Origin of the sequence: Novosphingobium cyanobacteriorum (assembly GCF_029436685.1) — a bacterium.
Taxonomy (GTDB): domain Bacteria; phylum Pseudomonadota; class Alphaproteobacteria; order Sphingomonadales; family Sphingomonadaceae; genus Novosphingobium; species Novosphingobium cyanobacteriorum.
This window is the reverse complement of sequence record NZ_JAROCY010000012.1, coordinates 108,969-155,963: the sequence shown is the minus strand read 5'-3', so window position 1 is coordinate 155,963 and position 46,995 is coordinate 108,969. Positions and strand designations below refer to the sequence as shown.

Sequence of the window (46,995 nt, the reverse complement as noted above, 5' to 3'; positions counted from 1 at the left end):
GTAATTGTCGCTCGACGGTTGCTCCTCGCAACAGCAAATGGTAGCCAGAATTCACCAACCGGCGCGGCCACCTATCGGCCATCAAAATTGACGCCGACCGGACACCGTAATCGTCGCGCTACAGCAAAAATGACTTCGGCCCGAAGGTGCGCGAGTGGAACAAGGCCGAACTGGTCGAGCAATGGCGCGAGCGCTGGGCCGAGCATGTCAACCAGCGCCTTGCCGAACTCGACATCGATGCACGGATCGATCACCGCAGCCTGGAGGCGCAGGGCATTGCGCTGGAGCCGCAGGACAAGATCGGCCCCGCCGCTTCGCGCATGGGCGAGCGCGGGCTGGAGGCCGAACGGATCGAGGAACACCGCGCTGTCGCGCAGCGAAATGGCGAGCGGATTATCGCCAATCCCGCTGTCGCCCTCGACGCGATTACGCACAGTCAGGCCACTTTCACGAACCGCGACCTTGCCATGTTCGTGCACCGGCACAGCGACGGCAAGGAACAGTTCGATTTGGCGATGAGCGCGGTGCGCGGTTCGTCCGATCTGATCGCGCTGGGCAAGGACGGACGCGGTGAAGAGCGGTTTACATCGCGGCAGATGATCGAAACCGAGCAGCAGTTGCAGCGCGCGTCGGTATTGCTGGCGGAACGCCAACGGCATCCGGTCCAAGGCTCAGGCCGGGAAGAAGCACTAGAGCGCGCGATCGAGCGCGGACTGGTGCTATCCGGCGAGCAGCGCGCGGCGTTCGAGCATGTGACCGATGGGCGCGGCCTCTGCGCCGTTGTCGGCTATGCCGGGACCGGCAAAAGCGCGATGCTGGGCGTTGCCCGCGAGGCTTGGGAAAGCGCGGGCTATACCGTTCGCGGTGCGGCGCTGTCCGGGATTGCCGCCGAGGGGCTGGAGCACGGTTCAGGCATTGCATCGCGCACCATCGCGAGCCTTGAACATCAGTGGGGCCAAGGCCGCGAAATGCTCACCTCGCGCGACGTGCTCGTGATCGATGAAGCGGGCATGGTCGGCACGCGCCAGATGGAGCGCGTCCTCTCCCATGCCGCCGATGCAGGCGCGAAAGTTGTCCTGGTCGGCGATCCGCAACAGCTCCAGGCCATCGAAGCCGGAGCCGCCTTCCGCGCGATCCATGAACGGCACGGCAGCGTCGAAATCAGCGAAGTGCGTCGCCAGCATGAAGGCTGGCAGCAGGACGCAACGCGGCACCTTGCCACCGGGCGCACCGGACTTGCGATTCAGGCCTATGACGAACGCGGCATGGTGCATGTTGCCGAGACGCGGGCGGCAGCGCGTGGCGAGCTGATCGAGCGCTGGGATCGCGACCGGCAGGCCAACCCTGACGATAGGCGCATCATCCTCACCCACACCAATGACGAGGTGCGGGAGCTCAATAGCGCGGCACGAGAAAAGCTGCGCACCAGTGGCGAGTTGGGCAACGACGTGACCATCCGCGCCGAACGGGGCGAGCGGCAGTTCGCCAGCGGCGACCGCATCATGTTCCTGCGCAATGAGCGGGGTCTGGGCGTCAAGAATGGCACACTCGGCACCGTCGGACAGGTGACGCCGCAACGCATGGCCGTGCGCACTGACGATGGCCGCAGTGTCGCCTTCGACACCAAGGATTATGCGAACATCGATCACGGCTACGCCGCAACGATCCACAAGGCGCAGGGCATGACCGTGGACCGCGCCGATGTGCTGGCGACGCCGGGAATGGACAGCCATGGTGCCTATGTCGCGATGTCTCGCCACCGTCACGGCCTTGCCCTGTACTATGGGCGCGACGACTTCGCCGATCAGTCCAAACTTGTCCGCACGCTCAGCCGCGAGCGCGGCAAGGACATGGCAAGCGATTACAAGCCCGAGCATCAGTTTGCCGAACGGCGCGGCATCACCTTCCGCGAACGCATTGTCGAGATTGCACGGCAGTTGCCGGAACGAGCGAAGTCGATCTTCGCTGGCTTCCGTCCGCAGGCCCAGAAGCTCGAAGCACTGCCGACCGATCAGGCTGGTCTGTCCGATCAGCGCCGGGCGGTCGAGCGCTATGCCCGTGCCGCCGCCGACATCGGGCAGATGCGCGAACAGGGATTGCCCGTCCTGCCCCACCAGCGCGACGCGCTGGAGAAGGCCAGGAGGGCGCTTGATGCCATCCGTCCCCATGCCGCCGCCGACCTCGCCAGCGCCTTGCAGCGCCAGCCTTCGCTGGCCCGCGAGGCCGCCGATGGCCGCAGCCAGGGCGCGATCCGCGCCATGCAGCTTGAAGCCGAAATCCGCGTCGATCCCGCGCAGCGCGCCGACCGCTTTGTCAGCGACTGGCAACGGCTTGGGCAGGCACGGCAAGCGATGCAGCGCGATGGCGACAGCAAGGGCGCGCAGAGGCTTACCAACCGCATGACGGACATGGCGAAGGGGCTGGAGCGCGACGCGCAGGTTGAATCCCTGCTGCGCAGCCGCACACGCGAGCTTGGCATCAAGACAGAACTCGGTCGCGATCTGGCCCGCGACCTTGCCGCTTCCATCTCGATGGAGCGGAGCCGGTCAATCGGCATGGGCCTGTAGGAGAAGCGTAATGGATACCGATACGGATGACGTGGAACTGACGCTGGACGTTGAGCCGGAACCCGACCCTGACCCGCCCACTCCGGAGGACGCAGGCGATCCCGCCGCCGAGGCTTTTACCCGCCTTGAAGGCGAGCTGGCCCTGATGCGCCGAGCGGTGCAGCATCTGGCCGCCGAGCGTGCAGACATTGTCATTCCCGACTACGGCGCGACCCTGACCGACATGGCCAAGCGGATGGGCGCGATCAGTGACAACCTGAAGACCATGGCCAGTCATCCGGCGATGCAGATGACGCCTGACAGCATCGGCAATCGGATTGCAGCCGCAGCCGAGGCAGCACGGCGCACCGACGAGGAAAGGATCAGCGAGGCCCGGAGTGACTTGCACCAAGCTACGCAGGAAATGCGCAACGTCACGGCTCAAGCGCGCACTGCCGCCGAGCAGCGGCAGCAGCTCTACCAGGTGGCAGGCGGAGCAATGCTGGCCGGTATCCTGCTATGGTCATTCCTCCCCGGCACAATTGCCCGCGCCATGCCAGAAAGCTGGCACTGGCCCGAGCGCATGGCAGCGCGGCTGGTGGGCGCATCCTCCCGGTGGGACGCAGGCGCGCGCCTGATGCAGAGCGACAGCCCAGAGGCATGGAACGCACTGGTGCAGGCCGCTGACATCCAGGGCGACAACCGCGATGCCATTGACGCTTGCCGGAAGGCCGCTGCTACATCGCAGCAGCCAGTGCGATGCAGCGTCAAGATTCGTCCTGTGTCGCAGCCAAAGAGCAGATGATGTTATCAACGAGGTCGGGTTGGCGTCCCAGACAGGGCCGACGAGGATCACCACGGCCCACGCTAAATGTGGGAATCGATGTGGGAACACTTTTTCAGGAAGTCCACTTTATCGTGTAAAAACAACACGATAAAGTGGTTGACTGGTGCCCAGAAGAGGACTCGAACCTCCACGCCGTTTCCAGCGCCGCCACCTGAAGACGGTGCGTCTACCAATTCCGCCATCTGGGCACGGAGCGGATGGGCAAAAGCGCCTGTCCGCCGGGTAGGAGCGCGCCACTAAGGCAGGCGGCGGGGCCTGTCAACAAGGGTTTGGCGAAAGAATGCAAATAGGCGCTCTTCGCCATTGAACGCGGGGGCGGGGCTGTGCCAAAGGCGCGCTGACGAAGCCAGCCAGCGGGGCCGGCGCGATTCAACACGGGTGTGCAGGCAATGGCAAAGGGCAGGGCGCGCGATCTGGAAGGCAGGCTGGTGGCGCTGGTCGGCGGCACCGGGTTCTTCGGCACGCATCTGGCGCAGGAGCTGCTGGAGCGCGGTGCGCGCCTGCGCGTGTGCAGCCGTCATCCGGAACGCTGCTTCCGCGTGAAGCCGCTGGGCGTGCTGGGGCAGGTGCAGGCCGTGGCCGTGGACGTGACCAAGCCGCACACCCTGGCCGTGGCGCTGACGGGCGTGGACGCGGTGGTCAACCTCGTCGGCGCATTCGATGGTGACCTGAACGCGGTGCAGGCCAAGGGCGCGGGCAACGTTGCCGCGGCGGCGCGTGATGCTGGTGCCACCGCGCTGGTGCATGTCTCGGCCATCGGCGCCGATGCCGAATCGCCGGTGGCCTATGCCCGCACCAAGGCCGCAGGCGAGCAGGCGGTGCTTGCGGCATTCCCCGCCGCCACGATCCTGCGCCCGTCGATCCTGTTCGGCGAGGACGACAAGTTCGTGAACATGTTTGCAGGCCTGATCGCCACGTTCCCCGTGCTGCCGGTGTTCGCGCCCGAGGCGAAGTTCCAGCCCGCTTTCGTGGACGATGCGGCCGAGGCGGTGGGCAACGTGCTTGCTTCCCCGGCGGCGTTCGCGGGCAAGACCTTCGAGGTTGCCGGGCCGGAGCAGGTTTCAATGGGCGAACTCAACCGCCGCATCGCCGCCGCCCAATGCCGCAAGCGCACGTTCCTGGAACTGCCCGATGCGGTTTCGGGCGCGATCGCCGGCCTCACCGGCTGGCTGCCGGGCGCACCGCTCAGCCGCGACCAGTGGGCGCTGCTGCAGAAGGGCAACGTGGCCAGCGGCACGCTGCCGGGCCTGGCCGAACTGGGCGTGCGCGCGCGGCCGCTTGAGCTGTTCATCGATCGCTGGATGGTGCGCTACCGCAAGTACGGCCGCTTCGGCACCAAGACCCGCGCGGCCTGATTCGCCGCCCAGCGCAGGCGGGGCGCGCAGGCAGATGCTCAGGCGTTCACGTCGGCGTAGTGCGAAGGTGGGTGGATCACGTCCATCCGTTCCGACAGCAGCGGGCGGAAGCTGGGCCGGCTCTTGAACACGGAATACCACCCGCGCGCCTGTTCGTGCTGCGCCCAGTCGATCCCGCCAAGGTAATCCGCCACGGAAATCTGCGCCGCGGCGGCAAGGTCGGCCAGGCTCATGGTCGATCCGGCCAGCCAAGGGCGGTTGTCGATCAGGTAGTCGACATAATCGAGATACTGGTTGGCGAGCTTGATCGTCTCGCGCAGCGTGCGGCTGTCGGGCGGCTGGCGCAGGAACAGGCGCTTCTTCATCTTTTCCTCGAGCAGCGGCCCGGTGACCGAGGCGAAGAAGTTTTCATCGAACATGGCGACGAGCCGGCGGATTTCCGCGCGGTTGATCGCGGTGCCGTTGATCATCGGCGCCTTGTCGACCGTTTCCTCGAAGTATTCGCAGATCGCGCGGCTGTCGGCGATGGCGATGTTGCGCTCCGGATTCACGATCACCGGCGTCTGCAACGCATGGCTCAGGTTCTGGAATTCGGGCCGCGCCTCCCACGGGTTCTCGCGGATCAGGTCATAGGCGATGCCCTTTTCGCTGAGCAGCAGGCGCACCTTGCGGCTGAACGGGCAGAGGGGGAACTGATAGAGTTGCCACATATCCGTTCTCCATGGACGAGGCGCGGCCCTCAAGTCCAGCACGGGAAGAACGCGATACGTGGATTTCTCGATCTGGGCGCATGATCTGCGCCGTGTCGTCAGATCAGGTCGCGATTGTCTTCCGCAGCCGCGCGCACTTCGTCGAGTTCCTCGCCGGAAAGATCCTCGTCGGCAAAGGGATCGATCGCGGGATCGATGCAGAGGCTTTCGAAGTCGAAGGGCTCGTCGTCCGCGTCCGGGATATCCTGCGTGGTGCGACCCGAGGGCAGGTGGCGGGCGACTTCGAGCGAGGGGCGCGAGCGTGCTGCGGCCGCCGCCAAGGGCTGGACGCTGGACAGGTCTTTGCTGAGCGGGGCGGGCATTGCAGATCCGTTGCAGATTGTGTTGACTTTCTGCCGCCCTAGGCTTGCCCACCGGCCCGCAATCGGTCCGGTGCGTTAACTCTCCGTAATGATGGACGGATCTGACGCGATGGGAACCTGCGTATGCTCCCACGACTCTATCTGCGAAAGGCAGGTGTGGCATGGCGGCAAGGGCATGGTGGCAGGGGCAGATCCGGCTGGCGCTGGTCTCGATTCCGGTTGAGGTCTATCCCGCCACGCGCAGTGGCGCGGCCATCAGCTTTCGCCAGATCCACCAACCCACCGGCAAGCCGATCCACTATGAAAAGGTGGTGCAGGGCGTTGGTCCGGTGGATCGGGACGAGATCATCAAGGGTTACGAGGTCAGCCGCGGCGAATACGTGCTGCTGGAAGATGCAGAGATCGAGGCGGTGAAGATCGAGAGTCGCAAGACGCTGGAACTGGTCCAGTTCGTCGATGCCGGCGAGATCGACGTGCTGTGGTATGAAAAGCCGTTCTATGTCGTGCCCGCAGATGATCTGGCGGAAGAAGCCTATGTCGTGCTGCGCGAGGCGCTGAAAGCCACGGGCAAGGTGGCGCTGGGGCAGATCTCGGTGCGCGGGCGCGAACAATTGGTCAGTCTGAAGCCATGCGGGCGCGGCATCATTCTGGAAGTGCTGCGCTATGCCGACGAAGTGAACAAGGCGCGGGGCTTCTTTGGCGAGATCGGCAACGAGGCGCCCGGAGAGGACCTGCTGGAACTGGCGACCACGCTGATCGAAAAGCGTGCCGGGCCGTTCAAGCCCGAGGAGTACCACGACCGCTATGTCGATGCGCTACACCGGCTGGTCGAGAAGAAGGTGAAGGCGCGCGGGAAGCGCATCCTGGAGGATGTGGAGGAGAGCGCGCCGCGCAGTGGCAATGTGATAGACCTGATGGCCGCGCTGAAGCGCTCGGTCGGTTCGGGCGATATGCCCACGGCGAAGCGCAAGGCACCTGCCAAAGCAGCCGCAAAAGCCAAGCCCACACGCTCACGCAAGCGGGCCTGAGCCATGGCGAAGCGCAAGGACCCGCTGGAAGCCTACAACGCCAGGCGCGATTTCGCCCGCACGGCCGAGCCGGAAGGCAAGGTGGCGCAGGGAAGCGGCAACCGCTTCATCGTGCAGAAGCATGACGCCACGAGGCTGCACTGGGATTTCCGGCTGGAAGTGGACGGCGTGCTGAAGTCCTGGGCGGTTACGCGCGGCCCCAGTCCGGACCCGGACGACAAGCGGCTGGCTGTGCATACCGAGGATCACCCCCTGTCCTACGCCGACTTCGAAGGGACGATCCCCGAAGGCGAGTATGGCGGCGGCACGGTGATGCTGTGGGATCGCGGCACCTGGGCGCCCGTTCCGGGCAAATCGGCCAAGGACCTTGCAAAGGGACACCTGCACTTCACGCTGGAGGGCGAGCGGATGAAAGGCGAATGGATCATCCTTCGCCTGAAGCCTCGGCCCAGGGAGAAGCGCGAGAACTGGCTGCTGCGCAAGGTGGACGATGCGTTTGCCGAAGAGGGCGACAAGCTGGTGGAACGGGGCCTGACATCGGTTTTGACTGGCCGCACGATGGCGGAGATCGCAGGGGATAAACAGGGCGCGCATTCGCTTAAAGGCAAGAAGGGAAAAGCCTTTGCCGCCGAGATGGATCAGGCAGCGAAGCGCAATGCCAAGCCTGCGCGTAAGCCCGTGCGCAAGCAGGCCAACGCGGGATTGCCCGCCTTCCGACCGCCGCAACTGGCCACGCTGGTGGATGCGGTGCCGGCGGGCAATGGCTGGATGCACGAGATCAAGTTCGACGGCTATCGCGCGCTGGTGGCGGTCAACGGTGCAGACGTCCGCGTCTATACCCGTAACGGGCTGGATTGGACCGACAAGTTCGGCCCGCTGGTGCAGGCGATTGCCGCGCTGGACCTGCCGCCTGCGCTGATCGATGGCGAGATCGTCGCCTATGACAAGGAGGGCAACCCGGACTTCAGCAGCCTGCAGAAGGTGTTGAAGCGCGGGCATGGCGCGCAGACGGACCGGACGCCGCTGGAATTCTTCGCCTTTGACCTGCTGGAGGTGGACGGCGAGGACTTGGCCGATCGCCCCAACATCGAGCGCAAGGAGCGGCTGGAAGGGCTGATGGCCGGCGTGCAGCCGCCCTTGCACGTGGCCCAACACGTGGTCGGTTCGGGGGAAAAGCTGTTCCAGGCGATGTGCGCCGCAGGGCAGGAAGGCATCATCGCCAAGCGCATCGATGCGCCCTATCGCGGCGCACGCGGGCGCAGCTGGGTGAAAGTGAAGTGCATCCTGCGCCAGGAATTCGTGATCATCGGCTGGAAGAAATCCAGCGCCAAGGGGCGGCCGTTCTCCTCGTTGCTGCTGGCGCAGAACGAAGGCGGCAGGCTGGTCTACAAGGGCAATGTCGGCACCGGTTTCGGCGGCGGCCTGCTGGAGGATCTGGCCAAGGCGATGAAGCCGCTGGCGGTGGACGAGGCGGCGGCCGAAGTGCCGCGTGAGCACGGGCGAGGCGTGACCTGGCTTGAGCCTAAGCTGGTGGCTGAAATCGCCTTTGCCGAGTTTACCGCCGAAGGATCGGTGCGCCACGCCAGCTTCGTCGGGCTGCGCAACGACAAGAAGGCGGCCGATGTGGTGCCCGAACGGGCCGAGCCAATCGCGGAGGTTGCCGCCGTGGAACAGGTGAAGATCAGCAACCGCGATCGGGTGATCTTTCCCGAAAGTGGCGAGACCAAGGGCGATCTGGCCGATTGGTACACGCAGGTCGCACCGCTGATGCTGCCCTTCGCTGCCGGCAGGCCGATCAGCCTGGTCCGCTGCCCGCAGGGTCGGGGCAAGAAGTGCTTTTTCCAAAAGCATGACAGCGGCACGTTCGGCCCTTCGGTCCACCACGTGCCCATCGCCGAAAAGGATGGAAACGCCGAGGAATACATCTTCGTCGATGACACGGCGGGTCTGCTTTCCTGCGTGCAGATGGGCACGATCGAATTCCACGGCTGGGGCTCGATGGCGGGCGACGTGGAAGCGCCCAACCGCATGGTCTTCGATCTGGATCCCGACGAGGGGCTGGGCTTTGCCGAAGTGAAGAAGGCGGCGCATTTCATCCATGACCGGCTGGCGGACATTGGCCTCGCCAGCTTTCCCATGCTCTCGGGCGGCAAGGGCGTGCACGTGGTCGTGCCGTTGACGCCGGGCCACACGTGGGAAGCGCACAAGGATTTCGCCCGCCGCTTTGCCGAGGCGCTGAGCATGGCGGAGCCTGATCGCTTCGTGGCGAACATGAGCAAGGCCAAACGCGTGGGGCGCATCTTCATCGATTACCTGCGCAACCAGCGCGGGGCCACCGCCGTGCTGCCCTATTCCGCCCGCGCCCGTGCGGCGGCTCCTGTGGCGGTGCCGATCACGTGGGGAGAGCTCGACGGGTTCGAGGACGCGCACCCCTTCTCGATCCGCGATGCCGACCAGGTCCTGCGCCGCGCCAAGGGAAAGGGGCTGGCCGGCTGGGGCTTTGCCGAACAGCGCCTGCCGGAGGTTTAAGCTGGGATCGCCTCGCGCATGCGCAGCTTCGCCTCGATCGCGTCCCACAGCTTGCCCAGCCGGTAATCCGCCTCGGTCCAGCCGGCAAAGGCGCCAATGGGCTTGCGCCGCACCGCCATCTGCTCGATCGCGCTGGCCATCGGGATCACCGGCCAGCCTGCGGCAAAGCCCGAAACCACTTCGCGGTGCAGCTTGCGCCGGGTGTCGACCATCGACAGCACCGGCAGGATCGGCGGGTGGCGGTGGTGGCTGCGCAGCATCTCCTGCCGGATCGCATCGAGCGCGCGGACCGAAAGCGGCGAGGGCGGCAGCGGCACGATCAGCACGTCGGCCGCCGCCATGATCTGGTCGCTGATCTCGTTCAGCACCGGCGGGCAATCGACGATGATTCGCGGATACTCGGCCGATAGGGCTGCGGTGAGATTGGCCAGCCGCTTGCGATGGCCGATGCGCGCCAGCGCCACCGACAGCGATCGCAGGCTTTCGTCCGATTGCAGCAGGGAAAGGCCGGGATAGGGGGAGGGCGAGATCAGGTCTCGCGGCCGGCCATCACGTTGAAAAACCGAGGCGGCCCGCTTGCCCGGCCGTTCCTCCATGCCCAGCAGAAAGGCCGCGCCGCCCTGCGGATCAAGGTCCCACAGCAGCGTGGAATGGCGCGAAAGCACGGCCGCGCGCCAGGCCATGTCCACTGCCAGCGTGGTTTTGCCCACGCCGCCTTTGACGCTGTAAACGCCGATGACCGCCATTGTCGTTGCTGACCCCGAGACCCTGCGCAATCCTGCGGCAGGGAATGGTAAATGGCAATCGTTGGCTGCAGCCTTGTTGCAGGCTGCGCAGTACCGGAAAGGGACAATGCGAAATGGGTACGCGCGGGTCGGCGCGCACGCCCCGATTGCGCGCGCCGCCCCGCGCCTGGCGCGTCAGTGCCGCAAGAGCCGCATCCTGTCGCGCAAGGTGTCTATGGCGATCTGCTCGACGCTCTTTTCCGGGCAGTCGGATTCGAGCAGCGTCGCCAGCGAGCGCTGCTTCTGTGCTATGAGGTCGATCGCCTGGAGCGTGTCCATGTGCTTCACGGCCACGTCCATGTCGAGGCACAGGGCCGAGCCGAGCGCCTCGACTTCCTGCGAAAGTTCCTCGAGCACCACCGCGATCTGGCGATGGGTGGCCTGGTTGGCCATGGGCGGTATCTCCATTGGACGCGCGCTCGTCAGGCGGCTTCTTCCATCTTGGCGCTGTCAGCCAGCGCGGCGAGATTGAGCACCATCACCATGCGGTCCTCGATGGCGGCAAGGCCTTCAAGGAACGGCACGACGGTGTCGTTGCCGGCGCTGGGTGGCGGCGGCTGCAGTGCGTCGTCGGGCACGGTGACGATATCGCTCACCGAATCGACGATCCAGCCGCTCACCTGGGCGCCGATCTGGGTCACGATGATGGCGTGGCGCGGCGTTGCCTCGGTGGCGCGCCAGCCCAGGCGGGCGGCCAGGTCGATCACCGGCAGCACGGTGCCGCGCAGGTTGACCACGCCGGCCACGTAATGCGGCACGCGCGGCAGTCGCGTGGTGGGCGACCAGGCGCGGATTTCGCGGATCGACATGATGTCGAGCCCGAAGACCTGCCCTTCCACTTCGAAGGTGATGAGTTCGCGGATCATGGCTTTAACCCTCCCTTGCGGATCAGTGGGCGACGCGGCGGACCGCGGCGACAAGCTTCTGCGGATCGAACGGCTTGACGATCCAGCCCGTGGCCCCGGCTTCGCGGGCGCGGGCCTTCTTTTCCTCGCTGCTTTCCGTGGTCAGCACCAGGATCGGGCGGTCGCGATGGCGGCTGCCTTCGCGCAGGCGTTCGATCAGGCCAAAACCGTCAAGGCGCGGCATGTTGATGTCGGTGATCACCACGTCGACCTCGTTCAGCGCCAGCCAGTCGAGCGCGGCGATGCCGTCCTCGGCCTGGGAGACGTCGAAGCCTTGCGACGTGAGGGCGTGGTTCAACAGGGCCCGCATGGACGGGCTGTCGTCTACGGTAAGGATCCTGGTGTTGTTGCTCATGCTCGGGGCTCGCTTCTTTCGGAAAGTCAGAACAGCTCGACATCGCCGGTCGACATGGCCGGGCGCGCGATGGGTTGGACAGGCGGTGCGAGGCGATCCTCGACCGTACGGCAACGCACCTGGCCAGAGGCCGGGCGGAAATCGACGCGGCGGGCAGCCGTCCCGCCGAGATCGGAGCGGACGAGATCGATGCCTTCGCGCTGCAGGAAGCCGCGCGCGAACTCCGCGTTGGCGGTGCCGATCTTCATCATGTTGCGGTTCACGTTGGCCCCGCCGTAAAGATGCGCCTTCAGCCGCATCTTGCGTGCGCCCTTGCCCAGCATCTGGTTGACCAGAAGCTCCATCAGGTAGGTGCCATAGTGTTCGTCCACCGCGCTGGTCGGCATGCCTGCCGGCGGCTCGGCCAGCAGGAAGTGGTTCATGCCACCGACCCGCGCATCGGGATCGAACAGGCACAGCGCCACGCAGCTGCCCAGCACGGTCGTGAGCTCCACCTGCGGCTCGGCGCTCACCAGCGCCTGCCCCTGCATCACGGTGATGCGTTCGGGCGCGCGGGCAACGTCTGCTGCAGGAAAGATGCGGCTTTCAAACATCGTGTCAGGCCGCCTTGCTGAACGCGTGGCGCGCAATGTGGTCGATCGGCGCAACCACGCCTGCCGCGCCCAGCGAAATGGCGGCGCGCGGCATGCCGAAGACGGTGCAGGTCGCCTCGTCCTGGCAGATCGTGTGCGCCCCGCGCTGCGCCATGGCCAGCAGGCCCTGCGCGCCATCTGCGCCCATGCCGGTCAGCAGGATGCCCACGGCATGTGCGCCCACCGTTTCGGCCACGGAATGGAACAGCATGTCCACGCTGGGCAGGTGGCCGGAAACCGGCTCCCCACGGCGCAGCCGCGCGTGATAGCTCATCGATCCGCCCACCGTCAGGTGGCGGTCGTCGCCCGGCGCGATATAGACGTGCCCGGCCTTCAGCGGCAGGTCCGGCTCGGCCAGCAGGATCCGTGGCGGGCAATGCTGGTCCAGCGTCTTGGCCACGGCCCCGGCAAAGCGCGGCGAAATGTGCTGCACCACCAGCGTCGGCGGGCAATCCACCGGAAAGCCGCCCAGCAGCACCTGCAGCGCTTCCACGCCGCCGGTGGACGATCCGATGGCGATCAGCCGCGGCCGTTCCGAAAGTGAACTGCGCGCCTCGGTCGCCACGCGCTGGGTCGAAGGGGCGCGGGTCGGGAACTGCACCTTCGCCGCTTCACGGATCAGGCCGGCCAGCCGGCCCATGTCTTCCATCGGCAGGCCGCCCGAACTTTCGTTCTTGGCATAGCAGTCCACCGCACCCAGCGCGAGCGCGCGGGCCGTAGTGTCGGTGCCCTTCTGCGTCGATCCGGAAACGATGATCACCGGCGTGGGGCGCAGCTGCATGATCTTCTCAAGGAAATCGAGACCGTTCATGCCCGGCATTTCCACGTCGAGCGTGATCACGTCGGGGTCCAGCTCGCGAATCATCTGGCGGCCTTCCGCGGCATTGGCGGCGGCGCCGACCACGGTAATGTCGCCTTCACGCTCCAGCCGGGTCTTGAGGATGGCGCGCATCGTGGGCGAATCTTCGACTACGACAACACGGATCATGCGGCCCTCCTGCGGTATACTGTTGGCCCGGTGGGGGCGAGTTCATCGAGCGCCGGGCCGGTAACCCGTTCGCTGTGGCCGACATAAAGCGTGCCTTCCGGCGCCAGCATCTGCGCAAACCGCGCAACCAGCCGCTCCTTGGTCGGATTGTCGAAATAGATCATAACGTTGCGGCAGAAGATCACATCGAACCGGCCCTGCATGGGCCATTCGCCCAGCAGGTTCAGCTGCCTGAACCGCACCATCTGCTGCACGTCATGTGCGATCACCGCATCGCCGCCCTGCGCCTGGGTCCACGCGCGGCGCAGCGGTTCGGGCACGGCCTTGAGATCTTCCTCGCGATATCGGGCGGCTTCGGCCTTGGCCAGCGCGTGCGTGGCGATGTCGCTGGCCAGAATGCGGATGTCGCGCCGGGCGATCGCCGATCCTTCGGCCGTGTTCGGGCCCAGCAGGGTCATGGCAAGCGACCAGGTCTCCTCGCCCGATGAACATCCGGCCGACCACATGCGCACCTTGCCGCCGCGGTTCAGCCGCTCGATCAGGCCGGGGCGCACCTCGTCGCGAAAGTGATCGAAGTGGTGCGATTCGCGATAGAAGAAGGTGTGGTTGGTGGTCAGCGCGCAGATCGCCTTCTTGCGCTCGGCGGCATCCTCGCGAATGCGCAGGACATAGGATCCGAACGTGGTGCAGCCGGAATTGCGCACCAGCGGCGAAAGGCGCGAATAGACCAGCATCGCCTTGCCCTGGGGCAGCACGATGCCTGCTTCCTTGTGCGCGATCTCGCTGATCGCGCGGAAATCGTCCGCGCTGTACACACCGGGGCTGACCCCCGGCATGCTTTCGGCAAAGGCTTCCTGCACGCTCACGCTGCTTCTGCCAGCGACATGCCGGAAAGGCTGCGTGAAACCAGCCCGTCCACGTCGACGATCAGCGCCACGCGCCCGTCGCCCAGGATGGTCGCGCCGGCCACGCCTTCAACCGATCGGTAATGCGTGTCGAGGCTCTTGATCACCACCTGGCGCTGGTCGCAGATGGCATCGACCAGCAGCGCGGCACGGCCGGCTCCTTCGGTCTCGACCACGATCAGCACGCCGTCCTGCGCCTTTTCCACCGCGCCCAGTGCGCCCACGGCCTCGTGCAGCGGCACCACCGGGATGAAGCGGCCACGGACGTTGATCATCGCGCGGCGTGATCCCAGGCCCTGCACTTCGTTGGGGGCAGGACGCAGGCTTTCCACCACGTTGGCCAGCGGCACCACCAGCGTCTGGTCGCCCACGTTCACCACCATGCCGTCGCTGATCGCCAGCGTCAGCGGCAGGGTAAGGGTAAAGGTCGTGCCCGAACCGGGTTCCGATTCGATGGTGATGCGGCCGCCCAGGTCCTTCACGTTCTGGCGCACCACGTCCATGCCAACGCCGCGGCCGGAAATGTTGGAGATCTGCTGCGCGGTCGAGAAACCGGGCGCAAAGATCAGCAGGTCGATCTCTTCCTTGGAAAGCTGCGCGTCCGGGGCGACAAGGCCCTTTTCGATCGCCTTCTGCAGCACGCGTTCGCGGTTGATGCCACGGCCGTCGTCGGCAATGCGGATCAGGATCCGTCCAGACCGGTGCTCGGCGGAAAGCGTCAGCGTGCCTTCGGCGGATTTGCCGGCGGCAAGGCGCTCTTCTGCCGATTCGATGCCGTGGTCCACGGCATTGCGGATCAGGTGGGTCAACGGTTCGCCCAGGCGTTCGATCACCGTCTTGTCCAGCTCGGTGCTTTCGCCCGAAACGTCCAGCCGCACGTGCTTGCCGGTGCTGGCGGTCAGTTCGCGCAGGATTCGCGGAACGCGGCTGAACACCGATCCGATCGGCTGGGCGCGGATGGCCATCGCCGATTCCTGGATGTCGCGGGTCAGGCCTTCCAGCATGGCCAGCTCTTCGGTCACGGCCAGGCCGTCACCGGCAAGCCGCTGTGCCATCATCGCCTGCGCGATCACCAGTTCGCCCACCGCGTCGATCAGCTTGTCCAACTTGCCCAGTTCGATACGGATCGATTGGCCCGGCACCGGCGGCGCAGGCGGGGCCGGTGGCGCGGCGCCACCCGACGGTGCAGGTGCTGCCTCGGTCGGCGCAGGCGCGCTCGTGCTCGTGCTGGCGATGGGCGCAGCCGCAGGGGCCGCAGGCGCACTCGCCGGGGTGGCGGGCGCTGGCAGCCGCACATCGGCCATCGGCGCATCTTCGCCGAATGAAAGGCCGCAATCGTCGCCCACGAAGTCGAAGACATCGCGCACTGATGCTTCGCTGACATCGTCGGGGAACACAAAGGTCCAGCCAAGGTAGCCGGTGACAGGGTCAAGCGTGTCGAGCGGAGGCACCTGGCCCACATCGCATTCCACGCAGCGGCCGCCCAGTTCCAGCACTTCGCGCAGCATCAGCAGCGGCTCGCTGCCGTTGCGCATCGCGCCGGTATGGGGGCGGACCTTCAGCACCCAGCCCTTGGAAACGGGCTTGTCATCGTCGGATGCCGCATCACCGCCGGTCAGTTCGCCGGCGATCGAATCCATCATCGAATCGAAGTCGATGCCGAAATCGTCGTCATCGCTGGCTGATGATGTCGCCGTCGGTTGTGGTTCCGGCGCTGCGGCGGCTGCGGGCGCTGCGGCAGGCGCGGCGCCTGCGTTGGCGGCCATCGCGGCGGTCAGTTCGGCCTGCAGCGCGGCGTCGTCGGGCGTTTCACCCAGTCCGCGCGCGGCGGCCACATGGTCGCTCAGTGTATCCAGCGCGCGCAGCAGCAGGTCCACCAGCGGCTCGGTGATCGCCACGGTCTCGTCGCGAACGTCGGACAGCAGCGTTTCGAAGGTGTGGGTAAAGGCCTGCAGCGCCACGTATCCAAACGCACCCGCGCCACCCTTGATCGAATGGACGCCGCGGAACACGGCGTTGACGGTATCGGCGTCATGGGTCCCGGCCTTGCACGCGGCAAGACCGGCCTCGGCTGCTGCCAGCGATTCTTCGCACTCGGCAAAGAAGATGGCCTGGATTTCTTCGGCGTTCATGCCGCCACCTCGTCAAACAGCTCTGCGTCGAGCCCGAACTGGCGGGCGGTGTCTCGCAGCACGGGGGAAGCCTGGATGTTCGCGCCGTCGCCGGTGCGCCGTGCGCTGACCAGCAGCTGCAGCATGACCTGGCCGATCTGGGTGCATTCCCGGGCGTCGATGTGCAGCACGCCAGAGCCCAGCGCGGCAACCATCTCTGGCAACAGCGCTTCGGCAGCGGCGCGGTCGCACCGGGATGGCAGGGTGATCGTCGGCATCGTGCAGGAATCCCTTTCGCACAATCAATCGCTCGCCGCGGCGGAGAGGCCTGCCGCAACTTCTGCTGGTTAGCCGTGAAGGGACAAAGGTCGGCTTGCTTGGACCTTAGGGTGAGATACTTATCCCGCCGCACAGGAATTGCTTGGCGTCGAAGGGTTAATCCCAGCCCAAGAAGTGCCGTCCTTATGGCACTCTGGATTTTACGAAGGGCAACCCTTTTCATGCACGATGCACGCGTTCTGGTGGTCGATGATTCAGCGGCGATGCGCGCGCTGTTCTCGGACATCCTCGAGCAGGCCAAGAACGTCCGCGTCGTCGGCACCGCCACCAACGCCGCCGACGCGCGTGACCAGATCGAGGCGCTGCGGCCCAACGTGATCACGCTCGACGTCGAAATGCCGGGCATGAGCGGGATCGAGTTCCTGGAAGAAATCATGGAAACCAACCCCTTGCCGGTGGTCATGCTCTCCTCGTTGACCCAGGCGGGCACCGAAACCTCGCTCAAGGCGTTCGAGCTCGGCGCGGTGGAATGCTTTCCCAAGCCGCTGAAGGCGACTCCCGAACAGTTCAGCAAGTCGGTCGGCAAGCTCGGCAAGATCGTGCTGGCGGCGGCCAATTCCAACGTGAAGGACCGCAAGCATGTGCGCGAGCACAAGGTCAGCGAAGTCGCCTTCGAATGGAACGGCCGCATTGCCGCATTCTCGGCCTCGATGGGCGGAATCGATGCGCTGACCACGATTCTCTCCGGCTTCCCGGCGAATTGCCCGCCCACCGTGGTCTGCCTGCAGACTGAGCCGATGCTGGCTGAAACCTTCATCACGCACCTTGGCAAGCTGCTGAAATGCAATGTGAAAGCAGCAGCCGACGGTGCGCCGCTGGTGCAGGGGACGATCCACATCGCCGCCGATCCGGAACGCCACGTGGTGGTTGAACCGGGCCAGCCGCCCAAGATCCGCCTGATGGCGCGCGAACCGGTGGACGGAGCGCGTCCTTCGGCCAACCTGCTGTTCGGCTCGATCGCCCGCGGCCAGGTGCCGGCCGCCGGCGCGATCCTGACCGGGATGGGTGCTGATGGGGCCAAGGGCCTGAAATTGCTGAAGGATACTGGCTGTGACACGCTGGTGCAGGATCGCAAGACCGCGCTGGTGAGCGAAGCGCCCGAAGCCGCGATCGCGCTCGATGCCGCCTCGCGCGAAGTGCCGCTGTCCGATCTCGCCGCGATGCTGGGGTGCTGCGCCATCGGTTGAGGCGCCCCAAGCCACGAACTTAGGCCTGGCCCGCCCCCGGGCAGGCCTCAGCCCGGAGCCGCACGCCCCCCCGCGGCTCCGGGTTTTTCATTGCCTGCGGCGGATATGGAAAAGGCCGGCGAAGCAGTGCGCTTTGCCGGCCTTTCTGTCGCTCTCAACAGGGGGTCAGTCGATCTCAACCCCCTCTCAGTCGTTTTCAACCCATGGTCAATTCGGCAGCCCGCCGCCGATCATGGCTTGGCGTATCTCGATGAAATCCTTGCGGATTTCGTCCAGCTTGGGCGCATCGAAGCGCAAAACGCTGTCCAGCGCCGCAGTGCGCGCCGAACTGTAGAGCTGGAGCAGGGCAGGGCCGGTCGGATGATCGGGGTTCACGCCCAGCTGCAGCGCGGTGAGCGCGGCGACCGCCCGGGTCAGCGCCGCGCTCTTGGCGGCGTTGTCCTCTTTCGCGTCGGCATAGATCGCGCGGCCCAGCGAACCGGCCACCTGTTCAAGGCAGAGATCGACCAGCTGGCGCGAATCCGCGCCTTTCACGCGGGCGTCGAAATCGACACGGCGGTAGGCTTCACCCGGATCGCGGCGGAGCAGCATATCAGTTACCCTTCGCGTTCCAGGCGTCGATCTGGTTCTGCAGGAACGACAGCGTCGACTTTGAATCCGACACCCGTCCATCCAGCTTGGCAAAGCGGCTTACCAACTGATTTCGCAGGGTTTCCTGCTTGTCAGCAATGGTCGTCAGCTGCTTCTTGATCGCGGTCTGCTGCGCCGTCATCGAAAGGATCGAGCCGCCAAGCGCGTTGGCGTTGCTGACCGAGGTGACCGCGCGGTTGATCTTGTCGAACGTGGCGTAGACGCCATAGATGCCGGTGGTGAACATCGCCGCCGTGGCGGCGGGGCTGTCTGCCAGCGTCTTCTTCAGCTTGTCGGCATCGATGGCGAAGGTGCCGTCGCGATTGGTCTTGAGCCCCAGGTCCGCCAGCGTGCGCGGTTCACCGGGGGCGGCGTTGGGCATCACCACGGTGCTGGTCAACGTGGCCAGCGCCGTGCGCAGCGCGCGGGCGCCAGGGTTGTTGTTGAGCGGGCCGGACTGCGGCGCGGTGTCGGTATTCAGCTCGGCCACGACAGTGTTCAGCGCGCTGGTCAGGTCGTCCATCGCGGTGGTGATGGCGGCGTCCGGCTTGTTGAAGCTGATCGTGGTCGGGTTGCCGACATTGGTGCCGGTCAGGTTGAGCGTGACGCCCGGCGCGGCATCCTTGATCGTGTTCGAGGTGGAGGTGCGCTCCACCCCGTCCAGCGTGAAGGCGGCATCGCTGGCCGATGCCTTCAACCGGGTGGTGTTGGCCGGTGTCCAGGCAAGCTGGGCAAGGCCGGGATCACCGGGGTCCGAGGCATCGGGCGTGGTTTCGATCTGGAAGGCGTTGGCCGCGCCATCGGCGCCCTTGAACACCAGCTGCGGCCCGGCGGTGCCGGTGGCGACATAGGCGGTGACGCCCGAGCCCTTGGCATTGATGGCGTTGGCCACATCGGCCAGCGTTGCGCCCGCGGCGACGGTGACATCGACCTGCGCGCGGCTGGCATCGGGGTTGAACGTTCCGCTGGCGATCGTGCCGAAGCGGATGGTCAGCGTGCCCGAGCCGACCGGGGTAGTGGCCGAGGCGAGGGCGGGGGAGACGATGGTCTGGCCCTTGGCGATGGCCGAGACTTCCAGCGTCATCGTGCCCTTGCCGCTGAGCGTGCCCTTGCTGACCGTGGCGACCGAGCTGTTGGCGATGACCGGCGTGGCGGCGAGATCGCCCGCGCGGACGCGATCGCCCAGCGAGGTGGCGATCGAGTTCATCATGCCCTTCAGCGTCGAAGCCGCCGAAATCTGCGTTGTCAGCTTGTCATTCTTGGCGTTGAGCTGATCGATCCGCGCCGCGAACTGCGCGGTGGCGAGCTGTTCCGCCAGCCCGGCCATGTTGATGCCGCTGCCAGCACCGAGTGTCGAAATGATGCTCGACGTGACCGAACTGGTCGACGTGGCGGAAGTCGAACTGGTGGGGGAGCTTGCCATGACCTGTAGAACGACCCTTGCTGAAGCAAATTAAGACTTTTGAAGGCGTTCGGGACGCCCTTCGGTGTCGAAGCGCAGCTCGATCGGAACCTCGATGCGCGGGGTGGGCGGCGTCTCGCCACGCTTCAGCGAAAGGACAAACGCGAGCACGGCCGCAACCGGCGCGTAAAGCTCTTCACGGATCACCTGGTTTTCACGCGTGGTGTAGTAGACCGAGCGCGCCAGGGCCGGGAATTCCAGCGTCGGCACCTTCAGTTCCGCGGCCAGTTCCCGCATTGCCAGTGCCTTGTCTCCGCGGCCCTTGGCCAGCACGATCGGGGCCGAGGCCTTTTCCGGATCATAGGCCATGGCCACCGAGAAGTGGGTCGGGTTGGTGACCACGAACTGCGCCTCACGCATGGCCTTCTGCATCCCGCCCATGGCGATCTGGCGCTGGCGGTTGCGGATCATGCCCTTGCGTTCTGGGCTGCCTTCGGCCTCTTTCTGTTCATCCTTGATTTCCTGCAGCGACATTTGCAGGCGCAGGTAACGGCGCACCCACTGGATCGGGAAATCGACCAGCGCGATGATGGTGAGACCGGCGCCCAACGCGAAAAGCAGCGAAATGAGCGCATCCCAGCCATAGGTAAGCTGGCTGTGCAGGTTGCCCGCGCCGATGCCGACGAGCCCGGTAACGCGGCCCTTGATCCACACCCACGCGATCAGCCCGAGCAGCGCCAGCTTGGCCAGCCCCTTGGCCAGCTCGATCCAGCCCTGCGGGCCGAACATGCGCTTGAGCCCCGAGGCGGGATTGATGCGGTGGGCCTTGGGCGCAAGGTTTGACGGCAGCCAGCGACCATCGCTGAAACCCAGCTGCGAGACGACGCCGGTGAACATGATCATGCCGCCCAGCACGAGCACGGGCGGCAGAAGGGCGACCAGCGCCAGCATCATTGCCTGCTGCGGGGCGAAGTGTTCAATCCCGCTGCGGTCAAAGGTCATGCCCGCCCGCGCCACGCCGGCGATCAGGCCAAGCGTCCACGGGCCGGCGAACTTGAGCCAGACCGCGCCGGTGAGCACGCCGACGGCGGTGGCGAGATCCTTGGAGCGCAGGACATCGCCATTCTTGGCGGCGTCCTTCCGGCGCTTTTCGGTTGGAGCGAATGTCTTTTCGCCGCTGGTTTCCTCGGCCATGGGTTACTTCGCCACGATCGTGCCCGCCTGCTCGACGGCGGTGGTGGTGAGGTCGGTCAGCCGGTCGGTGAGCAGCGGGGCCGAGGCGATGAGCGCGGCGAAGCCGGCAAGGACGCCGGCGGGCAGGCCGAGCGAGAACAGGTTGAGGCTGGGAGCGGAGCGCCCGATGATGCCGGTGACGAGCTGGACCATGAGCAGAAGCAGCGTGACCGGCAGGGCGATGACCAGCGCGGTAAGGAACATCTGCGAAGCGAACGAGGTCAGCACTTCGAGCCGTTCGGGCGACATCCACACCGTGCCCGGCGGGAAGGTGCGGTAGCTGTCAACCAGCAGGGCGATCCAGTTGAGATGCGCGCCAAGACCCAGGAACAGCACGGTGAGCAGGACGGAGAAATACTGGCCGAGCGAGGGCGAGTGCGCGCCGCTGACCGGATCGGCGGCGGTGGCGATGGACATGCCCATGCCGCCACCGATGATTTCCGCGGCCATGATCGGTGCGGAGAACGAGAACTGCAGCACGAAGCCCATGGCAAGGCCGATCAGCACTTCATTGGCGATCGAGAGGATGCCCGGCAGCGAGAACAGCGCGGGCGGCGCGGCGACCGGGGTCCAGGCGCAGACCAGCACGGCGATGGCGCCGGTGGACACGACGCGGACCTGCGAAGGCACGGTGGTGGCGCCGAACAGCGGCGCGGCGAACAGCGCGGCGCCGATGCGCGTCATCACGAAAAGCAGGCGCCAGAATTCGGCCTCGAGCGCGCCAAAGCCGAAGTGCATCGCGATCATCGGTCAGCGACCGATCACGGCGATCTGGGCGAAGATTTCCTTCATGAAATCTCCGACGAGGCCCAGCATCGCGCCGCCGAGCAGGACGAGGACCAGCGCGATCACCGCCAGCTTGGGCACGAAGGTGAGCGTCTGTTCGTTGACCGAAGTGGCCGCCTGGATGACGCCGACGACAAGGCCGACGGCGAGGCTGGCGAGCAGGATCGGCGCGGCGACGAGCGCGGTGACCCACAGCATGCGGTCCGCCAGCGCGAGCAGGGAAGCGGTGTCTTCCATGATCAGGTGAAGCTCGACGCCAGGCTGCCCATCAGCAGCGCCCAGCCATCCACCAGCACGAACAGCAGCAGCTTGAACGGCAGGGAGACGATGGTCGGGCTCATCATCATCATGCCCAGGCTCATCAGCACGGACGAGACGACGAGATCGATGACGAGGAAGGGCAGGAACAGCATGAAGCCGATCTGGAACGCGGTCTTCAGTTCGCTGGTGACGAAGGCCGGCAGCAGGATGGAGAACGGCACATCGGCAGTGGTCTGGAACTTGGGCGCCTTGGCCATGTCGGCAAACATCTGCAGATCGTGTTCGCGGGTCTGGCGGATCATGAAGGCGTGGAATTCACGCCCGCCTGCGGCCATCGCCTGTTCGGCGTTGATGGTGCCGGCGGAATAGGGCTGGATCGCGTTGGCGTTCACCCGGTCAAGCGTGGGGGCCATCACGAACAGCGAAAGGAACAGCGACAGGCCGATCAGCACCTGGTTGGGCGGCGACTGCTGCAGGCCCAGCGCCTGGCGCAGGATGGACAGCACCACCAGGATGCGGGTGAAGCTGGTCATCATCAGGATCAGGCTGGGCAGCAGCGTGAGCAGGCCCATGATGAGCAGGAGCTGCAGCGACAGCGAGAGCGAGCCGCCGCTCTGCGCGCCGGAAAGCTGGCCGAAGGCGCGATCAAGCGCGCCGGGAATGGCCGAAGGCGCGGCGGGCGCAGTCGGGGCCGCGACGGCCTGGGCATGGGCGGGCAGCGCCATGGCCAGCGCGCTCAACACCGCGAACAGCACGATGAAGCGCAGCAGGAACGGCAGCGAAGGAACGGCGAAGCGGGGCAGGAAGAAGCGGGGCATGGGGCTCAGTCTTCGCTTTCGATCGCCGCAGGACGGGCCCGGGCGGGCGCTTCGGCAAGGCGGACCAGGCCGGTCTTGGACGCGGAGACGAGGATCTCGCGCCCGTGGAATTCCAGAACGGCAAGGCGCAGCGTGGGCGAAAGCATCTGCGTTTCGATGATCTTCACCGCGCGATCACCCTGCTGGGTGCCGAAGCGGCCTTCCATGCGCTTGGCGAACTTGAGGCTGGCCCAGGCGAGGCCGCCGATCAGCGGCAGCAGGATGACCAGCTTGAGCAGGTACCAGAGCATCAGAGCGACTCGCCCTGGCCGCCGACGGTGCCATCGCTGCCCAGCATCTCGACAATGCGCAGGCCGAAGCGATCACCCTGCGCGACGACTTCGCCGCGCGCGATCAGCTTGCCGTTGACCATCACGTCGAGCAGTTCGTCGGTCAGCCGATCGAGCATCACGACGCTTTCCTCGGTCAGCGAGAGCACGTCCTTCAGCTTCATCTCGGTGCGGCCGAGTTCGACGGTAAGGCGAACGTCGACATCCTTGAGGAGATCGAAGCCGCGGGTCTGGAAGGTCATCAGGATCCTCGTCTTTCAGGAAAGCTGGGTCAGCTGCAGGGCGACGCGATCATCGACCGCGCCGATTGCGCCGTGGGCAAGGGTGCGCGTACCGGCACGAAGCGGCACGTTGCGGGCGATCGGCAGGTTGAGCACCTGGCCGACCTGAAGCGTGGAAATCACCGAAAGCGGCAGCGGCACATCCACCAGCAGGGCGGAAACCTGCAGCGGCAGATCGGCAAAGGGCTGGGCCAGCGGATCGGCCTTGGCGGCGCGGGCGGGAGTGGACGACTGCGGCGTGAGGCCGGTGAGCGTGGGCAGGGCGGCAGACGGAAGGGCCATGCGCATGGTCCATGGCGCGCGGCTGCCTTCGCTGATCTCCATGGTCACCACGCAGAGGCGGGTGCCGGGGGCATAGGGCTGAACCTGCGCCAGCGTGCTGTCACGCCGCAGGGGGCGCACGGCGGGGCGGCCGCCAAGCGCTTCACCCACGCGGACGGCGAGCACGGCTTCGAGGCGCTGCACCATCAGGTCTGCCGAGAGCGGCAGTTCGCGGGGAAGGGGGCGGGGCGGTTCGCCGGGGCCGCCAAAGGCGCGATCAACCAGGCGCAGGATTGCTTCGGCATCGATGCACGAGAGCAGCTTGTCCATGCCGAGGTCGACGCTGTAGACCGACCAGGCGTTGAGCCCCTGGGCGTTGCCGAACTCCTCGATGCCGATGTCGCTGTCGGTGCGGCATTCCACCATCGGCGGTTCGCCACCCAGCAGCGGGGCCAGCGCAGCGCGCAGCGAGCGCGACAGGCGCTCTGCCGCACCGGCCAGCGCGGGCGAAAGCTCCGCCGCGGCGGGCGCCGGGCGCAGCAGCTGCGGGCAATGCTGGGCCAGCGGCCGTTGGGCGATCATCTGGCGTTCGGGCTTCATGGGATCGGTGTTCCGCGCGCTTACTGGACGATGAAGGTCTTGAAGTAGACAGCGTCGACGCCGCCGAACCCTTCGGTATCGGTCAGCACCTTGTTGATCGCAGCGGTCATCCGCTTCTGCAGGCGGTCCTTGCCTTCGCCGGTCTGGACGTCGGCCTCGAGCGTATCGGCCAGCACGGTGAGCACGGCGGAACGGATCGCCAGCTCATGCTTCTTCAGCCACATCATCACGCGGTAATCGCGGCGGGTGGAGCAGGCGATGGAGAGCTGGACGAGCGCGTCGCTGTCCTTGAGGTTCGAGGTGAACTCGTCGGCGAAAGTGAAGTAGAGCGTGCGGTATTCGCTGCCGCCATCGCCTTCCACTTCCTTGCCGCCGCCTTCGCCCTCGCCTTCCTTGGCAGGGGGCGCAAAGGGATCTTCCTCACCCTTCTTGATCAGCTTGGGGCGGTTGTCTTCCTTCTTTTCCTCGTGCTCGCCGCCACCGCCGATCACGCCCGCGGCGACAAGGCCATAGGCGCCGCCGGCACCCGCGCCGAGCAGGGCGACTGCCGCGCCGATCTTCACGACCATGCCGCCGCCCTTCTTCTTGGCCTTGGCTTCCTTGTCCTTCTTGTCGCTCATCGTGGTCCTTCCGGAAATCTGTTCAGGCGGGCTCAGGCGAAGATGCCGCCGTCGGCCGCGTCATCGCGGGCGCGGGGCGAACGGGCCGGGCCGGGGTTGCCATTGGGGTTATGGGCTGGGCCGGACTGGCGGCCGCCATTCTGCGCCGAACCGTCCTGCCGCCCGGTTTCGCCGCCATTGGTGGTGTTACCGGATGTGTTGGCGGAAGCGCTGCGCTGCTGCTGCTGGCTGTCGTTGCGCGGGGCGTCCTGGTTGGTGGCGGTCTGGGTCGCTTCGCGCGCGGCGGCGACGGCAGGGGCGAAGCCGGGGTCGGCGCTTGCCATCGTCACGGACAGGCCATCGTCGCGCTGGTTGAAGCGCAGCGACACCTTGCCGAATTCACCGTGGGTGAGCGAGACGGCAACCGGGCCGGCGGCTTCGTCACGCGCGCGGGCGATGGAATCGACCAGCGTGGCGAAGTCGATGCGTTCGCGGGTGTGCTGGGCCGGGGCCGAGGGGGCCGGGCCGGACGTGGCGGCGGTGGACGAGGTGTCGGCAATCGTGGGCTGGACCGTACCGATCGCCTCGTCACGCGCGGGCGCGGCGGCAAGGGTCTTGGCTTCGGTGGGTGCCTTTGCGGCAGCTGCGCGGAGTTCGCTTGCGCCGGCCTGGCGCTGGGCAGGCGTGGCGGCGAAGCCTTCCGATCCGGCAAGGCGCACTTCGGCGCGACGGGTGGTCAGGGTGGTGGTGTCGGTTACGACCGGCGCAGGCGTTGGCGCTGCGGCGAGAGCTTCATCCGCAGGGGCCGGCGAGGCGATTGCCGGTGCGATGGCGGGCGTCGCTGCAGCCGGAATGGCGGCTGGCGCGGCGGCGGCGGTGACCGGCAGGGCCTGCGCCATGCCCTGGGGCGCGATGCGGGTTGCTGCTGCGGCCACAGAGGTGAGCTGCGTGGACTGCTTCGCTTGAACCCCAGCGATCTGCGGAGCGGGGGCGATGAAAGCCGACAGGGGAGCGGGCGCCGTTTCCGGCTTGAGCAGTGACGCTACGGTCGTCTTGGCCGATGCAGGTGCGGCGGTTGCCGGAGCGAGGTCAGGCTGGGCTTCTGCAGGCGTGGCGATGTTGCGTTCGATCACTGCGTTGAGGACGGCGGCGGGGACAGCGCGCGCCGGAGTGGCGGGAGCCTGCACGGCCGGCTTGGCGACGGCGGCGGCTTCCGGCTTCCCGGTCTTGGCTGCAGGGATCGGCGCAGCTTCGGAGGCGGCAGACTTCGTTGTGGGAGCCTGCACCAGCACGGTCGCGAAGGCTATGGCCTGGACAGCGGTGGCGGGCGCAGCCTGCGGAGCGGCTTCGGCTGCCGCGTCAGGCGTTTCTTCATTCCGCTTTTCCGGTTCGGCGGCCTTGCCCTTTGTCTGCACCGGCGTTGCGGCGATGCGCGCGGTGGTGCGGGCCATGGCGGGCATGGCGGCAATCAGGCGGGTTGCCGCATCCGGCAAATCCTTGCCGGTTTCCGGCAACGCTTCTTCCGCCTTTGCCGGTTGGCCGGCAAGCGCCGTGGCGATCACGGGCAGGACTAGCGTGGCGGCCCGGACCGGCTCCACTCCGGTCTGGGCCGCCAGCATGGCGTCAAACCCCGGAGTTCCGTCGCTTTCCGGGCTGGCCACAGGATTGCCGGCGACTGCAGGAGCAGCGGTGCGGGCAGTCTGTGCGGCAATCTCGATCATGGCGGCGGGGTCTCCAAAGGGTCCTCGCCGTTAACTATTCAAGAGCCGTGCCAAACCTTGCGCGCGCCAAGCGGCAGGGTGTTCGCCGCCTGTTTTCGTTCGATTTCCCTGGCCTGCGCCTGCGCACGTTCTTCTGCCGCAGCGCGGCGGCGTTCGGCAGCGGCGGCTTCTGCTGCGCGTTGGTCTGCATGGATGCGGGCGCGGTCGATATCGCCGGCGGTGGTGCGGCTGATGCTTTCCAGACCGCGCACGAACTTGTGCAACTGCTGCAGCGATGCCGCGTCCTGCGCATCGGCGCGGGCGGAGTAGCCGGCGGCAAGGCTGTCAGTCCGCTGGGCCAGAGCCTGCAACTGCGCCAGCGTGCCTTCGGCGCGGCCGGCCTCGGCAAGCGCGGTGCGCCGTGCGATGTCACGAATGCGTTCAAGCCTTTGCAGGCGGGCGAGACGGGCGCGTTCGGCCTTCATTGCCCGCCCAGCAGCATGGTCAACGCGGCGATGCTGTCATCCAGCGGCACGACCTCACGCTGTGACTGGCCGAGGAACTGGACCAGTGCATCGTGCATGGCGATGGCGCGATCGAGCTGCGGATCGGCCCCGGCGCGATAGGCGCCCATCAGCACGAGATCGCGATTGGCTTCATAGGACGCGATCAGGGCGCGGAACTGGCGGGCAAGCACCTGGTGATCGGGCGCGACGATATCGTTCATCACGCGACTTAGCGAGGCAGCGATGTCAATCGCCGGATATTGCCCGCGCTGGGCCAGATCGCGCGAGAGCACGACGTGGCCATCCAAAATCGAGCGGGCGGTGTCGACCACCGGATCGTCCTGGTTGTCGCCATCGGCGAGCACGGTGTAGAGCCCGGTCACCGAACCGCCGCTTTCGGCGGAATTGCCCGCACGTTCGACCAGCTTGGTGATGGTGGCGAGGGCCGATGGCGGGTATCCGCGCGCCGCGCCGGGTTCACCCAGCAGCAGCGCGATTTCGCGCCCGGCGTGGGCGACGCGGGTGAGGCTGTCCATGATCAGCAGGACCTTGCGCCCCTGCGCGCGGAAATATTCGGCTAGGCTGGTGGCCAGCATCGCGCCGCGAATGCGCAGGTTGGGCGCATGGTCGGCAGGCACCGCGACGACCACGCTTCGGCTGCGCTTCGAACCCGCCATGTGGCGCTCGACGAAGTCCGAGACTTCACGCGCGCGTTCACCGATCAGGCCGACAATGACGATCTCGGCCTCGGCGCCGTGGGCGATCATATCAAGCAGCACCGATTTGCCGACGCCGGACCCTGCCATGATGCCGATGCGCTGGCCCACGCCGAACGTGGTCAGCGCATTGAGCGCGCGCACGCCGACGTCGAAGCTTTCGCGCACGGGGGAACGATCGAGCGCGCCCGCACGGACGCCACCTGCGGGCCATTCGTGTTTCGAAGAGATCGGGCCACCGCCGTCGATCGGCTTGCCTTCGCCGTCCACCGCGCGGCCGAGAAAGGCTTCTCCCACCGGCAACATGCCGGGGCGACCTTCGGGCCGCACGCGCGCACCGGGGCGCAGCAGGACCGGATCGCCGAGCAGCATCATCAGCATGTGGCCATTGCGAAAGCCGATGGCTTCGGCCGCGAGCGAACCGCTGCCATGGGCGATGCGGCACTGGCCACCGATGGGCACCGACAGGCCGCTGACTTCCAGCAACCCGCCATCGCAGGCAGAGACAAGGCCATAGCGCCTGGGCGCAAAATCGAGCCGTGCATCGTCCATCCGATCGAGCAGCGGCAGGGCTGAGTTCAGCATGCGCGCAGGGCTTCCTCGATGGCGGCGCGCCATTGCACGGGGCCGTCTTCCACGCCGCCCTGCGGGCCTTCGACGCGGACGGAGCCGCGCTCGAGCGACGGGTCGGGTTCGCAGTGCCACTCTTCGGGCAGGCGGGCATGGACCAGTGCGAGGTCTTCAGGGTGAAGGCGGATCACGCGTTCGTCTGAGGCACGGGCGAACATGCCCGCGGCAGTGGCAACACGACGGGCGAGCCCTTCGGCATCGATGGCGGCGGGCGCGATCACCGCTTCGCACAGGGCCTTCACCGTTTCACGCAACCGTTCCTCGAACAGGCGTGATGCGTCTTCGTCCATGCGGGCGAGCGTGGTCTCGATCTGGTGGCGGGCAGCATCGGCCTCTGCCATTTCGGCCATCAGTGCGGTGCGTGCATCGTCTGCCCCCTGGGCATAGCCATCGGCAAAGGCGCGGGCTACCGGGTCCTCTTCCTCGTGCATCGGCTCCGGCACGGTGGCGGCGGGCACGATGCCGCGGGTGAAGCGGCTGTCCTGCAGGAAGCCGCGCGTGCCGCCACCGAGTGCGCTGAGCGGCAGGCGAATGGGCGAGAAATCCGAGCGCGGCTGTTCAGACATAGTCGTCATCGCCCGCGCCGAATACGATCACGCCTTCGGCGGCGAGGCGACGGGCAGCGGTGACGATGGCCTTCTGCGCCTCGATCACCTCGGCCATCTTCATGCGGCCACGCTGGGCGATTTCATCGCGCACGCCATCGGCGGCACGGCTGGACATGGCGCGGAAGAAGCATTCGCGGTTTTCCTCGGCCGTACCCTTGAGCGCGGCGATGAGCGTGTCGGAATCGACCTCGCGCAGCAGCGAGCCCATCGACTTGTCGTCGAGCACGAAGAGGTGCTCGAACTTGAACATCTCGTTCTCGATCGCCTTGGCGAGCTGTTTGTCCTGCTTGGCGATTTCCGGCATGACCCGCTTTTCGACCACGCGGGCCGATGCGTTGATGATGTCGGCGGCTTCCTTGGGCCCGCCCATGGTGAGCGCGGCGGTGCCGTGGCATTCCTCGATGCGGCGCGAGAGCATGTCCTCCAGCATGGCGATGGCTTCGCTGGAGACGGGGCCGAGCGAGGCGATGCGGTGCACCACCTGAGGCTGCACTTCATCCGGCAGGGCGTGCAGGATCGCGGCGGCGACCTCTGGATCGAGCTGGACCAGCAGTACGGCGATCGCTTGCGGATGTTCGTTTCGCACCAGCGGCACGAGCACCGACGGTGTCAGCCACCGGGCGAGTTCCAATGAGGAGGTGCGCGCGGCCTGTGGCGCGATGCGCTGCATCAGGCTGTCGGCCTTCACCTCACCCACGGCGCGGGTCATCAGATCGCGCACCTGGCCAACGCGATCATGCGCGATCAGGCCGAGCCGTTCGGTGCGTTCCACGAAGCCGGCGATGGCTTCGGCAATGGCGACCGGGCTGATCTCGCCCAGCGCGCACATCTTTTCACCAAGAAGGCGCAGTTCCGAAGGTTCGAGCTGCGAGAGGATCGTCGCGGCCTGGTCTTCCTCGAGCAGCATGACCATCACCGCCGCGCGTTCGGGGTCGCTGATCGCAAGAGGCATATCGGTCATGCAGTGGGTTCCGCTTCGGGCGTGCTGAGCATCTGTCGCAGGGCAGCGACGGCGTTATCGGGTTTTTCGGCGACGAGGCGCTGGGCCAGTTCGACCTGGCGGCCAAGCTGCTGGGCGTCGATCACCCCGGTTTCAGGGTCCTGCGCGATGCGCAGCTCCTCGCGATCCCGTGGCGGGGGCAGGCGATTGGCCGGCGCGCTTTCGATCGATTCGATCGCGCCGTCCTCGCCTTCGGCGCCTTCGGCTTCGTCCTCGTCGTCGGCCGCGCCCTTCTTGCCCTTCTTCTTTTTCTTCGCGGCCGCTGCGCCCTCGGCCTTGTCACCCTTCAGCGCGCGGATCAGGGGGCGCACACCGAGCAGCAAGGTGAGCAGCACGGCAAGCAGTGCCACGCCATTGCGCACAAGTGTGGCGAACCACGGCGTTTCCCAGAACTTGGGCTGGTCCACGCTGGAAGGCTGGAAGCTGCGAACGGTGACCACCACCTGATCGCCGCGCGCCGGGTCTGCGCCCACGGCGGCGCCGACCAGCTGCTTGATCTGTTCGATCTCCTGCGGCTTGGCCTTGGCCATAGCTTCGGCGCTGAGCGCCACGGCGACGGACAGGCGCTTGATCTTGCCGGGTGCGGCGTTGGTGACGGCCACTTCACGACCCAGTTCATAGGTGCGGGTGGAGGAGCTGTCGGTGTTGGTGGGGGTTGGCACTGCACCGGGAGCGCCCGGGGCACCGGGCGCGGGTGCCGGCTGCGCGCCGGGTGCGCCCTGCTGCACCTGTGTCTGCGGGGGCGGGGTGTTGGACAGCACGCCCGGCACGCCGACCGCACCGGCACCGCCGGCGGTCTGCGAAGCCGATTGCGTCTCGCTGCGCACCACGCCCTGCTTGTCATAGGATTCGCGCGCGCTGGTCAGCTGGTCCATGTCGAGATCGATCTGGATCTCGCTGGAGAAATTGCCTTCGCCGAGCATGGGGGTGAGCAAGGTGGAGACCTGCTGGCGCAGTTTCTCTTCCATGCGACCCTGCAGGTCGAAGCGGTCGTTGTCGCCATTCTGGCCGGCGGAGAGCAGGCGGCCGTGCTGGTCGATCACCTTCACCGCATCGACCGAGAGCCCCGGAACCGATCCGGCGACGAGGTTGACGATGGCCGATACCTGGCTGTCGGACAGCTGTCGCCCGCGGGCGAGCTTGACCATGACCGAGGCAGTCGGCGGCGAACTGTCACGCACGAAGACCGACTTTTCCGGCTGGGCAAGGTGGACGCGCACCGCCTCCACCCCGTCGATCTGCATGACGGTGAGTTCCAGCTCTCGCTCGCGCGCGGCCTGGAGGCGTTCGCCCTCCACCGTGCGGCTGGCGCCCATCGGCAGCTTGTCAATCATCTGCTCGCCGGTTTCTGGCGTGGCGAGCGCGCCGTCGGAGGCGGCAACCATGCGCGCCTTGTAGAGATCGTCCTCGCCCACGGTGATCGCACCGGTGGCGTTGTCGATGGTATACTTGATCGCCGCCTTGTCGAGCGAGGCGGCCACTTCGGCACGCTCGCTGTCGGACAGCTGGGAATAGAGCACGCGCTGCGGGGCAGGGGCCATCGTCAGCCACAGCAGGCCGGTGAGGCCCGCCGCAGCAACGCCGCCGAACCACGGCAGCGACTTGCGCACCGGGGGCTGGGAGAGGAAACGGCCGGTGCGCGTCAGCACGCTGCCGCCCATCGGGTCGGTCAGCGGTGCGAACAGCGAACCTTGTGCAGGCACGTCGCCGGCTGGGACCAGGTCGGCCATTTACGTCAAACCCCCATGCGCATGATGTCCTGATATGCGGACAGCAGCTTGTTGCGGACCTGCAGCGTCGCTTCGAAGGCGACGCCGGATTCCTGGCGGGCGAGCATGACCTTGGCGATGTCGGTCACTTCGCCCTTTTCGTAACCCTCGGTCAGGCTTTCGGCCTTCATCTGGGTCTGGTTCACATTGTCGAGCGCGGACTTGAGCGCATCGGTGAAGTTGCCGGCAGGCGTGGTGGCGACGGGCGCATCGGCGCCCTTGGTGTCCTTGACCTGCTGCAGCAGCTGCGAACGGTCGATGATCTGCTGGCGCATGGCCAGGATCTGCTGGATCCCGGCAGCGCCGCCGCCGATGCCGCCGATGCCGCTCATCGCCGGCCTCCGGCCACCGCGATGCCGGCCTCACGGAACGAGGCGAGGCGATAGCGCAGCGTGCGTTCCGAAATGCCGAGCTGGCGCGCCGCAGCGACACGGCTGCCGCCGCAAGCCTCAAGCGTGGCGAGAATGGCGCGGGCCTCGTGCAGCTGCACGATGTTGGACAGCTTGGCATTGCCGCCGCCCAGGTTCGTTTCGGCAGGCGCGGCGACAGGTTCGCCCGCCGGGCGCACCGCGCGATCGAAGGCGATGTGCTGGGGGCCGATCTCGGTGGAGTCGCCTGCCAGCAGCAGCGCGCGGCGGACCACGTTTTCAAGCTCGCGCACATTGCCGGGCCACGAATGGGTCGACAGCATGGCCAGTGCCGGTTCACCCAGCCACGGCACGGCATGGCCGGCGGGCACATGGCGCAGCATCATGGCGAAGGCGAGCGGGGCGATGTCGTCCGGCCGTTCGCGCAGCGGGCGCAGGGCCAGCGGGAAAACATTGAGGCGATAGTAAAGGTCGGCGCGGAAGCGGCCTTCCTCAACTTCCAGCGGCAGATCGCGGTTGGCGCAGGCGATCACGCGTACGTCCACCTTCACCGGCTGGGTCGCGCCGATCGGGGTGACTTCGCCTTCCTGCAGCGCGCGCAGCAGCTTGGCCTGCAGCGACAGCGGCATCTCGGCGATTTCGTCGAGCAGCAGCGTGCCACCATCGGCCGCACGGAAGAAGCCTTCGCTGGCGGCGTTGGCGCCGGTGAACGAGCCCTTCTGGTGGCCGAACAGCATGGCTTCCAGCATCGTTTCAGGCATCGCGGCGCAATTGATGGCGATGAACGGCTTGTCCTTGCGGGCCGAGCGATCGTGGATGAAGCGGCTGAGCACTTCCTTGCCGGTGCCGGTCGGGCCGTTGATCAGCACGGGGATGTCGCTGGCGGCGATGCGTTCGGACAGCGCCAGGATCGAAAGGCTTTCCGGGTCGGCGGCAACGGGGCTGCCGGCCGGGGCGGCGCAGGCGAGCAGGGCGGCGAGCGTCGCTTCCGACATCGCGTCATTATAGGTGAGCTCGAAGCGGTCACCGTGGCTGCGCACGATGGCGTTAACTGAACCGCGGGCCAGCGAGACGCTGCGGGTGAAGTGTCCGGGGGCGGCAAATTCCTGCCCGTCGCCCACGAAGACCGGATCCTTCGCGCCGAAACTGCCGGTCACGGCCATCGCGCGCTGCGTCAGGGCGGCGTGATTTGCCGCTGCGCTCTCAGAAAAACGCACACCCTGTTTGCCCCGAATCATGAAATCTTGCCCCGTCTTAACCATCCCGTTGGGGGCTTTTTCGCGCGAAAACGTCAAACACCCCGGTAATTTAAGGGGGACAGAGTTACTAAGTGAATCAACTTATATCCGGCAAATCGCCGCCGGTGGGGGGCTTAAACCCGGCAAGATCCTGCCGGTCTTTGCCGTGGCAGCCGCGTCGATCCCAATTCGACCCCGGGGCCACCTTGGGAACGACCCACTCACTGGAGAAACACAATGGCGGTTATCAACACCAACATCAGCGCGATCCGCGCTGCCAACGCTTCGAACTCGGCCGGCAAGATGGCCCAGACGGCGATGGAACGCCTGTCGACCGGCAAGCGCATCAACAGCGCCAAGGACGACGCCGCGGGTCTCGCCATCGCCACCTCGATGACGGCGCAGATCAAGGGCATGAGCCAGGCGGTCCGCAACGCCAACGACGGCATCTCGCTGTCGCAGACCGCGGACGGTGCGCTGAACGAAGTGACCAACATGATGCAGCGCATCCGCGAACTGGCCACCCAGTCCGCTTCGGGCACCTACCAGGACGCCACCGACCGCGCTTACATGCAGACGGAAGTTGACGAACTGACCGCTCAGATCGACCAGGTCGTCAGCAACACCAAGTTCAACGGCGTTGCCCTGTTCGACGGTTCGACCGCCACCGTGACGGTGCAGACCGGCGCCAACGCGACCGATACCGTTGACCTTGCCATGGCCGACCTGACCACGCTGGCCGCCAGCGGCGGTGCTGCCGGTTCCTATGACGTTTCGACCGCCACGGCTGCCAACGGCCAGCTGACCGCGATCGACACCGAACTCGACTCGATCTCCAGCGCCCGTGCAACGCTCGGTGCCGGCCAGAACCGTCTGGAATCGGTGGTCAACAACCTGAACGACAACATCACCAACCTGTCGGACGCCCGTTCGCGAATCCAGGACACCGACTATTCTGCAGAAACCACGCAGATGGCGAAGGCCCAGATCCTGTCGCAGGCCTCGACCGCGATGATCGCCCAGGCGAACCAGAGCCAGCAGAACGTGCTGTCGCTGCTCCGCTAAGAATAGCGTGACGACCGAATGACCATTGCCTGCCTCCACCAGGCAAGTCGCCTGTCTCCTCCGGGAGTCTCCACCAGGCGAGTGCCCGCCTCCACCGGGCGCGTCGGCCCGGCGATCTACGGATCGCCGGGCTTCGGTCGTATCTGAAATGCTCCAGTGAGTTAATCGGGGCGCAGGAGGTTAACCGCCCTCCTGCGCCCTTCTTCTTGACTTTTCGCAGGTTTGCGCCCACATGGTGCTTGCTATCGTCGCCTGCGACGGAATTTGACGCCCCTCAAGCGGCGGATACTTCCCCTCTCACGCTACCAGCTCTGCCCGGCGCACTTGCCGGCGGAAAACCTGTTTTCGTGAAAGGAAACACCCATGCCGATCGGCACCGTAAAGTTCTTCAATTCCGACAAGGGTTATGGCTTCATCGCACCCGAGGACGGTTCGCCCGACAACTTCGTGCACATCAGCGCGGTCGAGCGGTCCGGAATGGGCACGCTGAACAAGGACCAGCGCGTCAAGTACGAGCTGGAAACCGACCGCCGCGGCAAGACCGCAGCCGTGAACCTGGAAACGGTCTGATTCCATGGCCAAGGAGGATCTCCTGACGCTGGATGGCCAGATCGACGAAATCCTTCCCGATGGCCGGTTCGGCGTCATGCTCGAAAACGATCACCGGATCATCGCCTACACTGCGGGCAAGATGCGCAAATTCCGCATCCGCTCGATCGTGGGTGACCGGGTCAAAGTAGAGATGACGCCGTACGACCTCACCAAGGGTCGGATCGTCTTCCGCGAGAAGATCGCGGGAGGCGGAGGCGGCGGCAACTTCCGCAAGCGGCGCTAGCGCCCAGCAATCACTGACTAACGGGCGCGCTGCGGCGCGCCCCAGGATAACAATGCAACTTTTTCGTACTTTGAACGTTTCAACTCGCAATCACCCTATCCATCGTTCCAACGGCGAGCGCTTGCGCGCGATGTCTTCGGCGCTTCGTCCGGTTTCGCCGGGCCTGACGCGCCAGGAACTTCAGGCCATCGTCATGGATATGGTGGACTGACCCCATTCCGGCATGGCCCAACGGCCGTGCCGGCACCAGACGGAGACCGACAATGGCCGTACCCGAGGAATTCTACCTCCAACAGGCCGCGCTCAGCGCCCGTTCGGCTTCCGAAACAGATCTTCCCAACCTTCGCGACAAATACCTGCGCTCGCAGGCCGCGTGGGAAGTGCTCGCCCGTCGCGAAGTGGCGACGCGCACCGCCCGCGAAAAGCGTGAGGCGGACAAGGCGACGATGATCGTCGCCTGATCCAGATTCAGGCCCGGGGGGGCTTGCCGGGACCGCGTGGTCCCTTGCGGTGCCCCCGGTCTCCCTGACCTTCCCTGAAATCGCGACGCTGCATGGAGCCGTTGGGCCTTCCACCGCGCGGGCCACGCTGCAATTCCGGCGGCGTTCCGTGCGCCTGTTCGATGGCGATGCCGCTTTCGTCCTCGGCCCCTTCGCGCCCAGTGCGCTTCAGCGCGGCCTTGAACTTGGCCTCGATGGCGCGCGGCACCTGGAACCAGGTTTCGTTCGGCAGGATGCGGATCGCGCCGATCTCGCCCTTGGTCACATGGCCGCGACGGCACAGCAGCGGCAGGATCCAGCGCGGATCGGCGTTCTGCCGGCGGCCCACGTCCATGCGGAACCACAGCGTGTCGTCAAACCCTTCGCGATGATGCGCCTTGCGCGGATCGGCGGTGCGTTCGGAAATGTCGATCAGGTCTTCGGGCTGGGGCAGGGCCTGCAGCTCTGCACGCACCAGCGCCAGGGCCACGGCCTGCGGGCCGAGCAGTTCGAGAAGGTGATCGGCGACGGCCTGTTCGTCCTCGGCCACTTCGGTGGGCTGCGAAAGGCGCTCCACCAGGCGCGCCCGGTCCTGCTCGCGGATTGCCGCGGCGCCCGGCACTTCGCGCCATTCCACCGCGATCTTCGCGCTGCGCAGCATCATCTCGACCCGGCGACGGCGCGGGTAGGGGACGACCAGCACGGCCGTGCCCTTGCGCCCGGCGCGGCCGGTGCGGCCTGACCGGTGCTGCAGCGTTTCCGCATCGCGCGGCAGTTCCACATGGATGACCAGATCGAGCGTGGCGATGTCGATGCCGCGCGCGGCGACGTCGGTTGCCACGCAGACGCGGGCACGCCCGTCGCGCAGCGCCTGCAAGGCATGGTTGCGCTCGTTCTGGCTGTGTTCGCCCGAAAGCGCCACGGCTGCAAAGCCGCGTTCCGCCAGCACGCCGTGCAGCCGGCGCACGTTTTCGCGCGTGGCGCAGAACAGCATTGCGGTGTGCGATTCATGATAGCGCAGCAGGTTGACAACCGCGTGCTCGATATCGGCCGGAGCGACGGTTACCGCATGATAGGTGATGTCGCCATGGCCACGCCCGGCCTCGATCGTCGAGATCTGCAGCGCATCGCGCTGATAGCGCTTGGCCAGTGCGAGGATCGGCTTGGGCATCGTGGCCGAAAACAGCAGCGTGCGCCGGCCGCCCGGCGTGGCATCGAGTAGTTCCTCGAGATCCTCGCGGAAGCCCATGTCGAGCATTTCATCCGCTTCGTCGAGCACGGCGAAGGCCAGGCGCGACAGGTCGAGCGCACCGCGTTCCAGATGGTCGCGCAGGCGACCAGGGGTGCCTACCACAATGTCCACGCCTTGCGACAGCTGGCGGCGTTCGCGGATGGGGTCCATCCCGCCAACACAAGTGGCGATGCGCAGGCCGGCCTTCTCGAACAGCCAGACAAGCTCCTTGGCCACCTGCAGCGCCAGTTCGCGCGTGGGCGCAATGATCAGCGCCAGCGGGCCATCGCCATGCTTGGTCATGGGCGAAAGCGTCAGAAGCTCTTCCGCCATGGCCACGCCAAAGGCCACCGTCTTGCCGGAGCCTGTCTGCGCCGAAACGATCAGGTCCCGGCCGCGCGCCTCATCCTGCAGAACCGCACCCTGCACGGCGGTCGGTTCGGCATAACCCTTTTCGGCAAGAGCTTCGGCAATGGGTGTGGGGAGACGGGTAAATGGCATGGTGTATCGCGATCGAAAGGCTGGCGGACCAGTGAAATGCATGGGCGCCACTGCAGGCGCATCGGGCGAGGCGGCGCGTCCCATTGAATCCCAAGGGGCACGCTTCGGTTATCCTCTTGCGCGCCCCTTAGACCTGTTGTGCGTTTCGCGCTACCCCGGAACCGCGCGCCCCGATCAGCTCAGTCGAAACCCACGAAACGAACGTGATCGGCCAGCGCCACGCGCTCGCGCGGGAAAGCGTTGACCGGGCTTGATTCATCGCGCCAGCCAATGGCCAGCCCGCAGAACAGCAGCACATCATCGCCCAGGCCCAGGTGCGCCTTGATTGTGCGGCCGAACATGCCCATGAATTCCTGCGGGCAGGAGTCCAGCCCTTCTTCGCGCAGCAAGAGCATGATCGTCTGCAGCCACATGCCGACGTCCGACCACTGCGGTTCCTTCATCAGCTTGGGGAAATGGCACAGCAGCAGCACGGGTGCACCAAACGAGGTGAGGTTGGAGGTCATGAACTTGTGGCGCGCCTCCGCATCGTCGCGCAGGATGCCCATGGCGCCATACATCGCCGCACCCACCGCACGGAGGCGGTTCTGGTATTTCTCGACCTGCCCGGGGGCGGAAAAATCGTATTCCAGCGGATCGTCAGGCGCGCTGGCGAGCAGCTTCGCCTGAAGGTCCTTCAGGGCCGAGCCGGTGAGTACGTGCGCTTCCCAAGGCTGGAAGTTGCACCCCGAAGGAGCCATTCGCGCCCGGTCGAGAACGCGTTCGATCGTCTCGAGCGGAACGGTCTGGTCAAGGAAAGCCCGCACCGATCGGCGGGTGGCAACGGCTTCGGCAACGTTCATTCACTGATCTCCGGTGTGTTTGGCGCAAGCGCTCAATCCCGGTATCAGGTTAACCGTCTGGTTAAGGCGGTCAAGCCGACAGTCCCTCCAGCCAAGCATCGCTTGCTGGAAGAACCGCAGCTTGGTGACGCTTTGCTTCAATCCAGCAGCAGGATGCTCATGCGGCGGTTGCGGGGATCGCTCGGGTTTTCCGAGATCAGCGGTTCCTGATCGGCCACGCCCTCGATCCGGCGGAAGCGCTTGTCGGTCACCCCGAAGCGCATCAGCGCCTGGCGGGTGGCTTCGGCGCGGCCTGCCGAAAGCGACCAGTTGTTGAGGCCGGCATCCGCCTTCCACGGCAGCGCATCGGTGTGGCCGCGCACGGTCACACCGCCAGGTTCGGGCGCAATGGCCTCGCCGATGGCCTGCATCAGCTGCATCGCGTCGGGCGTCAGGATGGTGGTGCCCAGCCGGAACATCGAGAAGTTGGCGTCGTCCATCAGGTCCAGCCGGATGCCGTCGGGCGTCATCGTCAGCTTCACCTGCTTGGCCAGCTGGCGCAGCTTTTCGCTCTTTTCCAGCGTCTTCTTCAGCCGTTCCTGCAGCGTGGCGGTGCGTTTCACCTTCGATCCGCCATCCTTCGGCCCGCCGGTGGCATCACGCGGCACGGTCAACGTCTTGCTGCCGGTCTGCCCGGCGGCATGGGGATAGCTGTCGACATCGGTCAGCGACGATCCGCCGAGCACGCCATAGCCGCCGGCGCTGCCTTCCTTGGTCTTGACCAGGGTGGGCGTGAAGTAGTCGGCAATGCCCTTGCGCTGCTTTTCGGTGGTGGCGCCCAGCAGCCACATCAGCAGGAAAAATGCCATCATCGCGGTCACGAAGTCCGCATAGGCGACCTTCCATGCACCGCCATGGTGCCCGCCAGCGACGACCGTGATCTTCTTGACGATGATCGGCGGTGGCGGCTCGTTCTTGCCCTTGGGCGGCTTTGCCACGGCTTAATTCCTTTCCGCGTTCGCGGAAGCGGCACCAGCCCGCTCCCCCGCCCGGCCATCCGCGAGAGCACCCTGAACGGGTGGCCGGGCGGGGGAGTGGGCCGGTGCCGCCTGCGTTTCTGTGAAACTGAAACGCACAATCAACGCCCGCGCAGCGCGTCGAGCAGTTCGGACAGGCCGGGACGGAACGCGTGGCCAAGGCCCGAACGCGCGCTTTCCACCACCAGCGGCTGCGGCCAGCCGTGCAGTGAGGCGATGATCACCTGCTTCACCGCGTGGAAGATCATCTCGTCCTGGTCCAGCACCTGCTTCAGCCGTCCCGCCAGCGGCGCGACCATGCCATAGGCAAGGAGCACGCCCATGAACGTGCCGACCAGCGCCGAGCCGATCATCGCGCCCAGGATTGAAGGCGGCTTGTCGATCGAGCCCATGGTCTTCACCACGCCGAGCACCGCGGCCACGATGCCCAGCGCGGGCAGCGCGTCGGCCAGGCCCTGCAGCGCGTGCTGCGCTTCGGCCTGTTCGTGGAAATGGGTCTTCATCGCGTGATCCATCACGTCTTCCACCGCGTGCACTTCCAGCGTGCCCGACGAGACGACGATCAGGGTAAGCGTGTCGCAGATCAGCGCGACCAGTTCCTTGTTGGTGAGCAGGCGCGGGAATTCGGCGAAGATCGGCGAGTTCTTGGGATCGGTCACGTGGCTTTCCAGCGCCACCGGGCCATCGCTGCGCAGGATCTTCATCAGCCGGGTGCACAGCACGATGGCGTCGATGTGGTCCTGCTTGTTGTGCTTGGGCCCCTTGAACACCTTGCCCAGCCCGGCGCCGATGCCCTTCAGCTCGTGCATCGAGTTGCCGGTGATCGTGGCGCCCAGCGCGGCGCCGCCGATGATGAGCATTTCGTGTGGGATGGCATGCATCACGGGGCCGAGCGCACCGCCGGTGATGGCGAAGCCGCCGAAGACCATCGCGAGAAGGACGACGATGCCGATGCCTGCGAACATGGTGTCTGGGTATCCTGGTTAAAGTCGGTCTGGCGGGTCAGCGCAGAACGTCGAAGAGCGAAAGGCCGGCGAGCTTGGCGAAGCTGGCCTGGCTGGCCTGCAGCACGGTGGCGAGTTCCTGCATCCGCACCACGGCCTCGGTGGTGTCGGTTCCGCCTATGTCGGATTGTTCGCTGGCGCGGGTCTGCGCCATCGCGGTCTGCCGCTCCACCGTCATGTCGATCCACGTCAGTCGGGAACCGACCACGGTCTGCGCGGTGGTGACGGAGTCCAGCGCGTTCGACAGCGTATCGAGCGAGGTGCTGGCCAGCGCCTGCGACGCAGGGCCACCGGCCTTGAGCGCGTCGGCCAGGTTCTTGACCAGCGACATCAGGTCGGTGTTGTTGCCCGCCTTGTCCTTGAACTCGATGAACTCCGGCCCGGTCAGGCTGCGCGTCACCGTCTGGCCGTCGCCCAGCGAAAGCTCGCCCGCCGCGCCGTTTCCGGCATAGCTGGTCACGCCGGTGGTCGCATCGACGGTGTAGGCATCGCCCGCCACGTCGCCGCCGAACAGCGCGTGTCCGTTGCTGTCCCGCGTGTTGGCAAGGTTGACGAGGTCCTTCTGGATCTGCCCGAGTTCCGAGCCGATCGCGGCGCGCTGGGTGTCGGGCAGGGTGCCGGTGGCCGCCTGCGTCGCCAGCTCCTTGATCCGCACGATGTAATTGCTGAACTGGGTCAGCGCCGAATCCGCAAGGTTCAGGTCCGACGTGGCGCGGTTGGCTGCGGCGACATCGACTTGTCCCAGGGCGTCCGAGCGCTGCAGCGCGCGCAAGCGCGAGGCGGCGAGCGGATCGTCGGACGAGGTGGTCAGCCGGTTGCCCGAGCTGATCTGCGTCTGCAGCTTCTCCGCCTGGGTGCGCAGGCTTTTCAGGTCGAGCGTCGCCCGATCGTAGAAGGCGCTGGTGCTGGTGGAGAAGATGCTGCTCATGGGCTTCTACCTGTTTCCGCTCATCTGATCTGGAGCAGGGTGTCGAAAAGGTCTGCAGCCACCTGCATCACGCGCCCCGAGGCCTGGAAGGCCTGCTGGAAACGCACGAGGTTGACCGCCTCGGTATTCAGATCCACGCCCGATTGGGCGGAAAGCGCGGTCGCTGCCGCGTCGGAAATGGTCTTCAGCGCATCGCGCGTCACCGTGCGGCCCGAAACCGTGGCCGAAACGTCGAACAGGATCGCGTCCATCCGGCCCGCCGGATTGGTCGTGGCCAGGTCGCTCAGCATCGCGTCGAAGTTGGTGGTGTCGCGGCTGTTCTGCAGCGATCCCGCGGCTGCCGTGGCGATCTTGCTGCCATCACTGGTGGCGAGCGCAAAATCGGCAGCGTTGTTGGCGGTAAACAGGTTGGCGCCAGTGGCGGCGTTTAGGTCAACGCCGTTCTTCTGCGCGTCGTTCACCGTCTTGGCGATGTCGCGCGCCAGCTGGTCGAGATCCCCCTTCACCGAACCGAGCTTGGTCAGCGTCTGCTGTTCGCCGGCCAGCGAACCGCCCGAAAGCGTCACCGGTGCCCCGCCAACGTCAAAGGTCACCATGCCGTCCAGCGTCGGATCGGTGGAGCTGGAAGTGGTCATCGCCAGTGCATAGGTGTCGCCACCCTGCACAAGCGTTGGCGCCGATCCGCCGCCGATCGTCACCGCCACCGTGCCATCGCTGGCAAACGTGGTGGTGATGTCGGCATACTGGCTCAGGTCGTTCAGCAGCTTGTCGCGCTGGTCGAGCAGGGCAGTCTGGTCGCTGCTGGCGTCGGCCGCGCGGGAAAGGCGCAGGTTGGTGCGCGCCAGTTCGCCAGCGATGCGGTTGATCTGGTCCACCCCGTCGGCGGCGTTGAAGCGCAGCCCGGTGCCTACTGCGTCGATCTGCTGCGAGGCGATCTGGAACGTGTCGGTCATCGTCCGCGCGGCTTCGATCACCGAAGCGCGCAGGCTGGGGCTGGTGGTGTCTTCCTTCAGCTTCTGCAGCGCACCTTCAAAGCCGGTGATCGCGGAATAGACGTTGGAATTCTCCAGCGCCGCCTCCACGCTGCTCAGCCCGGTCACTTCGGTGCTGGCGCGCGCGGTGTCCGATCCGGTGCGGCGCACTTCCGCCTGGCGGAATGCGTCGGCGTTGCGGATCACGCCTGAAATGCGCACGCCCGAAAGCGAGACGTCGCGCACCGCACCCTGGTATCCGGTGGAGGCGACCTCGGTCATCTTGGCGGTGCGGCGGATATAGCCTTCCGACGACGCGTTGGCGATGTTCTGGCCGGTCACGTCAAGCGCGATGCGCGCCGCCTTGGCCCCGCTGGCGCCGATGGAGAGGAGGTCGCTGGACATGGCTTCAGCCTTCCTTGGCCGGGTTTGCCGGAGCGGTTGCGGCCGGCGGCGCGATCATGCGCGCAAGCTGCGCCTCGATCTGCCTGGCAAGGCCGAACGCACCTGATTGCGAGGCGATCTCGGCAAAGCGTTCGTCACGCATCTGGGTGAAGGTGTCGTGCCCCTGATCGTTGCCGAGCAGATCGTTCCCGCCGAAATTGTCCGCCCGCGCGCTCGACAGCATCTGGCGAACGAAGATCGCTTCGAACGCCTGCGCCGCCTCGCGCAGCTTGGCGCGTTCGGGGGACTGCGGCTGGCCGGCGCTTGCGCCGGTCGCCAGAACCGATGCCGTGGTGGAAACGGTGCTCATATCACCTCCATCTCCGCCTTGAGCGAGCCGGCTTCCTTCAGCGCCTCAAGGATCGCCACGAGGTCCGACGGAGAGACGCCCAGCTTGTTGAGCGCATCGACCAGTGAGGACAGCGAAGCGCCCGGCTTGAACAGCGCCACGTGCGCGGCCTGTTCCTCGGCGTTGATCTGGCTGTTCGGCGTGATCGCGGTCTGGCCGCGGCTGAACGGCCCGGGCTGCGAAACGGTGGGTTTTTCGTCGATCTTCACCACCAGCTTGCCGTGGCTGATCGCTGCGGGCGAAAGGCGCACCGCGCTGTTGATCACCACCGTGCCGGTGCGGCTGTTGACGATGACCTTGGCCGGGGTTTCCGCCGGGGTCACGTCGATCATCTCGATCGCGGCCATCATGCTCGCGCGACGGTCCGCGCCGTCGGGCAGGCGCAGCGCCAGCGTCACCCCGTCCTCGACAGAGGCGGTCTGGGGAAAGCGGGTGTTGATCGCATCGCGCACGCGCGCGGCGGTCATGAAATCGGCCTGGAAAAGGTTCCAGCGCAGCACTTCGCCGCTGTCGAACCCGGTCTGCACCGCACGTTCCACGCTGGCACCGTCGGCGATGCGGCCCACGGTTGGCACGTTCACGGTCAGCGATGATCCGTCCTTGGCGGTGATGCCAAGGCCGCCCACGGCCAGGTTGCCCTGCGCCATGGCATAGATCTGGCCATCCGCGCCATAAAGCGGCGCCATGATCAGCGCGCCACCGCGCAGGCTCTTGGCCTTGCCGATGGTGGAAACGGTCACGTCGATGCGCTGGCCGGGTTTGGCAAACGCGGGCAGGTCGGCAGTGATCATCACCGCTGCCGCATTCTTCAGCCCCGGCGAAACGCCCGGCGGCAGCTGCAGGCCAAGCCGGCCCGAAACGCCGCGCATCGCCTGCGTCACGTAATCCAGGTTGTCGTCGCCCGTGCCGGGCAGACCAACAACGATGCCATATCCGGTCAGCTGGTTGGTACGCACGCCCTGATAGGCGCCAAGGTCACGCACGCGGTCGGCGTGGGCGAGGGGGGCCATCGCCGCCGCGAGCACAAGGCCCAGCAGGGTGACGCAGGAGCGAAGAAGGCGGTCGGTCATCGTCAGCCTCCTCAGAACGGGTTGATCGCGTTGAAGAAGCGGCCCAGCCAGCCTTCGCGGCTCGCGCTGGTGATCGTGCCGTTGCCGGCATATTCGATCCGCGCATCGGCCACGCGGGTGGATACGATGGAGTTGTCGGCATCGATGTCGCCAAGGCGCACGATCCCCGAAAACTGCACCCATTCCTGGCCCTGGCTCAACAGCAAGCGCTTTTCCCCTTTGACGAGGGCCGTGCCGTTCGGCCTGACTTCGGCGATCGTCACCGAAACCTGGCCGCCGAGCGTGCTGGTCTGCGACGCATTGCCCTGCCCGTTGAACGACGCGGAACCCGAAGGATTAAGGGCGTTGGGGTTGATGAACGAAAGCGGCCCCGCGCTCGGGGGGGTAAAGCTGAACGATCCGTTCTTCTGCTTCTTGCCCGCGGCGGACTTCGATGTGGTCAGGCTTTCCACCAGAACGATGGTCAGCGGATCGCCCACCGCGTGGGCGCGGCGCCCTTCCACCAGCGCGGCATAGCCGTTGTTGACGTTGAAGATCGATCCGTCTGCCGGGCGGACCGGTGCGGCCTGAGGCATGGTGGGGGCAAAGCCTTCCGATGGCTTCACCCGGGCATGGGCCAGCGCCGGATAGGCGACCGCCAGCGCAATCGCTGCGGGCACCACGATCACCGCCAGCACGCGCAGGCCCAGCGGCCGCTCCTGCGGCTGCACCGGCACCACCATCGGCAGGTCGAAGCGGGAGTCGAAGGGAGAATGCATCATCGTCCTGACTGGCTTGGATTAAAGTGTCTGGTTGGCGTTCTTGAGCATCTCGTCGACGGCGGAGACCATCTTCGAGTTGATCTCGTAGGCGCGCTGGCACTCGATCATGTCGACCAGCTCTTCCACCACGTTCACGTTCGATGCTTCCAGAAAGCCCTGGCGGATGTGGCCGCGCCCGGCTTCGCCCGGCGCGCCGATCTGCGCCTGCCCACTGGCGGCGGTTTCCTTCAGGAAGTTGTCGCCGGCCGATTGCAGGCCGCCGGGATTGGCGAAGCTGGCGATCGTCAGCTGGCCCAGCTGGGTCGGCTCGGCATTGCCGGCCACCACGGCGGAAACCGTGCCGTCCTGCGCCACGGTGATGGAACTGGCGCCCTCCGGGATGGTGATCGGCGGCTGCACGATATAGCCCTGCGCCGTCACCAGCTGCCCTTCGGCCGATCGGCTGAAGTTGCCGGCGCGGGTATAGGCCAGCTGCCCGCCGGGCAGGCTCACCTGGAAGTAACCGTCCCCGTCCAGCGCAAGGTCCAGCGCCGCGCCGGTGGTCTGCAGCGAACCCTGGCTGTCGATGCGGGTCGTTGCCTGAATGCCCACGCCGGTGCCCAGGTTCAGCCCGGTGGCATAGGCGGTTTCGCCCGAGGACTGCTGCCCGGCCACGCGCGCGTCCTGATAGGCCAGCGTGGCGAAGTTGGCGCGGTCGCGCTTGAAACCGGTGGTGCCCACGTTGGCCAGGTTGTTGGCGATCACGCGCATGCGCGTGTCCTGCGCCTCAAGCCCGGTGCGGGCGACGTGAAGAGCGGATGAAGGCATGGGTGTTCAGTCCTTTACGAAAGGCGCATGAGCTGCGCGGAGCCTTCGTCGACTTCGCGCGCGGTTGATACGAGCTTGGTGCGGATGTCGAACAGGCGCTGCGCCTCGACCATCTCGACCAGAATGGCGGTGGGATCGACGTTGGACTGTTCCAGCGTGCCGACCTGGATCCGGGCGTCGTCGTTGTTGGGCAGCACGCCGCCCCCGACCACGCGGAACAGGCCATCCAGGCCCTTCTCGATCTGGCTGCCTTCGGCCGAGGCGATCTTCAGTTTCGCCACCTGCTGCGCCGGGGCGTCGGGCTGGTCCGGGTTGCTGACCAGCACGGCGCCATCGGGCCCGATGTTGACCTTCGATCCCAGCGGCACCGTCACCGGGCCGCCGTCGCCCACCACCGGCCGCCTGTCACCGTTCACGAGCACGCCGGTCGGATCGATCGAAAGGTCGCCCCGGCGGGTATAGACCTCGGTTCCGTCCTCGGCCTGCACCGCCAGCATGTCCCGCCCGGTCATCGCGATATCCAGCGGGTTACCGGTCTGGACCATCGCCCCCTGCTTCATGCTGGCGCCGCGCACTTCGCCTTCGGTCATCGACCGCGCCTCCAGGCTCGGCCCCTTCAGCGTCATCGGCACGGCGTTCAGCATTTCGGCGCGGAAGCCCACGGTCTGGGCGTTCGCCATGTTCGAAGCGATCACGCGCTGGCGCGTGGTCGATCCGGTCATGCCCGAATAGGCGGTGTAGATCAGGCGGTCCATGTCAGGTGGCCTCAGTTAAGTCCGCAGGTTGATGCCGTCCGGCGATTACGTCCGGAGATTGATGATCGTCTGCGAAATCTGCGTGGCGGTATCGATCGCCTTGGCGTTCGCCTGGAAATTGCGTTGCGCGGTGATCAGGCCGACCAGTTCCTCGGCGATGTCCACGTTCGATCGCTCCAGCGCGCCCGAAAGCAGGCTGCCGTACTGGCCGTTGCCGGGCTGGCCATAGGTCGCCGCGCCCGAAAGGCCGGTCGCGCTCCAGTTGGAGGATCCTTCCTGGCGCAGGCCGCCGGGCGAAATGAACGTGCCGATCGCCACTTTGCCGATCACCGTGTTGGTGCCGTCGGCATAGGAGGCGGTCACGTTGCCGTTCTCCGCCACGGTCACGCCGGCAAACTCGGCGCCTCCCGCGTTGGTTGCGGGAATCTGGGCATCCTGCAGCGTTGTGCCGGTGACGTTGCCGGTGGCGTCGGTGGGGAATACCTGCAGGCGGTTTTCCGATCCGTCCTGGATGAACCCGCCGCCATCGACCGAGAACGAGCCATTGCGGGTATAGAACGTGTCGCCGGTCAGGCTCGATTTGGTGGTGAAGAAGCCGTCGCCGTTCACCGCCACGTC

The 46,995-nt window shown here is 66.4% G+C and carries 51 protein-coding genes, 1 tRNA gene and 1 pseudogene (1 of these 53 cut by a window edge); 11 read left to right on the top strand and 42 right to left on the bottom strand.

The features are described from left to right. Positions 1–134: 134 nt before the first annotated feature. Positions 135–2,567: pseudogene (gene traA / locus POM99_RS13960) on the top strand (Ti-type conjugative transfer relaxase TraA); the annotation flags it as partial. A gap of 10 nt (positions 2,568–2,577) precedes the next feature. Further along, positions 2,578–3,351, top strand: coding sequence for a DUF6118 family protein (locus POM99_RS13955; RefSeq protein WP_277278855.1), 774 nt, complete (start codon positions 2,578–2,580; stop codon positions 3,349–3,351). Between the two features lie 143 nt (positions 3,352–3,494). Here POM99_RS13955 and POM99_RS13950 read toward each other — a convergent pair. Next, positions 3,495–3,581 (bottom strand) — tRNA-Leu (locus POM99_RS13950). Between the two features lie 201 nt (positions 3,582–3,782). Here POM99_RS13950 and POM99_RS13945 point away from each other — a divergent pair. Beyond that, complete coding sequence (locus tag POM99_RS13945) at positions 3,783–4,748, top strand: complex I NDUFA9 subunit family protein (RefSeq protein ID WP_277278853.1); 966 nt, start codon at positions 3,783–3,785, stop codon at positions 4,746–4,748. A gap of 38 nt (positions 4,749–4,786) precedes the next feature. Here POM99_RS13945 and POM99_RS13940 read toward each other — a convergent pair whose 3' ends face one another. Further along, complete coding sequence (locus POM99_RS13940; protein WP_277278851.1) at positions 4,787–5,458, bottom strand: glutathione S-transferase family protein; 672 nt, start codon at positions 5,456–5,458, stop codon at positions 4,787–4,789. A gap of 98 nt (positions 5,459–5,556) precedes the next feature. Then, a complete protein-coding gene (locus tag POM99_RS13935) occupies positions 5,557–5,820 on the bottom strand; it encodes a hypothetical protein (RefSeq protein WP_277278849.1) in 264 nt (87 codons plus the stop codon). A gap of 161 nt (positions 5,821–5,981) precedes the next feature. On the opposite strand from POM99_RS13935, the gene ku reads away from it, so the two are divergent. Next, the gene (ku, locus tag POM99_RS13930; RefSeq protein ID WP_277278847.1) at positions 5,982–6,848 is read left to right on the top strand and encodes a non-homologous end joining protein Ku; all 867 of its coding nucleotides are present in this window, start codon (positions 5,982–5,984) and stop codon (positions 6,846–6,848) included. 3 nt (positions 6,849–6,851) lie between these two features. Then, positions 6,852–9,377, top strand: a complete 2,526-nt coding sequence (gene ligD / locus POM99_RS13925) for a DNA ligase D (RefSeq protein ID WP_277278845.1) — start codon at positions 6,852–6,854, stop codon at positions 9,375–9,377. On the opposite strand, the gene POM99_RS13920 is transcribed toward ligD, so the two are convergent. From POM99_RS13920 to POM99_RS13880, 9 genes are all read right to left on the bottom strand, one after another. Then, a complete protein-coding gene (locus tag POM99_RS13920) occupies positions 9,374–10,123 on the bottom strand; it encodes a ParA family protein (protein WP_277278844.1) in 750 nt (249 codons plus the stop codon). The two genes, ligD and POM99_RS13920, sit on opposite strands and share 4 nt — an antisense overlap. Positions 10,124–10,297: 174 nt before the next feature. Then, a complete protein-coding gene (locus POM99_RS13915; RefSeq protein ID WP_277278842.1) occupies positions 10,298–10,555 on the bottom strand; it encodes a hypothetical protein in 258 nt (85 codons plus the stop codon). A gap of 29 nt (positions 10,556–10,584) precedes the next feature. Continuing rightward, positions 10,585–11,028 (bottom strand): chemotaxis protein CheW, encoded by a 444-nt coding sequence (locus tag POM99_RS13910; RefSeq protein ID WP_277278840.1) that lies wholly within the window; start codon positions 11,026–11,028, stop codon positions 10,585–10,587. A gap of 22 nt (positions 11,029–11,050) precedes the next feature. After that, complete coding sequence (locus POM99_RS13905; RefSeq protein WP_277278838.1) at positions 11,051–11,422, bottom strand: response regulator; 372 nt, start codon at positions 11,420–11,422, stop codon at positions 11,051–11,053. 26 nt (positions 11,423–11,448) lie between these two features. Beyond that, positions 11,449–12,015 carry a chemotaxis protein CheD gene (locus tag POM99_RS13900; protein WP_277278836.1) on the bottom strand — a complete coding sequence of 189 codons (567 nt, stop codon included), beginning with the start codon at positions 12,013–12,015 and terminating at the stop codon, positions 11,449–11,451. 4 nt (positions 12,016–12,019) lie between these two features. After that, positions 12,020–13,042 (bottom strand): chemotaxis-specific protein-glutamate methyltransferase CheB, encoded by a 1,023-nt coding sequence (gene cheB / locus POM99_RS13895; RefSeq protein ID WP_277278834.1) that lies wholly within the window; start codon positions 13,040–13,042, stop codon positions 12,020–12,022. Next, positions 13,039–13,908 (bottom strand): CheR family methyltransferase, encoded by an 870-nt coding sequence (locus tag POM99_RS13890; RefSeq protein WP_277278832.1) that lies wholly within the window; start codon positions 13,906–13,908, stop codon positions 13,039–13,041. The genes cheB and POM99_RS13890 overlap by 4 nt, the downstream gene beginning before the upstream one ends. Beyond that, positions 13,905–16,079 carry a chemotaxis protein CheA gene (locus tag POM99_RS13885; RefSeq protein WP_277278830.1) on the bottom strand — a complete coding sequence of 725 codons (2,175 nt, stop codon included), beginning with the start codon at positions 16,077–16,079 and terminating at the stop codon, positions 13,905–13,907. The genes POM99_RS13890 and POM99_RS13885 overlap by 4 nt, the downstream gene beginning before the upstream one ends. Beyond that, a complete protein-coding gene (locus POM99_RS13880; RefSeq protein ID WP_277278828.1) occupies positions 16,076–16,336 on the bottom strand; it encodes an STAS domain-containing protein in 261 nt (86 codons plus the stop codon). The genes POM99_RS13885 and POM99_RS13880 overlap by 4 nt, the downstream gene beginning before the upstream one ends. A 222-nt stretch (positions 16,337–16,558) precedes the next feature. Here POM99_RS13880 and POM99_RS13875 point away from each other — a divergent pair, with 222 nt between their 5' ends. Then, on the top strand, positions 16,559–17,584 hold the full coding sequence (locus POM99_RS13875; RefSeq protein WP_277278826.1) for a chemotaxis protein CheB: 1,026 nt from the start codon (positions 16,559–16,561) through the stop codon (positions 17,582–17,584). 207 nt (positions 17,585–17,791) lie between these two features. Here the strand turns inward: POM99_RS13875 and POM99_RS13870 are convergent, their stop codons facing one another. The 18 genes from POM99_RS13870 to POM99_RS13785 all read right to left on the bottom strand — a co-directional run bounded on the left by POM99_RS13870 (position 17,792) and on the right by POM99_RS13785 (position 33,319). Beyond that, positions 17,792–18,175 (bottom strand): flagellar export chaperone FliS, encoded by a 384-nt coding sequence (locus POM99_RS13870; protein WP_277278824.1) that lies wholly within the window; start codon positions 18,173–18,175, stop codon positions 17,792–17,794. Between the two features lies 1 nt (position 18,176). Continuing rightward, positions 18,177–19,637 carry a flagellar filament capping protein FliD gene (fliD, locus tag POM99_RS13865; RefSeq protein ID WP_277278822.1) on the bottom strand — a complete coding sequence of 487 codons (1,461 nt, stop codon included), beginning with the start codon at positions 19,635–19,637 and terminating at the stop codon, positions 18,177–18,179. 30 nt (positions 19,638–19,667) lie between these two features. Further along, positions 19,668–20,810 carry an EscU/YscU/HrcU family type III secretion system export apparatus switch protein gene (locus POM99_RS13860; RefSeq protein ID WP_277278820.1) on the bottom strand — a complete coding sequence of 381 codons (1,143 nt, stop codon included), beginning with the start codon at positions 20,808–20,810 and terminating at the stop codon, positions 19,668–19,670. 3 nt (positions 20,811–20,813) lie between these two features. Beyond that, a complete protein-coding gene (fliR, locus tag POM99_RS13855; protein WP_277278818.1) occupies positions 20,814–21,596 on the bottom strand; it encodes a flagellar biosynthetic protein FliR in 783 nt (260 codons plus the stop codon). Between the two features lie 3 nt (positions 21,597–21,599). Then, positions 21,600–21,872: a flagellar biosynthetic protein FliQ gene (locus POM99_RS13850; protein ID WP_277278816.1), complete on the bottom strand. Its 273-nt coding sequence runs from the start codon at positions 21,870–21,872 to the stop codon at positions 21,600–21,602. Positions 21,873–21,874: 2 nt separating this feature from the next. Further along, entirely contained in the window at positions 21,875–22,621 is a 747-nt protein-coding gene (fliP, locus tag POM99_RS13845) for a flagellar type III secretion system pore protein FliP (RefSeq protein WP_277278863.1), read from the bottom strand. Between the two features lie 98 nt (positions 22,622–22,719). Next, entirely contained in the window at positions 22,720–23,004 is a 285-nt protein-coding gene (locus POM99_RS13840; protein ID WP_277278814.1) for a flagellar biosynthetic protein FliO, read from the bottom strand. Beyond that, positions 23,004–23,285 carry a flagellar motor switch protein FliN gene (gene fliN, locus POM99_RS13835; RefSeq protein ID WP_277278812.1) on the bottom strand — a complete coding sequence of 94 codons (282 nt, stop codon included), beginning with the start codon at positions 23,283–23,285 and terminating at the stop codon, positions 23,004–23,006. Before fliN ends, POM99_RS13840 begins: the two co-directional genes overlap by 1 nt. Positions 23,286–23,300: 15 nt before the next feature. Further along, positions 23,301–24,185, bottom strand: a complete 885-nt coding sequence (locus tag POM99_RS13830) for a flagellar motor switch protein FliM (RefSeq protein ID WP_277278810.1) — start codon at positions 24,183–24,185, stop codon at positions 23,301–23,303. A 20-nt stretch (positions 24,186–24,205) separates the two neighbouring features. After that, complete coding sequence (locus POM99_RS13825) at positions 24,206–24,805, bottom strand: flagellar basal body-associated FliL family protein (RefSeq protein WP_277278808.1); 600 nt, start codon at positions 24,803–24,805, stop codon at positions 24,206–24,208. 32 nt (positions 24,806–24,837) lie between these two features. After that, entirely contained in the window at positions 24,838–26,505 is a 1,668-nt protein-coding gene (locus POM99_RS13820; RefSeq protein WP_277278806.1) for a hypothetical protein, read from the bottom strand. Positions 26,506–26,543: 38 nt separating this feature from the next. Further along, positions 26,544–26,969 (bottom strand): hypothetical protein, encoded by a 426-nt coding sequence (locus tag POM99_RS13815; protein ID WP_277278804.1) that lies wholly within the window; start codon positions 26,967–26,969, stop codon positions 26,544–26,546. Then, positions 26,966–28,291, bottom strand: a complete 1,326-nt coding sequence (locus tag POM99_RS13810) for a FliI/YscN family ATPase (protein WP_277278802.1) — start codon at positions 28,289–28,291, stop codon at positions 26,966–26,968. Before POM99_RS13810 ends, POM99_RS13815 begins: the two co-directional genes overlap by 4 nt. Then, on the bottom strand, positions 28,285–28,902 hold the full coding sequence (locus tag POM99_RS13805; protein ID WP_277278800.1) for a FliH/SctL family protein: 618 nt from the start codon (positions 28,900–28,902) through the stop codon (positions 28,285–28,287). Before POM99_RS13805 ends, POM99_RS13810 begins: the two co-directional genes overlap by 7 nt. Next, positions 28,895–29,905, bottom strand: coding sequence for a flagellar motor switch protein FliG (gene fliG, locus POM99_RS13800; RefSeq protein WP_277278798.1), 1,011 nt, complete (start codon positions 29,903–29,905; stop codon positions 28,895–28,897). The genes POM99_RS13805 and fliG overlap by 8 nt, the downstream gene beginning before the upstream one ends. After that, positions 29,902–31,674 (bottom strand): flagellar basal-body MS-ring/collar protein FliF, encoded by a 1,773-nt coding sequence (gene fliF, locus POM99_RS13795; protein ID WP_277278796.1) that lies wholly within the window; start codon positions 31,672–31,674, stop codon positions 29,902–29,904. Before fliF ends, fliG begins: the two co-directional genes overlap by 4 nt. A gap of 5 nt (positions 31,675–31,679) precedes the next feature. After that, positions 31,680–32,045, bottom strand: a complete 366-nt coding sequence (gene fliE, locus POM99_RS13790) for a flagellar hook-basal body complex protein FliE (protein ID WP_277278794.1) — start codon at positions 32,043–32,045, stop codon at positions 31,680–31,682. Further along, positions 32,042–33,319 (bottom strand): sigma-54 interaction domain-containing protein, encoded by a 1,278-nt coding sequence (locus POM99_RS13785; RefSeq protein ID WP_438823015.1) that lies wholly within the window; start codon positions 33,317–33,319, stop codon positions 32,042–32,044. The genes fliE and POM99_RS13785 overlap by 4 nt, the downstream gene beginning before the upstream one ends. Positions 33,320–33,556: 237 nt before the next feature. On the opposite strand from POM99_RS13785, the gene POM99_RS13780 reads away from it, so the two are divergent. The 5 genes from POM99_RS13780 to POM99_RS13760 all read left to right on the top strand — a co-directional run bounded on the left by POM99_RS13780 (position 33,557) and on the right by POM99_RS13760 (position 35,680). Further along, the gene (locus tag POM99_RS13780; protein ID WP_277278790.1) at positions 33,557–34,384 is read left to right on the top strand and encodes a flagellin N-terminal helical domain-containing protein; all 828 of its coding nucleotides are present in this window, start codon (positions 33,557–33,559) and stop codon (positions 34,382–34,384) included. A gap of 363 nt (positions 34,385–34,747) precedes the next feature. Continuing rightward, positions 34,748–34,954, top strand: coding sequence for a cold-shock protein (locus POM99_RS13775; RefSeq protein WP_277278788.1), 207 nt, complete (start codon positions 34,748–34,750; stop codon positions 34,952–34,954). 4 nt (positions 34,955–34,958) lie between these two features. Continuing rightward, positions 34,959–35,219 carry a translation initiation factor IF-1 gene (infA, locus tag POM99_RS13770; protein ID WP_277278786.1) on the top strand — a complete coding sequence of 87 codons (261 nt, stop codon included), beginning with the start codon at positions 34,959–34,961 and terminating at the stop codon, positions 35,217–35,219. Between the two features lie 52 nt (positions 35,220–35,271). Further along, a complete protein-coding gene (locus tag POM99_RS13765; RefSeq protein ID WP_277278784.1) occupies positions 35,272–35,430 on the top strand; it encodes a hypothetical protein in 159 nt (52 codons plus the stop codon). A gap of 52 nt (positions 35,431–35,482) precedes the next feature. After that, positions 35,483–35,680 (top strand): hypothetical protein, encoded by a 198-nt coding sequence (locus POM99_RS13760; protein ID WP_277278782.1) that lies wholly within the window; start codon positions 35,483–35,485, stop codon positions 35,678–35,680. Between the two features lie 7 nt (positions 35,681–35,687). Here POM99_RS13760 and POM99_RS13755 read toward each other — a convergent pair whose 3' ends face one another. The 12 genes from POM99_RS13755 to POM99_RS13700 all read right to left on the bottom strand — a co-directional run. After that, entirely contained in the window at positions 35,688–37,430 is a 1,743-nt protein-coding gene (locus POM99_RS13755; RefSeq protein ID WP_277278780.1) for a DEAD/DEAH box helicase, read from the bottom strand. 179 nt (positions 37,431–37,609) lie between these two features. Continuing rightward, positions 37,610–38,272 carry a nitroreductase gene (locus tag POM99_RS13750; RefSeq protein WP_277278778.1) on the bottom strand — a complete coding sequence of 221 codons (663 nt, stop codon included), beginning with the start codon at positions 38,270–38,272 and terminating at the stop codon, positions 37,610–37,612. 137 nt (positions 38,273–38,409) lie between these two features. After that, on the bottom strand, positions 38,410–39,249 hold the full coding sequence (locus POM99_RS13745) for a flagellar motor protein MotB (RefSeq protein WP_277278776.1): 840 nt from the start codon (positions 39,247–39,249) through the stop codon (positions 38,410–38,412). 140 nt (positions 39,250–39,389) lie between these two features. Further along, positions 39,390–40,253 carry a flagellar motor stator protein MotA gene (motA, locus tag POM99_RS13740; RefSeq protein ID WP_277278774.1) on the bottom strand — a complete coding sequence of 288 codons (864 nt, stop codon included), beginning with the start codon at positions 40,251–40,253 and terminating at the stop codon, positions 39,390–39,392. A 37-nt stretch (positions 40,254–40,290) separates the two neighbouring features. Then, complete coding sequence (flgL, locus tag POM99_RS13735; protein ID WP_277278772.1) at positions 40,291–41,220, bottom strand: flagellar hook-associated protein FlgL; 930 nt, start codon at positions 41,218–41,220, stop codon at positions 40,291–40,293. Positions 41,221–41,240: 20 nt separating this feature from the next. Beyond that, complete coding sequence (gene flgK, locus POM99_RS13730; protein WP_277278770.1) at positions 41,241–42,596, bottom strand: flagellar hook-associated protein FlgK; 1,356 nt, start codon at positions 42,594–42,596, stop codon at positions 41,241–41,243. Between the two features lie 4 nt (positions 42,597–42,600). Beyond that, entirely contained in the window at positions 42,601–42,945 is a 345-nt protein-coding gene (locus tag POM99_RS13725; RefSeq protein ID WP_277278768.1) for a rod-binding protein, read from the bottom strand. Beyond that, a complete protein-coding gene (locus POM99_RS13720; protein WP_438823014.1) occupies positions 42,942–44,054 on the bottom strand; it encodes a flagellar basal body P-ring protein FlgI in 1,113 nt (370 codons plus the stop codon). The genes POM99_RS13725 and POM99_RS13720 overlap by 4 nt, the downstream gene beginning before the upstream one ends. Before the next feature lie 11 nt (positions 44,055–44,065). Continuing rightward, the gene (locus POM99_RS13715) at positions 44,066–44,815 is read right to left on the bottom strand and encodes a flagellar basal body L-ring protein FlgH (RefSeq protein ID WP_313792135.1); all 750 of its coding nucleotides are present in this window, start codon (positions 44,813–44,815) and stop codon (positions 44,066–44,068) included. Between the two features lie 18 nt (positions 44,816–44,833). Beyond that, positions 44,834–45,622 (bottom strand): flagellar basal-body rod protein FlgG, encoded by a 789-nt coding sequence (gene flgG / locus POM99_RS13710; RefSeq protein WP_277278766.1) that lies wholly within the window; start codon positions 45,620–45,622, stop codon positions 44,834–44,836. Between the two features lie 14 nt (positions 45,623–45,636). Then, positions 45,637–46,377, bottom strand: a complete 741-nt coding sequence (locus POM99_RS13705) for a flagellar basal body rod protein FlgF (RefSeq protein WP_277278764.1) — start codon at positions 46,375–46,377, stop codon at positions 45,637–45,639. 45 nt (positions 46,378–46,422) lie between these two features. Beyond that, a protein-coding gene (locus POM99_RS13700; RefSeq protein WP_277278761.1) for a flagellar hook-basal body complex protein crosses the window boundary here: on the bottom strand, positions 46,423–46,995 show its 3' portion. It continues 240 nt past the right edge of the window; 573 of the gene's 813 nt are visible here — the last part of the coding sequence; its start codon lies off the right edge, out of view; its stop codon occupies positions 46,423–46,425.

What these genes read in the sequence shown, in the direction of transcription:
- POM99_RS13955 (WP_277278855.1), top strand. Translation starts at nt 2,578, where the DNA reads ATGGATACCGATACGGATGACGTGGAACTGACGCTGGACGTTGAGCCG.
- POM99_RS13945 (WP_277278853.1), top strand. Translation starts at nt 3,783, where the DNA reads ATGGCAAAGGGCAGGGCGCGCGATCTGGAAGGCAGGCTGGTGGCGCTG.
- POM99_RS13940 (WP_277278851.1), bottom strand. Translation starts at nt 5,458, where the DNA reads ATGTGGCAACTCTATCAGTTCCCCCTCTGCCCGTTCAGCCGCAAGGTG.
- POM99_RS13935 (WP_277278849.1), bottom strand. Translation starts at nt 5,820, where the DNA reads ATGCCCGCCCCGCTCAGCAAAGACCTGTCCAGCGTCCAGCCCTTGGCG.
- ku (WP_277278847.1), top strand. Translation starts at nt 5,982, where the DNA reads ATGGCGGCAAGGGCATGGTGGCAGGGGCAGATCCGGCTGGCGCTGGTC.
- ligD (WP_277278845.1), top strand. Translation starts at nt 6,852, where the DNA reads ATGGCGAAGCGCAAGGACCCGCTGGAAGCCTACAACGCCAGGCGCGAT.
- POM99_RS13920 (WP_277278844.1), bottom strand. Translation starts at nt 10,123, where the DNA reads ATGGCGGTCATCGGCGTTTACAGCGTCAAAGGCGGCGTGGGCAAAACC.
- POM99_RS13915 (WP_277278842.1), bottom strand. Translation starts at nt 10,555, where the DNA reads ATGGCCAACCAGGCCACCCATCGCCAGATCGCGGTGGTGCTCGAGGAA.
- POM99_RS13910 (WP_277278840.1), bottom strand. Translation starts at nt 11,028, where the DNA reads ATGATCCGCGAACTCATCACCTTCGAAGTGGAAGGGCAGGTCTTCGGG.
- POM99_RS13905 (WP_277278838.1), bottom strand. Translation starts at nt 11,422, where the DNA reads ATGAGCAACAACACCAGGATCCTTACCGTAGACGACAGCCCGTCCATG.
- POM99_RS13900 (WP_277278836.1), bottom strand. Translation starts at nt 12,015, where the DNA reads ATGTTTGAAAGCCGCATCTTTCCTGCAGCAGACGTTGCCCGCGCGCCC.
- cheB (WP_277278834.1), bottom strand. Translation starts at nt 13,042, where the DNA reads ATGATCCGTGTTGTCGTAGTCGAAGATTCGCCCACGATGCGCGCCATC.
- POM99_RS13885 (WP_277278830.1), bottom strand. Translation starts at nt 16,079, where the DNA reads ATGAACGCCGAAGAAATCCAGGCCATCTTCTTTGCCGAGTGCGAAGAA.
- POM99_RS13880 (WP_277278828.1), bottom strand. Translation starts at nt 16,336, where the DNA reads ATGCCGACGATCACCCTGCCATCCCGGTGCGACCGCGCCGCTGCCGAA.
- POM99_RS13875 (WP_277278826.1), top strand. Translation starts at nt 16,559, where the DNA reads ATGCACGATGCACGCGTTCTGGTGGTCGATGATTCAGCGGCGATGCGC.
- POM99_RS13870 (WP_277278824.1), bottom strand. Translation starts at nt 18,175, where the DNA reads ATGCTGCTCCGCCGCGATCCGGGTGAAGCCTACCGCCGTGTCGATTTC.
- fliD (WP_277278822.1), bottom strand. Translation starts at nt 19,637, where the DNA reads ATGGCAAGCTCCCCCACCAGTTCGACTTCCGCCACGTCGACCAGTTCG.
- POM99_RS13860 (WP_277278820.1), bottom strand. Translation starts at nt 20,810, where the DNA reads ATGGCCGAGGAAACCAGCGGCGAAAAGACATTCGCTCCAACCGAAAAG.
- fliR (WP_277278818.1), bottom strand. Translation starts at nt 21,596, where the DNA reads ATGATCGCGATGCACTTCGGCTTTGGCGCGCTCGAGGCCGAATTCTGG.
- POM99_RS13850 (WP_277278816.1), bottom strand. Translation starts at nt 21,872, where the DNA reads ATGGAAGACACCGCTTCCCTGCTCGCGCTGGCGGACCGCATGCTGTGG.
- fliP (WP_277278863.1), bottom strand. Translation starts at nt 22,621, where the DNA reads ATGGCGCTGCCCGCCCATGCCCAGGCCGTCGCGGCCCCGACTGCGCCC.
- POM99_RS13840 (WP_277278814.1), bottom strand. Translation starts at nt 23,004, where the DNA reads ATGCTCTGGTACCTGCTCAAGCTGGTCATCCTGCTGCCGCTGATCGGC.
- fliN (WP_277278812.1), bottom strand. Translation starts at nt 23,285, where the DNA reads ATGACCTTCCAGACCCGCGGCTTCGATCTCCTCAAGGATGTCGACGTT.
- POM99_RS13830 (WP_277278810.1), bottom strand. Translation starts at nt 24,185, where the DNA reads ATGAAGCCCGAACGCCAGATGATCGCCCAACGGCCGCTGGCCCAGCAT.
- POM99_RS13825 (WP_277278808.1), bottom strand. Translation starts at nt 24,805, where the DNA reads ATGAGCGACAAGAAGGACAAGGAAGCCAAGGCCAAGAAGAAGGGCGGC.
- POM99_RS13820 (WP_277278806.1), bottom strand. Translation starts at nt 26,505, where the DNA reads ATGATCGAGATTGCCGCACAGACTGCCCGCACCGCTGCTCCTGCAGTC.
- POM99_RS13815 (WP_277278804.1), bottom strand. Translation starts at nt 26,969, where the DNA reads ATGAAGGCCGAACGCGCCCGTCTCGCCCGCCTGCAAAGGCTTGAACGC.
- POM99_RS13810 (WP_277278802.1), bottom strand. Translation starts at nt 28,291, where the DNA reads ATGCTGAACTCAGCCCTGCCGCTGCTCGATCGGATGGACGATGCACGG.
- POM99_RS13805 (WP_277278800.1), bottom strand. Translation starts at nt 28,902, where the DNA reads ATGTCTGAACAGCCGCGCTCGGATTTCTCGCCCATTCGCCTGCCGCTC.
- fliG (WP_277278798.1), bottom strand. Translation starts at nt 29,905, where the DNA reads ATGACCGATATGCCTCTTGCGATCAGCGACCCCGAACGCGCGGCGGTG.
- fliF (WP_277278796.1), bottom strand. Translation starts at nt 31,674, where the DNA reads ATGGCCGACCTGGTCCCAGCCGGCGACGTGCCTGCACAAGGTTCGCTG.
- fliE (WP_277278794.1), bottom strand. Translation starts at nt 32,045, where the DNA reads ATGAGCGGCATCGGCGGCATCGGCGGCGGCGCTGCCGGGATCCAGCAG.
- POM99_RS13785 (WP_438823015.1), bottom strand. Translation starts at nt 33,319, where the DNA reads ATGATTCGGGGCAAACAGGGTGTGCGTTTTTCTGAGAGCGCAGCGGCA.
- POM99_RS13780 (WP_277278790.1), top strand. Translation starts at nt 33,557, where the DNA reads ATGGCGGTTATCAACACCAACATCAGCGCGATCCGCGCTGCCAACGCT.
- POM99_RS13775 (WP_277278788.1), top strand. Translation starts at nt 34,748, where the DNA reads ATGCCGATCGGCACCGTAAAGTTCTTCAATTCCGACAAGGGTTATGGC.
- infA (WP_277278786.1), top strand. Translation starts at nt 34,959, where the DNA reads ATGGCCAAGGAGGATCTCCTGACGCTGGATGGCCAGATCGACGAAATC.
- POM99_RS13765 (WP_277278784.1), top strand. Translation starts at nt 35,272, where the DNA reads ATGCAACTTTTTCGTACTTTGAACGTTTCAACTCGCAATCACCCTATC.
- POM99_RS13760 (WP_277278782.1), top strand. Translation starts at nt 35,483, where the DNA reads ATGGCCGTACCCGAGGAATTCTACCTCCAACAGGCCGCGCTCAGCGCC.
- POM99_RS13755 (WP_277278780.1), bottom strand. Translation starts at nt 37,430, where the DNA reads ATGCCATTTACCCGTCTCCCCACACCCATTGCCGAAGCTCTTGCCGAA.
- POM99_RS13750 (WP_277278778.1), bottom strand. Translation starts at nt 38,272, where the DNA reads ATGAACGTTGCCGAAGCCGTTGCCACCCGCCGATCGGTGCGGGCTTTC.
- motA (WP_277278774.1), bottom strand. Translation starts at nt 40,253, where the DNA reads ATGTTCGCAGGCATCGGCATCGTCGTCCTTCTCGCGATGGTCTTCGGC.
- flgL (WP_277278772.1), bottom strand. Translation starts at nt 41,220, where the DNA reads ATGAGCAGCATCTTCTCCACCAGCACCAGCGCCTTCTACGATCGGGCG.
- flgK (WP_277278770.1), bottom strand. Translation starts at nt 42,596, where the DNA reads ATGTCCAGCGACCTCCTCTCCATCGGCGCCAGCGGGGCCAAGGCGGCG.
- POM99_RS13725 (WP_277278768.1), bottom strand. Translation starts at nt 42,945, where the DNA reads ATGAGCACCGTTTCCACCACGGCATCGGTTCTGGCGACCGGCGCAAGC.
- POM99_RS13720 (WP_438823014.1), bottom strand. Translation starts at nt 44,054, where the DNA reads ATGACCGACCGCCTTCTTCGCTCCTGCGTCACCCTGCTGGGCCTTGTG.
- POM99_RS13715 (WP_313792135.1), bottom strand. Translation starts at nt 44,815, where the DNA reads ATGATGCATTCTCCCTTCGACTCCCGCTTCGACCTGCCGATGGTGGTG.
- flgG (WP_277278766.1), bottom strand. Translation starts at nt 45,622, where the DNA reads ATGCCTTCATCCGCTCTTCACGTCGCCCGCACCGGGCTTGAGGCGCAG.
- POM99_RS13705 (WP_277278764.1), bottom strand. Translation starts at nt 46,377, where the DNA reads ATGGACCGCCTGATCTACACCGCCTATTCGGGCATGACCGGATCGACC.